This window comes from Nocardioides sp. NPDC054178 (assembly GCF_055585005.1).
The window spans coordinates 186,348-241,921 of sequence record NZ_JBVJKY010000007.1 but is presented as its reverse complement, the minus strand read 5'-3'; the positions used below and the strand labels follow the sequence as shown (position 1 = coordinate 241,921).

56 protein-coding genes and 1 tRNA gene (1 of these 57 only partly in view) are annotated in these 55,574 nt (G+C 69.0%); 28 read left to right on the top strand and 29 right to left on the bottom strand.

Annotation, left to right across the window (positions count from 1 at the left end; translation table 11 throughout):
* Together ACZ6WN_RS23665 and ACZ6WN_RS23660 are read right to left on the bottom strand one after the other, a co-directional pair.
* Nucleotides 1–365 carry the start of an ABC transporter permease gene (locus tag ACZ6WN_RS23665; protein WP_465868118.1) on the bottom strand. 1,411 nt of this gene lie to the left of the window's left edge, so the window shows 365 of its 1,776 coding nt (coding positions 1–365); its start codon is at nt 363–365; its stop codon lies off the left edge, out of view.
* Nucleotides 362–1,351: an ABC transporter substrate-binding protein gene (locus ACZ6WN_RS23660; RefSeq protein ID WP_465868116.1), complete on the bottom strand. Its 990-nt coding sequence runs from the start codon at nt 1,349–1,351 to the stop codon at nt 362–364. Before ACZ6WN_RS23660 ends, ACZ6WN_RS23665 begins: the two co-directional genes overlap by 4 nt.
* A 397-nt stretch (nt 1,352–1,748) precedes the next feature.
* On the opposite strand from ACZ6WN_RS23660, the gene ACZ6WN_RS23655 reads away from it, so the two are divergent.
* Nucleotides 1,749–2,489: a FadR/GntR family transcriptional regulator gene (locus tag ACZ6WN_RS23655; protein ID WP_465868114.1), complete on the top strand. Its 741-nt coding sequence runs from the start codon at nt 1,749–1,751 to the stop codon at nt 2,487–2,489.
* Here the strand turns inward: ACZ6WN_RS23655 and ACZ6WN_RS23650 are convergent.
* From ACZ6WN_RS23650 to ACZ6WN_RS23640, 3 genes are read right to left on the bottom strand one after another with little or no spacing between them, the layout of a single operon-like run.
* Nucleotides 2,480–3,745, bottom strand: a complete 1,266-nt coding sequence (locus ACZ6WN_RS23650; protein WP_465868112.1) for an MFS transporter — start codon at nt 3,743–3,745, stop codon at nt 2,480–2,482. The genes ACZ6WN_RS23655 and ACZ6WN_RS23650 overlap by 10 nt on opposite strands.
* A complete protein-coding gene (locus ACZ6WN_RS23645; protein WP_465868111.1) occupies nt 3,738–4,925 on the bottom strand; it encodes an MFS transporter in 1,188 nt (395 codons plus the stop codon). The genes ACZ6WN_RS23650 and ACZ6WN_RS23645 overlap by 8 nt, the downstream gene beginning before the upstream one ends.
* A 9-nt stretch (nt 4,926–4,934) precedes the next feature.
* Nucleotides 4,935–5,960 (bottom strand): cupin domain-containing protein, encoded by a 1,026-nt coding sequence (locus ACZ6WN_RS23640; RefSeq protein ID WP_465868109.1) that lies wholly within the window; start codon nt 5,958–5,960, stop codon nt 4,935–4,937.
* A gap of 142 nt (nt 5,961–6,102) precedes the next feature.
* Here ACZ6WN_RS23640 and ACZ6WN_RS23635 point away from each other — a divergent pair, with 142 nt between their 5' ends.
* The 6 genes from ACZ6WN_RS23635 (at nt 6,103) to ACZ6WN_RS23610 (ending at nt 12,243) form a co-directional block, all read left to right on the top strand.
* Nucleotides 6,103–6,972, top strand: a complete 870-nt coding sequence (locus tag ACZ6WN_RS23635) for an AAA family ATPase (protein WP_465868107.1) — start codon at nt 6,103–6,105, stop codon at nt 6,970–6,972.
* On the top strand, nt 6,969–8,369 hold the full coding sequence (locus ACZ6WN_RS23630; protein WP_465868105.1) for a vWA domain-containing protein: 1,401 nt from the start codon (nt 6,969–6,971) through the stop codon (nt 8,367–8,369). The genes ACZ6WN_RS23635 and ACZ6WN_RS23630 overlap by 4 nt, the downstream gene beginning before the upstream one ends.
* 80 nt (nt 8,370–8,449) lie before the next feature.
* Nucleotides 8,450–9,685, top strand: a complete 1,236-nt coding sequence (locus tag ACZ6WN_RS23625) for an NAD(P)/FAD-dependent oxidoreductase (protein WP_465868103.1) — start codon at nt 8,450–8,452, stop codon at nt 9,683–9,685.
* Nucleotides 9,686–9,778: 93 nt separating this feature from the next.
* Entirely contained in the window at nt 9,779–10,399 is a 621-nt protein-coding gene (locus ACZ6WN_RS23620; RefSeq protein WP_465868101.1) for an isochorismatase family protein, read from the top strand.
* 47 nt (nt 10,400–10,446) lie between these two features.
* A complete protein-coding gene (locus ACZ6WN_RS23615; RefSeq protein WP_465868099.1) occupies nt 10,447–11,094 on the top strand; it encodes an isochorismatase family protein in 648 nt (215 codons plus the stop codon).
* Between the two features lie 54 nt (nt 11,095–11,148).
* A complete protein-coding gene (locus ACZ6WN_RS23610) occupies nt 11,149–12,243 on the top strand; it encodes an ABC transporter substrate-binding protein (RefSeq protein WP_465868097.1) in 1,095 nt (364 codons plus the stop codon).
* 75 nt (nt 12,244–12,318) lie between these two features.
* On the opposite strand, the gene ACZ6WN_RS23605 is transcribed toward ACZ6WN_RS23610, so the two are convergent.
* From ACZ6WN_RS23605 to ACZ6WN_RS23560, 10 genes are all read right to left on the bottom strand, one after another.
* The gene (locus tag ACZ6WN_RS23605; RefSeq protein ID WP_465868095.1) at nt 12,319–13,425 is read right to left on the bottom strand and encodes an ABC transporter substrate-binding protein; all 1,107 of its coding nucleotides are present in this window, start codon (nt 13,423–13,425) and stop codon (nt 12,319–12,321) included.
* On the bottom strand, nt 13,422–14,264 hold the full coding sequence (locus ACZ6WN_RS23600; RefSeq protein WP_465868094.1) for an NAD(P)-dependent oxidoreductase: 843 nt from the start codon (nt 14,262–14,264) through the stop codon (nt 13,422–13,424). The genes ACZ6WN_RS23605 and ACZ6WN_RS23600 overlap by 4 nt, the downstream gene beginning before the upstream one ends.
* A 38-nt stretch (nt 14,265–14,302) precedes the next feature.
* Entirely contained in the window at nt 14,303–15,052 is a 750-nt protein-coding gene (locus ACZ6WN_RS23595) for an SDR family NAD(P)-dependent oxidoreductase (protein ID WP_465868092.1), read from the bottom strand.
* A 37-nt stretch (nt 15,053–15,089) separates the two neighbouring features.
* A complete protein-coding gene (locus ACZ6WN_RS23590; RefSeq protein WP_465868090.1) occupies nt 15,090–16,838 on the bottom strand; it encodes a hydantoinase B/oxoprolinase family protein in 1,749 nt (582 codons plus the stop codon).
* Nucleotides 16,838–18,907 carry a hydantoinase/oxoprolinase family protein gene (locus ACZ6WN_RS23585; RefSeq protein ID WP_465868088.1) on the bottom strand — a complete coding sequence of 690 codons (2,070 nt, stop codon included), beginning with the start codon at nt 18,905–18,907 and terminating at the stop codon, nt 16,838–16,840. Before ACZ6WN_RS23585 ends, ACZ6WN_RS23590 begins: the two co-directional genes overlap by 1 nt.
* Before the next feature lie 126 nt (nt 18,908–19,033).
* The gene (locus ACZ6WN_RS23580; RefSeq protein WP_465868086.1) at nt 19,034–19,915 is read right to left on the bottom strand and encodes a LysR substrate-binding domain-containing protein; all 882 of its coding nucleotides are present in this window, start codon (nt 19,913–19,915) and stop codon (nt 19,034–19,036) included.
* 39 nt (nt 19,916–19,954) lie between these two features.
* Nucleotides 19,955–20,941, bottom strand: coding sequence for a substrate-binding domain-containing protein (locus ACZ6WN_RS23575; protein WP_465868084.1), 987 nt, complete (start codon nt 20,939–20,941; stop codon nt 19,955–19,957).
* Nucleotides 20,941–21,957 (bottom strand): amidohydrolase family protein, encoded by a 1,017-nt coding sequence (locus tag ACZ6WN_RS23570; RefSeq protein ID WP_465868082.1) that lies wholly within the window; start codon nt 21,955–21,957, stop codon nt 20,941–20,943. Before ACZ6WN_RS23570 ends, ACZ6WN_RS23575 begins: the two co-directional genes overlap by 1 nt.
* Nucleotides 21,954–22,658: a 4-carboxy-4-hydroxy-2-oxoadipate aldolase/oxaloacetate decarboxylase gene (locus ACZ6WN_RS23565; RefSeq protein ID WP_465868080.1), complete on the bottom strand. Its 705-nt coding sequence runs from the start codon at nt 22,656–22,658 to the stop codon at nt 21,954–21,956. The genes ACZ6WN_RS23570 and ACZ6WN_RS23565 overlap by 4 nt, the downstream gene beginning before the upstream one ends.
* The gene (locus ACZ6WN_RS23560) at nt 22,658–23,830 is read right to left on the bottom strand and encodes a zinc-dependent alcohol dehydrogenase (RefSeq protein ID WP_465868078.1); all 1,173 of its coding nucleotides are present in this window, start codon (nt 23,828–23,830) and stop codon (nt 22,658–22,660) included. The genes ACZ6WN_RS23565 and ACZ6WN_RS23560 overlap by 1 nt, the downstream gene beginning before the upstream one ends.
* 87 nt (nt 23,831–23,917) lie before the next feature.
* Between ACZ6WN_RS23560 and ACZ6WN_RS23555 the strand changes: the two genes are divergently transcribed.
* Both ACZ6WN_RS23555 and ACZ6WN_RS23550 read left to right on the top strand, forming a co-directional pair.
* Nucleotides 23,918–24,847, top strand: coding sequence for an ABC transporter substrate-binding protein (locus ACZ6WN_RS23555; RefSeq protein WP_465868076.1), 930 nt, complete (start codon nt 23,918–23,920; stop codon nt 24,845–24,847).
* Entirely contained in the window at nt 24,844–25,299 is a 456-nt protein-coding gene (locus ACZ6WN_RS23550; protein ID WP_465868074.1) for an RpiB/LacA/LacB family sugar-phosphate isomerase, read from the top strand. Before ACZ6WN_RS23555 ends, ACZ6WN_RS23550 begins: the two co-directional genes overlap by 4 nt.
* Here ACZ6WN_RS23550 and ACZ6WN_RS23545 read toward each other — a convergent pair.
* The 6 genes from ACZ6WN_RS23545 to ACZ6WN_RS23520 form a co-directional block, all read right to left on the bottom strand.
* Nucleotides 25,269–25,880 (bottom strand): 2,3-bisphosphoglycerate-dependent phosphoglycerate mutase, encoded by a 612-nt coding sequence (locus tag ACZ6WN_RS23545; RefSeq protein WP_465868073.1) that lies wholly within the window; start codon nt 25,878–25,880, stop codon nt 25,269–25,271. The genes ACZ6WN_RS23550 and ACZ6WN_RS23545 overlap by 31 nt on opposite strands.
* The gene (locus ACZ6WN_RS23540; protein ID WP_465868072.1) at nt 25,877–26,755 is read right to left on the bottom strand and encodes an alpha/beta fold hydrolase; all 879 of its coding nucleotides are present in this window, start codon (nt 26,753–26,755) and stop codon (nt 25,877–25,879) included. Before ACZ6WN_RS23540 ends, ACZ6WN_RS23545 begins: the two co-directional genes overlap by 4 nt.
* Before the next feature lie 16 nt (nt 26,756–26,771).
* Complete coding sequence (locus ACZ6WN_RS23535; protein WP_465868071.1) at nt 26,772–27,608, bottom strand: 3-methyl-2-oxobutanoate hydroxymethyltransferase; 837 nt, start codon at nt 27,606–27,608, stop codon at nt 26,772–26,774.
* Nucleotides 27,605–28,084, bottom strand: a complete 480-nt coding sequence (locus ACZ6WN_RS23530) for a hypothetical protein (protein WP_465868070.1) — start codon at nt 28,082–28,084, stop codon at nt 27,605–27,607. The genes ACZ6WN_RS23535 and ACZ6WN_RS23530 overlap by 4 nt, the downstream gene beginning before the upstream one ends.
* A gap of 10 nt (nt 28,085–28,094) precedes the next feature.
* Complete coding sequence (locus ACZ6WN_RS23525; protein ID WP_465868068.1) at nt 28,095–29,375, bottom strand: Rieske 2Fe-2S domain-containing protein; 1,281 nt, start codon at nt 29,373–29,375, stop codon at nt 28,095–28,097.
* 74 nt (nt 29,376–29,449) lie between these two features.
* Entirely contained in the window at nt 29,450–29,773 is a 324-nt protein-coding gene (locus ACZ6WN_RS23520; protein ID WP_465868067.1) for a 2Fe-2S iron-sulfur cluster-binding protein, read from the bottom strand.
* Nucleotides 29,774–30,143: 370 nt separating this feature from the next.
* Here ACZ6WN_RS23520 and ACZ6WN_RS23515 point away from each other — a divergent pair, with 370 nt between their 5' ends.
* Nucleotides 30,144–31,655: a tripartite tricarboxylate transporter permease gene (locus ACZ6WN_RS23515; RefSeq protein ID WP_465868066.1), complete on the top strand. Its 1,512-nt coding sequence runs from the start codon at nt 30,144–30,146 to the stop codon at nt 31,653–31,655.
* A complete protein-coding gene (locus ACZ6WN_RS23510) occupies nt 31,655–33,142 on the top strand; it encodes a Bug family tripartite tricarboxylate transporter substrate binding protein (protein ID WP_465868064.1) in 1,488 nt (495 codons plus the stop codon). Before ACZ6WN_RS23515 ends, ACZ6WN_RS23510 begins: the two co-directional genes overlap by 1 nt.
* Nucleotides 33,143–33,236: 94 nt before the next feature.
* Here ACZ6WN_RS23510 and ACZ6WN_RS23505 read toward each other — a convergent pair whose 3' ends face one another.
* The 5 genes from ACZ6WN_RS23505 to ACZ6WN_RS23485 all read right to left on the bottom strand — a co-directional run bounded on the left by ACZ6WN_RS23505 (nt 33,237) and on the right by ACZ6WN_RS23485 (nt 37,668).
* Entirely contained in the window at nt 33,237–34,031 is a 795-nt protein-coding gene (locus ACZ6WN_RS23505) for an IclR family transcriptional regulator (RefSeq protein ID WP_465868062.1), read from the bottom strand.
* A 110-nt stretch (nt 34,032–34,141) separates the two neighbouring features.
* A complete protein-coding gene (locus ACZ6WN_RS23500; RefSeq protein WP_465868060.1) occupies nt 34,142–34,726 on the bottom strand; it encodes a 3-phenylpropionate/cinnamic acid dioxygenase subunit beta in 585 nt (194 codons plus the stop codon).
* Nucleotides 34,723–36,174, bottom strand: coding sequence for an aromatic ring-hydroxylating oxygenase subunit alpha (locus ACZ6WN_RS23495; protein WP_465868058.1), 1,452 nt, complete (start codon nt 36,172–36,174; stop codon nt 34,723–34,725). Before ACZ6WN_RS23495 ends, ACZ6WN_RS23500 begins: the two co-directional genes overlap by 4 nt.
* Before the next feature lie 31 nt (nt 36,175–36,205).
* Nucleotides 36,206–37,459, bottom strand: coding sequence for an NAD(P)/FAD-dependent oxidoreductase (locus ACZ6WN_RS23490; protein ID WP_465868056.1), 1,254 nt, complete (start codon nt 37,457–37,459; stop codon nt 36,206–36,208).
* Nucleotides 37,456–37,668 carry a ferredoxin gene (locus tag ACZ6WN_RS23485; protein ID WP_465868055.1) on the bottom strand — a complete coding sequence of 71 codons (213 nt, stop codon included), beginning with the start codon at nt 37,666–37,668 and terminating at the stop codon, nt 37,456–37,458. The genes ACZ6WN_RS23490 and ACZ6WN_RS23485 overlap by 4 nt, the downstream gene beginning before the upstream one ends.
* 38 nt (nt 37,669–37,706) lie before the next feature.
* Here ACZ6WN_RS23485 and ACZ6WN_RS23480 point away from each other — a divergent pair, with 38 nt between their 5' ends.
* From ACZ6WN_RS23480 to ACZ6WN_RS23405, 16 genes are all read left to right on the top strand, one after another.
* Complete coding sequence (locus ACZ6WN_RS23480; protein WP_465868054.1) at nt 37,707–38,879, top strand: MFS transporter; 1,173 nt, start codon at nt 37,707–37,709, stop codon at nt 38,877–38,879.
* A 9-nt stretch (nt 38,880–38,888) separates the two neighbouring features.
* On the top strand, nt 38,889–39,614 hold the full coding sequence (locus ACZ6WN_RS23475) for a FadR/GntR family transcriptional regulator (RefSeq protein ID WP_465868052.1): 726 nt from the start codon (nt 38,889–38,891) through the stop codon (nt 39,612–39,614).
* Nucleotides 39,615–39,800: 186 nt separating this feature from the next.
* Nucleotides 39,801–40,670 carry an NAD(P)-dependent oxidoreductase gene (locus tag ACZ6WN_RS23470; protein ID WP_465868051.1) on the top strand — a complete coding sequence of 290 codons (870 nt, stop codon included), beginning with the start codon at nt 39,801–39,803 and terminating at the stop codon, nt 40,668–40,670.
* Nucleotides 40,667–41,407: a 3,4-dihydroxyphthalate decarboxylase gene (gene phtC, locus ACZ6WN_RS23465; RefSeq protein ID WP_465868050.1), complete on the top strand. Its 741-nt coding sequence runs from the start codon at nt 40,667–40,669 to the stop codon at nt 41,405–41,407. The genes ACZ6WN_RS23470 and phtC overlap by 4 nt, the downstream gene beginning before the upstream one ends.
* Nucleotides 41,408–41,599: 192 nt before the next feature.
* Nucleotides 41,600–43,018, top strand: coding sequence for a Rieske 2Fe-2S domain-containing protein (locus ACZ6WN_RS23460; protein WP_465868049.1), 1,419 nt, complete (start codon nt 41,600–41,602; stop codon nt 43,016–43,018).
* Entirely contained in the window at nt 43,015–43,602 is a 588-nt protein-coding gene (locus tag ACZ6WN_RS23455; RefSeq protein ID WP_465868047.1) for a 3-phenylpropionate/cinnamic acid dioxygenase subunit beta, read from the top strand. The genes ACZ6WN_RS23460 and ACZ6WN_RS23455 overlap by 4 nt, the downstream gene beginning before the upstream one ends.
* 7 nt (nt 43,603–43,609) lie before the next feature.
* Nucleotides 43,610–43,954, top strand: coding sequence for a hypothetical protein (locus ACZ6WN_RS23450; protein ID WP_465868046.1), 345 nt, complete (start codon nt 43,610–43,612; stop codon nt 43,952–43,954).
* Nucleotides 43,951–44,754 carry a 3-(cis-5,6-dihydroxycyclohexa-1,3-dien-1-yl)propanoate dehydrogenase gene (hcaB, locus tag ACZ6WN_RS23445; RefSeq protein ID WP_465868044.1) on the top strand — a complete coding sequence of 268 codons (804 nt, stop codon included), beginning with the start codon at nt 43,951–43,953 and terminating at the stop codon, nt 44,752–44,754. The genes ACZ6WN_RS23450 and hcaB overlap by 4 nt, the downstream gene beginning before the upstream one ends.
* Before the next feature lie 39 nt (nt 44,755–44,793).
* Nucleotides 44,794–44,991, top strand: coding sequence for a ferredoxin (locus ACZ6WN_RS23440; protein WP_357335710.1), 198 nt, complete (start codon nt 44,794–44,796; stop codon nt 44,989–44,991).
* The gene (locus ACZ6WN_RS23435) at nt 44,988–46,268 is read left to right on the top strand and encodes an NAD(P)/FAD-dependent oxidoreductase (RefSeq protein ID WP_465868042.1); all 1,281 of its coding nucleotides are present in this window, start codon (nt 44,988–44,990) and stop codon (nt 46,266–46,268) included. Before ACZ6WN_RS23440 ends, ACZ6WN_RS23435 begins: the two co-directional genes overlap by 4 nt.
* Nucleotides 46,269–46,285: 17 nt before the next feature.
* The gene (locus ACZ6WN_RS23430; RefSeq protein WP_465868041.1) at nt 46,286–47,080 is read left to right on the top strand and encodes an IclR family transcriptional regulator; all 795 of its coding nucleotides are present in this window, start codon (nt 46,286–46,288) and stop codon (nt 47,078–47,080) included.
* Between the two features lie 276 nt (nt 47,081–47,356).
* Nucleotides 47,357–48,424, top strand: coding sequence for an ABC transporter substrate-binding protein (locus ACZ6WN_RS23425; RefSeq protein WP_465868040.1), 1,068 nt, complete (start codon nt 47,357–47,359; stop codon nt 48,422–48,424).
* Entirely contained in the window at nt 48,421–49,299 is an 879-nt protein-coding gene (locus ACZ6WN_RS23420) for a branched-chain amino acid ABC transporter permease (protein WP_465868039.1), read from the top strand. The genes ACZ6WN_RS23425 and ACZ6WN_RS23420 overlap by 4 nt, the downstream gene beginning before the upstream one ends.
* Nucleotides 49,296–50,303: a branched-chain amino acid ABC transporter permease gene (locus ACZ6WN_RS23415; RefSeq protein ID WP_465868038.1), complete on the top strand. Its 1,008-nt coding sequence runs from the start codon at nt 49,296–49,298 to the stop codon at nt 50,301–50,303. Before ACZ6WN_RS23420 ends, ACZ6WN_RS23415 begins: the two co-directional genes overlap by 4 nt.
* Nucleotides 50,300–51,064, top strand: a complete 765-nt coding sequence (locus ACZ6WN_RS23410) for an ABC transporter ATP-binding protein (protein WP_465868037.1) — start codon at nt 50,300–50,302, stop codon at nt 51,062–51,064. Before ACZ6WN_RS23415 ends, ACZ6WN_RS23410 begins: the two co-directional genes overlap by 4 nt.
* Entirely contained in the window at nt 51,061–51,834 is a 774-nt protein-coding gene (locus ACZ6WN_RS23405; RefSeq protein ID WP_465868036.1) for an ABC transporter ATP-binding protein, read from the top strand. Before ACZ6WN_RS23410 ends, ACZ6WN_RS23405 begins: the two co-directional genes overlap by 4 nt.
* Nucleotides 51,835–51,898: 64 nt before the next feature.
* On the opposite strand, the gene ACZ6WN_RS23400 is transcribed toward ACZ6WN_RS23405, so the two are convergent.
* Together ACZ6WN_RS23400 and dnaG are read right to left on the bottom strand one after the other, a co-directional pair.
* Nucleotides 51,899–51,971: transfer RNA gene (locus ACZ6WN_RS23400), tRNA-Asn, on the bottom strand.
* 66 nt (nt 51,972–52,037) lie between these two features.
* Nucleotides 52,038–53,921, bottom strand: coding sequence for a DNA primase (dnaG, locus tag ACZ6WN_RS23395; protein WP_465868035.1), 1,884 nt, complete (start codon nt 53,919–53,921; stop codon nt 52,038–52,040).
* Nucleotides 53,922–53,969: 48 nt separating this feature from the next.
* Here dnaG and ACZ6WN_RS23390 point away from each other — a divergent pair, with 48 nt between their 5' ends.
* Nucleotides 53,970–54,644, top strand: a complete 675-nt coding sequence (locus tag ACZ6WN_RS23390; RefSeq protein ID WP_465868034.1) for a class E sortase — start codon at nt 53,970–53,972, stop codon at nt 54,642–54,644.
* On the opposite strand, the gene ACZ6WN_RS23385 is transcribed toward ACZ6WN_RS23390, so the two are convergent.
* A complete protein-coding gene (locus ACZ6WN_RS23385; RefSeq protein WP_465868033.1) occupies nt 54,641–55,435 on the bottom strand; it encodes a carbon-nitrogen hydrolase family protein in 795 nt (264 codons plus the stop codon). The two genes, ACZ6WN_RS23390 and ACZ6WN_RS23385, sit on opposite strands and share 4 nt — an antisense overlap.
* Nucleotides 55,436–55,574: the final 139 nt, after the last annotated feature.

Here is a 55,574-nt window from a genome sequence, read left to right as displayed (position 1 = left end):
GGCACGTCGGTCCGCACGATCAGGTACGCCAGACCGGTGCCCACGATCAGGGACAGGATCGCCGCGCCGAAGGCGAACCACAGGGACGTTCCGACGAGCGAGAACAGCTTGGAGTCGCCGTAGGCCTCCTGGAACGCGCCGAGGGTGAACTGTCCGGTGTCCGGGTCGAGGAAGGTGACCTGGAGCAGGTACCACAGCGGCACCACACCGAACCAGAAGATCACCGCGGCGACCAGCACCAGGATCAGGGTCTTCGGGGTCAGGATCCGCTTCAGCAGGGAGGGGGTCCCGCTGTCGGCGCCGGGGTCCTCCGGCTTCCGCAGCGGTTTCGGCACCACCTCGTCGGCGGGAGCCGTGGTCGTCATGCGCCAGCACCCCCGGCGCCGCGGAGCAGGTCGTCGTACGCCTTGGTCCACTTCTCGTTCTGGTTGACCATCTCGTCGGTGTCCACGGGGATCACCTCGACTCCTTCCATCGGGTCGTCCGAGCCCTCGGGCACGATCGCGGGCGTGAGGCCGAGGTCGACGAGGATCTTCTGCCCCTCCTCGAGCATCCAGTCGGCGAAGAGCATCGCGGCCGCGGGGTGCGAGGCGTTGCGGACCAGGCCGAAGCCGTTGGGACGTGCGATCGCCGGCTCCGCGATCGGCTCATAGGCCAGCGGAGCACCCGAGTTGATCTTCTGCTGGACGATGTAGGTGTAGTTGGTCGCCGCGACGTCGAACTTCCCCGAGACGTGCAGGTCCGCCATGGTCGTGTGGCCCTTCTGGACCTCGGCACCGTCGACCATGTCGGCGAAGATCTTGTCGATCTCCTCGTCCGACTTGCCGTGCTCCTGCCAGTAGCCGTAGAGGGTCAGGTACCAGTCGTAGTCCGAGAGCTCCATCGCCAGCCGGCCGTCCCACTTCGGGTCGGCCAGGTCCTCCCAGCTCTTGGGAGCCTCCTCGGCGCTGACGGCGGTGGTGTTCCAGCTCGGTGCGAAGATGTTGTAGCGGGTGGCGGTCCAGTTCTCGAACTGGCCCTCCTTGCCCACCATGTCCCGGCGCTCACCCGAATACTCGGCCAGGGCTCCTTCGCCGTTGAGCGCGAACAGCTCCAGCGCGTTGGTCTCGACGATGTCCGCGCCCGCGTAGTTGGAGCTGTACTCCTTGAGCACCTTCGTGAGCACGGTGGTGGACTCGGCACGAGTCAGGTCGATCGCGACGTCGAAGTCGGCTTCGAACTCCTTCTCGAGCAGGACAGCGATGTCATCGGTCATCGAGGTGTAGATGGTGAGCTCGCCCTCCTTCTCGGCGGCCTCGACCAGCTTGTCGCGACGCTCCTGACCGTCGAGGGCGGCCATCTCCTCGAACACGGTTTCCGCTTCGGTGGGTTCACCGGACTTCTGTCCCCCACTGACGGGGGAACCGCAAGCCGTGGCAAACATCAAAGTCGCTGCAGTCACAGCGGCAACACAGGCGAGTCTGGGTCTCAATTGGGGTGCTCCTTGATTCGTCGCCTGACCCTCTTACGGGATGATGGTCAGACCATTAGCACTATATGTAACACACCACAGCGCCGGTGTGAAGCCCGTCACGGACTCTTAACCCAGTCGGCTCGGACCATGGTCGGCGTCTCTGATTGTCCGAGCAACCGATTCTTTTGCTGGACGGAAGCAGCGCCCCAGGTGTCGAGGTGTACTGTGAACCTACAGACCATTGGCCCAATCGCGTCTCGGGAACTCCGCGACGAGCCCACAGGAGGGATCCCCCTTGCCAACCTCGAGTTCAGGCTCAGCCGGCGTCGAGATGTTCGCCCCGGTCAGCGTCGATCGGGTCTCGCAGGTGATCGTCGACCAGATCAAGCTGCTCATCCGCGACGGCCGGCTCACCCCCGGCGACCGCCTGCCCAGCGAGCGCGACCTGTGCCAGCGCTTCGGCGTCAGCCGGGTCACCGTGCGGGAGGCGCTGCGGGTCCTGGAGGCCAGCGGCCTCGTCGAGATCCGCGTCGGCGCCCGAGGGGGCGCATTCGTCACCTCGCCGTCCACCGAGCGCCTCAGCGCCGGTCTCGCAGATCTGCTCTCGCTCGCCCCGCTGACGGGCTCCAACGTCACCGAAGCCCGCAAGGTCGTCGAGATCGGCATCCTGCCGCTGGTCGTGGAGCGGGCCACCGAGGAGGACATCACCGACCTCCTCGCGATCATCGAGGAGGCCGAGGCGGCGCTCGCCGCGGGCGAATACACGATGGGCCTCTCGGCCGCCTTCCACGTCCGGGTCGCCGGCTGCACACACAACCCCGCGATCGAGATGCTGGTGCACAGCTTCCACGGTCCGATGCTGATGTCGCTGCGCCAGGCCCAGATGGCGGCGCCCACGATGGGCCACAAGGGCACCGAGGAGCACCGAGCGCTCGTCGAGGCGATCAAGGCGCACGACGTCGACGCGGCCGTCGCGGTGATGAGCACGCACCTCGAACGCACCGCGGAGCGCACGGCCGAGGACGCTCAGGACTGACCGGTGGCGGCCGGGTCGGGCGACTGCGCCGGCCTGGTACGGAGTCGGCGCAGCGTCGGCGCGACCAGCGTCGCCGCACCGATGGCGGTCACCGACGCGACCGCCATCCCGGCGCGCGCTCCCCACTGGTCGCAGACCCAGCCGATCAACGGCATGCCCAGCGGGGTGGTGCCGAGGAACACGAAGCCGTGCAGGGCCATCACGCGCCCGTGCATGCTCGGCTCCGTCCCCAGCTGGAGCAGGGTCTTGGACAGGGTGTTGAACGCCAGGTTGGCGATCCCCATCACCACAACGGCGCACATCGCGACCCATAGCCAGGGCGAGATCGCCACCAGCGCGTTGGCGACCCCGAACGCAAAGCCTGCGAGCAACAGCCGCCAGCTGCTCACCCGTTCGGCGGCCGCGGTGCCGAGCGCACCGATCACCGCTCCGATGCCGAGGGCCGAGGTCAGCCAGCCGTAGGTCTGCGAGTCGCCGTGGAAGGTCTCCTTGGCGAGCACGGGCAGCACGGCCCGGAAGTTCTGCCCGAACAGTGCGATGGCGGCGACCAGGATCATGCATGCCCGCAGCTCGGCGTGGGAGAAGACGTACGCAAGGCCCTCGCGTACGCGGCCTGGCCGTCGTTCCGCACGCTCGGTGGCCGAGCTGCGGGTGTCGATGAGGAGCAGCCCCCAGATCACCGGGACGAAGGAGGCCGCGTTGATGGCGAACGCCCAGCCGGCCCCGGCGACGGCGATCAGCGTCCCGGCGACAGCGGGACCGACCAGCCGGCCGAGGTTGTGCACCGTCGAGGCGAGCGCCTGAGCGTTGACGTAGTCCTGCGGCCGGGTCACCTCCGCGACGAAGGCGTGCCGGGCCGGGTTGTCGAAGACGGTCACGAAGCCGAGTGCGAGCGAGAGGCCGAAGACCATCCACAGCTCTACGGCACCGGCGAGCACGACCGCGGCCAGTGCGACCGCGAGCACCAGGCTGGCCGCCTGGGTGCAGATGATGACCTTGCGGCGGTCCCAGCGGTCGACGACGGCACCGCCCCAGAGCCCGAAGAGCAGGACCGGCAGGAACTGCATCGCCGCGGCGACCCCGACGTCGACAGCGTCGCCGGTCAGGTCGAGGACCAGCCAGTCCTGCGCCACCCGCTGCATCCAGGTGCCGATCGTGCTGACCGAGTGGCCGGTGATGAAGAGCCGGTAGTTGCGGTGCCCGAGCGAGCGCAGCGCCCACGGCCAGCGCCCGGTCCGCGACTCCGGCTCACTCACCGACCGTCTGCCCCTCGGGGTCGACCGTGGCGAGCGCCCCACGCAACCGGGTGGCGGTCAGGGCCGGCGCGGTCACCAGGAGGCCGGCGACGCCGATCGCGACCGACAGCGGTATCCCCAGGACCAGGCCGGCAACCCCGAACGGTGCCACGAAGAGCGCGGCCGCCCGGAACGTACCGGCCACGGCGATCGCCTCGCCACGCTCCTCGGGATGGACCGAGTCCGACGCGATCGCCGGGCCCAGCGTCTGCAGCGTCCCCGAAGCCAGCCCGGAGATGCCGAGCGCGACCCCGGCCAGCCAGGCGTTGCCGGCGAGGAAGCCCACCACCCCCAGGCTCACCCCCGTGACGACGGTGCAGACGGCGAACGCCCGGGACAGGGCCGCGCGAGACGTCCTCCCGGCGATCGCGGAGCCGCCCACGGAGGTCGCGTTGGCGACCGCGACCAGCGCACCGACCACGGTCGAGGTGTGCCCCGCATGGGTCAGCACGACGGGGACGTAGGAGCCGACCAGGCCGCGCCAGGCACCGGCGGTGACACCCGCCCAGCAGCCCGCGGCCACACCGGGTCGACGCCACAGCTGTCCATCGCCGGGATCCTTGACCCGGCGGAACGGACGCAGCCGGTCCATGAAGACGGTCGGCACCAGGGCGAGCGCCGACATCGCGGCACCCCACCCCAGGGCGTACGCGGGGCTGCGGGCGGCCAGCACGCCGGCCAGCAGCGGGCCCAGGAGCAGCCCCACGTTCGAGACGAAGTTGACCGCCGCCAGCGACTTCACCGAGGAGCCCTCGCGACGGACGGCGTGGGTCTGGCTACCCGTCCAGAAGCAGGCGCGCGCGACGCCCTGCAGCAGCTGGGCCACGACGAACGGCACCACCGCGGCGCTCACCGCGACCAGCGCGTTCGAGGCGGCCAGCACGACGGTCGCGCCGGCGACGACGGTCCAGTCCGGCAGGACGCGCATCACCACGCCCAGGCCGAGACGCGACACCATCTGCGCGATCGCCGAGACGGCGGTAAGGACGCCGATCTGGACCGCGTCGTAGCCGGCCTCGATCGCCAGCAGCGGGAGCGCGACCGAGGCGAGCCCGAGGGCACAGGAGAAGAGGGCGGCGCCCCCCGCTGCGGCGAGTGTGTCGCGCGTCGGGAGGCGCCGGGGGTTCCGGTGGGTCGTCACCGGGGCCGGTCAGGCCTGGCTCTCGGCGAGCTCACGGTCGCCGGAGTACTCGGGGGCATCCTCGAAGTAGTGGATGTTGTCGTACCCGAGCGAGCGGAAGAGCCGGTTCTGCGACTGGAAGAGGCGCACCTCCTCGCCGTCACCGGCGAAGATCTGCACCACGTGGTTCTGCGGCACGTAGATGGTGTCGCCCTCGACGAAGTCGTAGCGCTTGGGCTCGAGCGCGATGCGCGCGTAGTACTTCTCGGCGATCTCGGCCTCGACCTCCCACATCAGGAAGTGGCCGCTGCCCTTGAGCACGTAGAAGACCTCGTCGGCCATCTTCCAGTACTTGCCCGAGCGGCTGCCCGGGGTGATGGCGAGCTCGTAGGAGTCGGTGCTGTGGATGCGGCCGTCGGTCTTCTCCGGCGCGGCGATGATGCGCTGGTTGCCGAGCGGGGTGACCTCCCAGGTGGTGTCCTCGGGGCCGACGACCTTCTTGCGGTCGAGCACACCAGGGGTCCAGACCCGGCTCCACTCCTCGCGCGGGCCGAACTCCTCGGGGCGGTCGATCGGGCCGCTGCGGCCCTGCTGGATCAGACCCATGAACATCCAGGTGCTCTTCGCCTTGACGACGAGGGCCCGGGCCGTCTCGTCGTACGGGTTGTAATGGCGGTGCACCGAGTCGGTGTGGACGTAGACGAGGTCGTCCTTCTTCCAGTCGTAGCGCTGGTCGTCGTGGATCTCGTAGCCCTTGCCCTCGAGGATGTAGAAGGCCGCCTCGTTCTGGTGGCCGTGGCCGTGGTTCGACGAATGCGGCGGCAGCTCGACGAAGTGCACGTGGATGGTCTGGGTGAGGAACTCCTCGTCGCCGGGCCCGATGCGCCACCAGGTCTTGGACTCGGCGCTGTCGCCGGAGTGACCGACCTTCGCGTCGTCGGTGACGTACTCGTCGTTGCGGACGCGGTCATAGGAGAGCTGCTTCTGTCGGAACTCGTTGAGCCCGTAGGTCGCGGAGTCGAGTCCGCGAACGAAAGTACGCAGCTTCTTGGCCATGCATTTCCTCCTGCCGTCAGTGCCATGACAGACGTCAGATCGTCGGTCGACCTGATGCGTACTGCAATGCATAATGGACTGACCATTAATCTATGCGTGATCAGCGCCACTGTCCACCCCGTCGCCAGAAGGATGCGGTTCCATGCCCTGGTTCACCTCCCCCACCCACCTCGCCGAAGAGCTCGGCTCGGCGGGCTACCTCGCCGACGCCGCGACCACGACCACCGCTTACCTCGCCGGCGCTCTCGAGAAGCCGCTGCTGCTGGAGGGTCCGGCCGGCGTGGGCAAGACCGAGCTGGCGAAGGCGGTCGCCCGCGCCGCCGGGGCCGACCTGATCCGGTTGCAGTGCTACGAAGGCGTCGACGAGGCCCGCGCGCTCTACGAGTGGAACTACAAGAAGCAGCTGCTCGCTATCCAGGCCTCCGACCGGACCCAGTCCTGGGAGGAGACCCACGAGGAGATCTTCACCGAGGAGTTCCTTCTCCCCCGGCCGCTGCTGGACGCGATCCGGCGTGAACGGCGCACCGTGCTGCTCATCGACGAGGTCGACAAGACCGACGTCGAGGTCGAGGGCCTGCTGCTGGAGGTGCTGAGCGAGTTCCAGGTCACGATCCCCGAGCTGGGCACCGTCACCGCGACCAGGCGCCCGTACGTCGTGCTCACCTCGAACGCGACCCGAGAGCTGTCCGAGGCGGTCAAGCGGCGGTGCCTCTACCTGTACCTCGACTACCCCGACGCCCGACGCGAGCTCGAGATCGTACGCAGCCACGTGCCCGGCCTCGATGAGCGGATCGCCGCCCGGATCGTGCAGACGGTCGGGCGGCTGCGCGAACTGTCGCTGAAGAAGGCGCCGTCCATCACCGAGACCGTCGACTGGGCACGGACGCTGGTCGCGCTGGAGCTGCGCACGCTCGACGAGGCGGCGATCGTCGCCACGCTGGGCGCGGTGCTCAAGCACCGGTCCGACCAGGAACGAGCCCTCGAGGTGCTCACCGGCGGAGCACCCGGGTGAGCCGGGACGCGGCCGGTTCAGGGGTGCTGGCACGGCACCTCGAGCTCGTCCGCGCGCTCCGCGCAGCCGGGCTGCCGGTCTCGCTCTCCGAGGATCTGGACGCGGTGACCGCACTGGGCCGGGTCGCCTGGGGCGACCGGGCGACGGTGCGTGATGCGTACGCAGCCACGCTGGTCAAGAAGCACTCCCAGCGGCCCACGTTCGACGCTCTCTTCGACGTCTACTTCCCGGCGATGGTCGGCGACGGCACCGGCGCCGCCATCGCTGCCGACCGGCCGCCGGAGAAGCCCGTCGGCGACAACCTCGACGTGCTCGAGACGATGCGTCGCCGGATCCAGCGGGCCCTGCGGGAGTCCGGTCTCGACGACCAACTGCTGCGACAGTTGGCCGCCGAGTCGGTCGGCCGGTTCGGCACCGATCCCGGGCGCGCCGACGGCGCCTCGCCCTGGTCGGCGTACGAGACGCTGCAACGTCTCGACGTTCAGCAGCTCGTCGACCAGCTGGTCGCCGGGCTGGTCAGCGACGGTGTCGCGCAGGAGGAGGCCGACGCCTTCGCCCAGCACCGGCTGACCGAGTTCGTCGCCGCCGTGCACGCCGACATCGAGCGGCGCACCACCGAGCGCGAGGGCCCTGAGCGCCGGGCCGCCGAGCAGGTGCGTCCGGCGATCGAGAAGCTGTCCTTCTCCGAGGCGCGGCACGCCGACGTGGCCGCGATGCGGCGCGAGGTCTACCCGCTGGCACGCCGGCTGGCGACCCGGATGGCCAAGGAGCGGCACAGTCTCGGTGGCGGCCCGGTCGACTTCCGTCGGACGATCCGGGCCTCGATGGCCACCGGCGGGGTGCCCCTGACCACCCACCATCGACCGAAGCGGCCACACCGCACCGACCTCGTCGTGCTGTGCGACGTCAGCGGGTCGGTGGCCCACTTCGCCCGCTTCACGCTGATGTTCGTGTACGCCCTGCGCGAGGCGTTCCAGGGCATGCGCGCGTTCACGTTCGTCGACGACGTCCACGAGGTCACCGAGCTGCTGCGTCCCGAGGCGGACCCGGCGGAGGTGATCGCCGGGCTCGCGGGCAGCACCCGCGAGGCGGTGCTGGCGGGACGTACGCACTACGGGAGGGTCTTCGAGCGCTTCGCCGCCGAGCACGGCCAGGCACTGGGGCCGCGGACGACGCTGCTGATCCTCGGGGACGCGCGCTCGAACTACTCCGCGCTCGGCGACGCGACCCTGCGGGAGCTCGCGGCGAGCGCGAAACGCACGATCTGGCTCAACCCCGAGCCCCGACTGACCTGGGGCCTCGGGGACTCCGCGGCGAGCGTCTATGCGGACATCGTCGAGATGGCCGAGTGTCGCAACCTCGAGCAGCTCGCCGGGTTCGTCCACGACCTGCTCTGAGGATCCGCTGCCGGCCATCCACTACCACTCACCCACCGCACGATGCTATGGTCTAACCAATTGACCATTAGGAGGCGAGAATGAGCGGCACGCTGATCATCGGGGCCAGCCAGGCGGGGCTACAGGTCGCCACCACGCTGCGTGAGCTGGGCGACGACTCGCCCATCACCCTCATCGGCAGCGAGACCCATCTGCCCTATCAGCGCCCGCCGCTCTCCAAGGCGTACCTGGCCGGCAATGTCGGCCCCGAGGGACTGATCTTTCGCGGGGCGGAGTGGTATCGCGAGAACGCGATCGACCTGGTGCTCGGCGAGAAGGTCACCGGGGCCATCCTCCCCGCCGAGGACCGGCCGGGCGTCGCGCTCACCTCCACCGGGCGACAGCTCGAGTTCGATCGGCTGGCCCTGACTGTCGGCGGTCGCGCCCGCCGGATCCGGGTGCCCGGCCACGACCTGGACGGCGTCTGCTACCTGCGCCACCTCGACGACGCCGGCGAGCTGCGCCGCCGGCTGGGCTCCGCCCAGGACGTCGTGGTGATCGGCGGCGGCTTCATCGGCCTCGAGGCAGCAGCCGCCGCCCGCGCGGCGGGCAAACGTGTCACCGTCGTCGACATCGCCGACCGGCTGCTGGCCCGCGCGGTCGCCCCCGTCGTCTCCGACTTCTATCTCGGCGCCCACCGTCGGCGGGGGACGCAGGTGATGCTCGGCGCCGGCGTCGAGGAGATCCTCGGCTCCGGCCGCCGGGTCGCCGGCGTCAGGCTGGCCTCCGGTCAGTACCTGCCCGCCGACCTGGTCCTCGTGGGGGTCGGCCTGCAGCCGCGTACCGAGCTCGCAGAACAGCTGGGCCTGGCCGTCGACGGGGGCATCGTGGTCGGCACCGACGCGCGTACGTCCCATGCCGCCGTGGTCGCCGCCGGCGACTGCACGGTCACCACCCACCCCGCCCACGGCTCGCTGCGGCTCGAGTCGGTGCAGAACGCCGTCGCCCAGGCGAAGGTCGCCGCGGCCACCCTCGTCGGCGTCGCCCCGCCCGACACCGGCATCCCGTGGTTCTGGTCCGACCAGGCAGACCTGAAGCTGCAGGTCGCCGGGTTGAACAGCGGCTACGACCAGGTCGTGGTGCGCGGCGAACCCAGCAGCGAGTCCTTCTCCGCGCTCTACTACCGGGCCGGCCAGCTCATCTCGACCGACTCCGTCAACGCACCTCGGGACTACATGGCCGTCCGCAAGATCCTCGAGCGCGGCGGCAACGTGTCTCCCGCAGTCGCCGCCGACCCGGCGATCGCCCTCAAGGAGCACTTGAAGGCGATCGCCTGAGTGACGAGGGATCCGGTGACCGGCGCCGAGAGGCACTGATCACCGTTCGACGACTTCGCCAACGACCCGGACCACACCGAGAGAGAGGCCTCCGTGGACCGACCGACACAACCGATCACCTCCTACGATCCCGCCCGCACCGCCCTTGTCGTCTTCGACATGCTCGAGGCCTACCGGCCGGCGATCGAAGAAGCCGGATCACACCTGACCACCGCCAAGCTGATCGCGGCCTGTCGCTCGGTCGGGACGCCGATCTTCTACGCCCGCGCCGACCACCGAATCGACGGCGCCGACTTCGCCAGGACGATCGCCGACACCGACTCCGCCCTCGTCCCGTGGGGTCCGGACAACCCGATCAAGCACCACCCGCCCCATGACAGCGGTTCGCCCCAGTATCAGGTCCTCGCCGAGCTCGCGCCGCAGCCCGAGGACTACGACGTGCCCAAGCATCGTTGGTCCGCCTTCCACGGCACCCACCTGGAGGTGTCGCTTCGCAGCCGTGGGATCGATCGGATCCTGCTCGTCGGCGGGTCCGTCCACGTCGGCATCGCCGCCACGGCGTACGACGCGCGCGACATGGACTTCCAGGTCACCGTCGTCGAGGACTGCTGCAACGGCTTCCTCGAGCAGCGCGAGTTCTTCCTGCGCAAGGTCTTCCCGCGCATGGTCAACGTGCGCACGCTCGACCAGGTCATCGACGCGCTCGGTGCCTGATCCCGACAGATCCGACGAGGAAAGGACGAGTACCGGTGAAAGCGTGGATGGAGAGCGCACCCGAGCAGGAGTTGGCCGGGCTTCGAAGCGGACAGCTCGACCTCGGCCAGAAGTCGGCGTTGATCGTCGTCGATGTCACCTACGGCTTCACGGGATCGGAAGGCCTGAGCCTCGATGAGGCCAGGAAGGAGTACTCCACGGCGTCCGGTCCGGTCGCGTGGGAGGCGATGCCACGGATCGCCCGCCTGATCGAGCTCGCTCGCGGCAAGAACGTGCCGGTCGTCTACACGCGCACCAGCATGAAGGACCAACAGTTCGTGGGGCGCGCGACGAAGAAGGTCAGGCGCGACGACCCGGACCAGACCGGATTCGGCGACATCCCGGATGTCATCGCCCCCGAGGACGGTGACTGGATCATCGAGAAGGCCAAGGCGAGCGCGTTCTTCCAGACGCCCCTGTCGGTCTTCCTCACCCGGGAGAAGGTGGACTCCGTCATCGTCTGCGGCGTATCGACATCCGGATGCGTACGGGCCACCACCGTCGACTCCTGCTCCCACGGCTTCAGCACGTTCGTCATCGATGACGCGTGCTTCGACAGGTCTTGGTTCGCACATTGCAACAACCTCTTCGACATGAGCACCAAGTACGCCGACGTGCTCTCCGTCGATGAGCTCGCGAAAAGGTGGCACGCCTGAGCGGCGACACCCCGACCATCGCGCTCGGGCGCGCTTCGATCACGAGGAGGCGACATGAAGAAGCACCTTCAGATGACAGGAATCGGCACCATCGCGACCGCGATGCTCCTGACCGCCTGCGGCGGCAGCCCGATCGCCGACAGCGCACCGGAGGCGAACAAGGATGCCACCGCGGTCTACGACAAGATCAACGCCCTCACCGGCCAGGAGCGCACCGATCAGCTGGTCGAGCTCGCCGAGAAGGAGGGCAAGCTGATCGTCTACACCTCGAACACCGACATGGAGACGATCATCGCGGCCTTCGAGTCGGAGTACGACATCGACGTCGAGCTCACCCGTGGCAACTCCGAGACGGTGCTGCAGAAGCTGCTCACCGAAGGCAGCGCCGGCAAGCTCGAGGTCGACTTCGTCGACAACAACGCCAACGAGCTGAACATCATGGCCGACCAGGGCTTCCTCTACGACTACGAGAGCCCGTACCGCGACGCCGTACGGCCCGACGGCCAGATGGATGGCTGGACCTCCCACTACTTCAACGCGTTCGTCGTCGGCTGGAACACCGACAAGGTCAAGTCCGCAGACCTGCCGAAGGAGATCAAGGACTTCGCCGACCCGAAGTGGAAGGGGCTGATCTCGCTCGAGCTCAGTGACATCGACTGGTACGCCGCCGTCTCCACCTACTACCTCGACCGAGGCATGAGCCAGGCCCAGGTGGACACGATGTGGGAGGGCATCGCGGCCAACGCCTCGGTCGAGAAGGGCCACAGCACCATGGGAGACATGCTCGCGGTCGGCAAGCTGGACATCGCCCTCTCGATCTACCAGCACACGGTCGACGGAGCCGCTGACGACCACGGTGCCCCGGTGGCGTGGAACCCGAGCAACCAGCACGTCGAACCCGTCGTCGTCCGCCCCAACGGCGCCGGCCTCATGACCGCCGCCGAGCACCCCGCAGCCGCCATGCTGTTCATGGACTACGTCCTCAGCGAGGGGCAGCAGACGATCGCCGACGTCCACCGGATCCCGACCGTGGAGGGAGTCCCCTCACCCATCGACCAGGTAGACACGATCGGCGTGCCCGACGAGGAGATGACCGGCGACAGGTACGAGTACTGGGACGACAAGTACCGCGCCCTCGTCGGCGGTTGAGGGCCGATACCTCACGTCCCAGAACTCGACGGCGGGGCGGGTGCCGGTTCCCGCACCCGCCCCGTCACCCTAGTCCTACTTCTGTCCGGTCACCTCCGCGTACATGTCCTGATAGGTGTCGAACTCGTCCTTCAGCTTGTCGACGTCGACGGAGACGATCTCGGTGCCGTCGGCGAGCCCGGCACCGGCGTCCTTCTTCAGCGCGGAGGTCAGGCCCGCCTCCCGGAGGACCTGCTGGCCGTCGGTCAGGATCCACACGTAGAAGAGGTAGGCGGCGGCGGGGTGCGGGGCGCTGTTCATCAGGGCGACGCCGTTGGGGCGCTGCACGATGGGCTGGACCACGGGCTCGTACGACAACGGCGCACCGGTCTTGGCCACGCCGGCGGTCTGGTAGTCGTAGGTCGACATCGCGACGGCGTACTTGCCTGCGGCGAGCTGGCTCATCTGGGCGGCGTGACCGTCGACCATCGCGGAGTTCGCGGCGATGGCCTTGAAGAGGTCGGTGACCTCCTGCTCGCTCATCCCCTTCTCGTCCATGTAGTAGCCACGCAGGGCCATGAACCAGTCGACCTCGTTGATCTCCATGGACAGCTTCCCCCGGTACTTCGGGTCGGCGAAGTCCTCGAGCCGCGTCGGCCAGTCCGCATCGGCCAGCTTCTGCGTGTTGCGGGCGACGACGAACCGGTTGAGCCGGTCGGCCGTCCAGCCGTCCTTCTGTCCCTCCGCGACGATGAGGTCGCGCTCGGGACCGGTGAACTCGCCGAGATGCCCCTCGGCGGCCAGCGCGGTGAGCTCGAACCCGTTGAGCTCGAGCACGTCGGCACCCTTGTCGTTGCCGCCCGCCTGCTCGGTGTCGACCTTGGTGATGACGTCCTCCGACGACATCCGCGGCATGTCGACCTCGATGTCGTACGCAGCCTCGAACGCCTTCTCCACGACCGGGGCGGACTCCGGCGTCAGGGTCGAGTAGACCGAGAGCCTGCCCTCCTTCTCGGCGGCCTCGACCAGCTGCGTCATCCGCTCCTCGCCCTCGAGGTCGTTGAACCTCTCGTAGACGTCGGCGGCCTTCTCGATGTTCTCCTGGTTGCCGACGGCGGCGACGCTACCCGCGCCGCCACCGCAGCCGGTGAGCACGAGCGAGGCGATGGCGGCCGCAGCGACCAGTCCGGTGTAGGTCTTCATGACTGCTCTCTCTCCGCGTCGGGGTCGAGGTCCTGGATCAGCAGGGTGTTGATCCGGTCGGGGGTGATGCCGGCCATCTGCTCGTACGCCTGGTCGGTCATCGGCATCGGATAGCCGATCGGCTCGGCCATCCTGCGGGCGTTGTCGATGTCCTTCCTCCACCAGGTGAAGCGCATCTCCTGGATCTCGTGCAGCGTCGTGCTGTTCGCCGGGCTGTCGTAGAGAGCCTCGCGCAGCCGGGACGGGTCCACCCCGAGTCGGCGACCCAGCAGCATCGCCTCGTGGATGCCGGCGATCTGGATCCAGTGGCACAGGTTGTTGACCGTCTTGCCGACCTGGCCCGACCCGAGCGGGCCGAGGTGGTGGACGGCCTTGGTCCACGGCTCGAGGCAGGGGCGAATGGTGTCGAGCACGGCCTCCTCGCCACCGACGAGCAGGTTGATCTCACCGTTCTCGGCACCGCGTACGCCACCGGTCAGCGCGGCGTCGAGGACGGAGACGCCGTGCGGCGCTCCCGCCTTCGCGATCTCCTCGCACGTCTCGGGGGTGACCGAGGCGCTGATCACGATCACCGAGCCCGGCCTGGGCGCGGACAGCAGCCCGTCCTCACCGAGACAGACGGTGCGTACGTCCGTGTCGGAGGGGACCACGACCAGGATCACGTCGTTGTCCGCGATCTCCGTCAGCGTCTCCGCGGCCTTCGCGCCACGGTCGACGACTGATCGACGAACTTCGGTGTCCACGTCGAGCACCGAGGTCGGCACCCCCGCGTCCACCAGATGCTCGGCCATCGGGCGACCCATCGCGCCCAGGCCGATGACTCCCACACTCTGCGTCATCTCGTTGTGTTCCTTTCCTCGAACCAGTTGGTGATGCGTCAGCGGCTGCCGTGGAAGAAGCCGCCGTCGACCAGCAGGTCGGCGGCGGTCACGAAGCCGGCGTCGTCGGAGGCCATGAACGCCACGGCGGCGGCGATGTCCTCGGGCCGGCCACCGCGGCCGAGCAGGTTCTCCCGCTTGCGGCCCTCGGGCTCGACCTCCTCGCCGACGGGCGAGCCGACCTTGTTGGGGATGACGGTGTTGACCCGGATCCCGTGGCCGCCGAGCTGGTTGGCCATCGAGCGCGACATGTTGAGCACGCCGGACTTGGCGACGCCGTAGACCAGCGCGTTGGGACGGCCGTGGAAACCGGAGGTCGAGCCGATATTGATGATCGCGCCCTGCCGATCGGTCGCGACCATGTGCCGCCCGACGTACTTGCTGCAGAGGAAGACGCTGTCGAGCGTCACCTTCAGGACGCGGTGCCAGACCTCCTCCTCGAGGTCCAGCACGGTGGCGCCGCGGTCGGTGATCGCGACGTTGTTGACCAGCACGTCGATGCCGCCGAGCTGCTCGACGACGCTGACGACCAGCGCCTGCACCTCGGCGCTCTCGGAGACGTCGCACGTGAAGAACCGGGCAGCGCCCGGGTGGGTCTCCTCGATCTCGGCGACGGTGCGCTGACCGCGGTCGGCGTCGAGGTCGACCACGGCGACCGTGGCCCCCTCGTCGGCGAACCGCTTGGCCACCGCCGCGCCGACGTTGCGGCCGGCCCCGGTGACGAGGACGACCTTGTTCTCGAATCTCATCTGTCTCTCCTGGGTTCTCGGCAGGTTCTCGGGGTGGTCACACCGCAGCGCGAAGCCGCGCGGTCTCGTGTTCGTCGACGCGACAGCCCGCGCCGTCGGGGACCAGTGCGACGCCGTAGTCACGGCGGGCGCCGGCGAGGGTCACGTAGCCGTCGAGGACATCGGTGAGGACCTCCTCGACCGGGCGAGTCAGCGGGTCGCCGTAGCCGCCGGCGCCGGTCATCTCGCGGCGCAGGACGTCACCAGCATGCAGTCGATAGGTGCCGTCCGCGGACACGATGACGTGCTCGTGCGGCGTACCCGGGTTGACGACCGTCGCTCCGGGAGACCCCGGCCGGCCGCCCTCGCGCCCGTCCGGCGCCGAGAGCATCTGGCCCACGCGGCTGCTGAACTGGCCGCCGCCGTGCATGCGGTACTCACGGACGTACGCCAGACCGCCGCGGTGGCGTCCCGGCCCGCCGGAGTCGGGGACCAGCTCGAAGCGGACCAGCTCGACGGGGAACTCCGACTCGATGATCTCGATCGGGGTGATGGTCCCGTTGGCGACGTGCGCCTTGGAGGCCGAGACGCCGTCTGCGTCGGCGCGGGCGCCGATCGCACCGGCCGGCAGCTCGTACTGCACCCTCGGGAACCGGCCGCCCTCGTCGAGGTGGGCCAGGGTGCCGCTGATCCCGCGGCTGCTCTCCGCCATCCGAGCCAGCGGCAGGATCTCGGCGAGCGCGTCGAAGACGGCCTCGGCGGCCACGTTGGCGATCGGCATGTAGGTGTTGACCGGTGCCGGGATGTGCGGTTCGAGGCAGGAGCCGGGGCGGGTGCGGCTCTCCACGGCGAGGGTGAGCCCCTCGTTGGAGGGCAGGTCCGGGTCGACGAGGCACTTGAGGGCGTAGCTGCACACCGCCCGGACCAGCGGCGGCCGGATGTTGTACGGCCCGACGACCTGGTCGTCGGAGGCGGTCCAGTCGAAGATCGCCCGGTCCCCCGCGATGGTCACCGAGACCCGTACGACGATGGGCTCGCCACCCTCCAGACCGTCGCTGTGCACCTTGGCGCTGCCGGTGTAGACGCCGTCGGGCCACTCCGCGACCGCGGCGCGGACGCGGTGCTCGGTCAGCAGGTAGAGCCGCTCGCCGGCCGCCGCGACGACGTCGGCACCGTGCTTCGCGCACAGGTCGGCGACCCGCGCGGCGCCCAGCCCGGTCGCACCGACCTGACCGCTGAGATCGCCCAGGACCAGCTCGGGCGTACGGCTGTTGGCGGCCAGGATCGTCTCGACCTCCTGCACCACGGTGCCGGCGGCCATGAACCGCACCGGCGGCAGCATCAGGCCCTCGTGGAAGATCTCCCGGGCCTGGCCCGAGCTGCTGCCCGGGACCATGCCGCCGATGTCGCTCTTGTGCGCGATGGAGGCGCTGAAGCCGAACAGCCTCCCGTCCAGCACGATCGGCGAGATCAGCGCCATGTCGGGCGCGTGCGGGCTGCCGCCGTAGTAGGGGTGGTTGACGACGAAGGCATCGCCGGCCGCCAGGGTCTCGGCGGGATAGCGCTCGAGCAGCGCCTCGACGCAGGCCGGGAAGGCACCCAGGTGCAGGGGCAGCACGGTGAACTGCGACAGCACCCGCCCCGAGGGGTCGAGGATCGCGCAGCTCGCGTCGCGCGACTCGCGGACGATGGTCGAGTAGCCGGTGCAGAACAGGGCGTTCTGCATCTCCTGGACGATGCCGCCCAGGCTCTGGCTGATCACCTCGACGGTGATCGCGTCGACGGTCTTCTCGGAGATGGTGGTCATCAGCTGTTCTCCACGATCAGGTTGCCGAGCGGGTCGACGGTGACGTGCTGCCCGGGACAGACCACGGTCGTCGAGTCGTACTGGTCGATCAGGGCGGGCCCGTCGAAGGTGTGACCGGCACGGAGCTTCTCGCGCTGGTAGACGCTCACCGGGAACGGCGTCGGCGAGACCTCGGAGAAGTACGCCTCGCGCGTCCCGACCACCGCGTCGGTCGCCGGCCCGGTGGCCTCCTCGACGGCGGCCAGCTCGACCGAGGGCACCCGGCCGTACGCCTCGACCCGGTAGTTGACGACCTCGACGGGCTGACCCGGGGCGTTGTGCCCATGGCACTGCTCGTGGATCACGTCGAAGTCGGCGCGGATCGCGGCGACGTCCTGCGGGGTCCGCGGGAGACCGGAGAGCGGGACCGGGTTCTCATAGCCCTGCCCCGCGTAGCGCAGGTCGGCGTAGTAGCGGAACGCCATCTCGTGCTCGGCGAAGCCCTCGGCGCGGAGCTGCTCCTCGCCCTGCCTGCGTAGATCCTCGAAGAGCGCGGTCATCGCGGCCGGGTCGACGGCGGCGATGTCGGAGAGCCGGCTGCGCAGGTAGTCGTGCTTGACGTCGGACATGAGCAGGCCCAGGGCCGAGAAGGCGCCCGGATACAGCGGGATCACGACCTTCGCCAGGCCGAGGTCTCGCGCGATGCGGCAGGCGTGCAGCGGCCCCGCCCCGCCGAAGGGCACCAGCGCGAACTCGCGCAGGTCGAAGCCACGCTCGGTCGAGATCGACTTGACCGCCTCGCCCATCTGGACGTCGATGACCTTCACGTGACCCTCGGCGGCCCTGAGCAGGTCCATGCCGAGCGGGTCGGCGAGACCGGTCCGCACGGCCTCCTCGGCCAGCGACCTGTCGATCGTCATCGCCCCGCCGAGCAGGGCGCCGGAGTCGAGGTAGCCGAGGACCACGTTGCAGTCGGTCGTCGTCGGCTCAGTGCCACCGCGCAGGTAGCAGGCGGGTCCCGGCACCGCACCGGCGGAGGCCGGTCCGACGTGCAGCGCGCCGTACCGGTCGACCCGGGAGATCGTCCCGCCGCCCGCGGCCACCGTGGTGATGTCGAGCATCGGGATCGCGATGTCGCGGCCGTCGATCTTGGACCGGTCGGTGATGACCGGCTCGCCGTCCTGGATCAGGGCGACATCGGTGCTGGTGCCGCCCATGTCGAAGGTGATGATGTTCGGTGCGCCGGTGTCGCGGCTCAGCGCGCTGCCCGCGGTCACTCCCCCGGCCGGTCCGGAGAGGATGGTGCCGACCGCGCGGCCGGCCGTGAAGGCGAACGGGGCCGAGCCGCCGTTGGACTGCATCGTGAAGCGGGCCTCCGGGGCGACCTTGCGCTCGTCGAGCTCGCCCTCGAGCTTTCGCACGTAGCGGCCCAGGATCGGGGAGACGTACGCGTTGATCACGACGGTGCTGAGCCGGAAGTACTCCCGGATCTGCGGAAGCAGCTCCGAGGAGGTCGAGACCCACCACTCCGGGTGCGCCTCGAGCAGCATCTCCTTGACGCGGCGCTCGTGGGTGTCGTTCATGAAGGCGAAGAGCAGGCAGACCGCGACGGCCTCCACGCCCTGCTCCTCGAAGCGGGTGATCAGCCGCTCGACCGAGCCCTCGTCGAGAGCAGCGCGGACCGCGCCGTCGGCGGCGATGCGCTCGGCAGCCTCCCCGGTCCGGCGCCCGGGAGCGAGCAGCGCCGGCTTCTGGTAGCCCAGGTCGAAGACCGCGGGACCGTACGGCCTGCTCTGCTCCATCGTCTCGTAGATGCCGGTGAACCCCTCGGTCACGACCAGGCCGACGTTCGCGCCCTTCTCCTCCAGCAGCGCGTTCGTCGCCACGGTCGTGCCGTGGGAGAAGAAGACGATGTCGCGCGCGGCGATCCCCTCGGACTCGAGGACGTCGAGTCCGTCGAGGACCGCTCGGCCGGGGTCGTCCGGCGTGGACGGGACCTTGAGGATCCGGTGCCGGCCGGTGTCTTCCTCGAGCAGCACGAAGTCGGAGAACGTGCCTCCGGTGTCGACGGTCAGGCGATATCTCGGCACGGGCAACCTCCAGCAATGGACTAATGTTCTTTGGTCAGTCCATATGACGCCCGTCACACCCGTCAATGACCGGTGCCAGGTCCGTGCGCATTTGCTCTCGATCCAGAACGAAACGTTCTGAGTCGCTCAGAGCACCCCGGCAGCGGACAGCAGCGGGACCACTGCCTCGACAAGTGGGTTGGCCGCTCCGGCGCGGTAGCCCAGCACCAGGTCCAGCGTCCCCGCCTCGGGAAGGTCCCGGAAGACGACGCCCTGCAACGGGTGCGAGCGCACCCCCTCGGGCACGATCGCCACCCCGAGCCCGGCAGCGACGAGCGCCAGGAGCACCGATCCCCCGGCCGCCTCGTGCTCACGACGCGGGGCATATCCCGCTCCGGCACACAGTCGGGTGACCCGCTCGTTGAGCGCCGAGTGCGGGCTGCTGTAGCCGACCCAGGACTCCTCACGCAGGTCGGTCAGCGAGACCCGCGCCGCCCGGACCAGCCGGTGCGCCGCCGGGAGCGCCAGCACCAGGGACTCCGAGATGAACGGCGCGGTGCGCAGGTCCCGGCCCAGCACGGGCGGCCGCAGGATGCCGATCTCGAGCGTCCCGTCGCGCAGCCGCTCGCACTGCGCAGGGGTCAGCATGTCGGCGTGGATCCCGAGCGCGACGTTCGGCAGGGCCCGCTTCACGATCCGGGCGATCCGCGGGAGGTGCGAGAAGGCAGTGGTGCCGTTCATCCCGATCCGGAGCAGGCCGGCCTGTCCGGCCGACAACCGGCGTACGCCGGCGATCGTGTCGTCCAGGCGCCCGAAGAGCTGGTCCGTCTCTGCCTTGAGGAACTCCCCCGCGGTCGTCAACGTCACCTGCCGCGTCGTCCGCCTGAAGAGCGTCACCCCGAGCTCCTCCTCGAGCTGACGCACCTTCAGCGAGAGCGCGGGCTGGGCGACCTGGAGCCGCTCCGCCGCACGACCGAAATGGCAGGTCTCCGCGACGGCCGCGAAGTAGCGGAGATGACGCAGATCCATCGACCTCTCCCCTTCCCCGGCCGCCGAGGCGGGCCGGTCTCAGATCACGAACGACTCCGTCGCCTCCGGGGCGAAGAGCTCCTCAGGCGTACGCCGGGCCGAGGAGAGCCCCTGCTCGTGGTGGTAGCGGCAGAAGACGTCGAGGACGTGCCGGTTCGCGTCCAGGCCGTAGGACCAGTAGTCCGGGCCGAGCACGGCGCGCGCCTCCTCGAGGTGGGGCATCAGCCAGGGCTCCATGAACCGCAGTGCGGAGGCGTCGTAGATCCGCTCGTACGCCTGATTCCTGGCGATGGTGAGCGCCTTGGTCAGCGACTGGGCGACCCACGGGTGCCGCTCGTAGACCTCGCGCCGGATCGCGACCACGTGCATGATCGGGAAGATCCCGGTGCTGGCGTAGTAGTCCTTCTCGGCGGCCACCATGTCCGGGAACAGCCGGCGCACGCGGCCGTCGCCGCGCCCGAACGAGCTCGGGATCCGGGGACCGTAGAACGCGTCGATCTCACCGGTGTGGAGCATCTCGTTGAGCGTCCGGCCGGGCGGGATCGGCGTGACCTCGAAGCGGGTGCTGATCGCGCCCTTCTCGATCCGGCCGGGTGCCTCCTGCCCGCCGGTGAGATAGGAGACCGAGTCCGGCGGCACGTCGTGCTCGTCGGCCAGGATGCCGCGGATCCACACGTTCGCGGTCAGCTGGAACTCGGCGTTGCCGACCCTCATGCCGCGCAGGTCCGAGGGCTTCTCGATGCCGGCCTCGGCATTGACGAAGATGCCGCCGTGACGGAACTGCCGCGAGGTGAACACCGGCAGCGCCACGAACGGGGCCGGGTCGCGGTCCAGCGTGGCCAGGTAGGTCGACAGCGACATCTCGGCGACGTCGAACTCCTGGTGGCGCGCCATCCGGAAGAAGGTCTCCTCCACTGGCAGCCGCAGGTACGTCAGGTCGATCCCGTCGGCACGGACCGACCCGTCCTCCAGGGCGCGGGTGCGGTCGTAGTCGCCGCAGGCAAAGGACAGTCGCAGGTTCCCCATCAGCGGCCCATCGCGGTCAGTCTCTGGTCCAGCCGCGGGTAGACGCGGCGTACGTTCGCCTCGTACACCTGGCGGAGCTCGGGGCCCGACAGCCCGGAGGCCTCGACATAGCTGAGCGTGTCGTCCCACTCCAGGCCGGTCTCCGGGTCGGCGCCGCGTACGGCACCGAGCATCTCGGAGGCGAACAGGATGTTCTCCGCTGGGATCACCCGGGTCAGCAGGTCGATGCCGGGCTGGTGGTAGACGGCCGTGTCGAAGAAGACGTTGTCGAGCAGCTTCGCCGGGTCCTGCCAGCCATAGCGCATCGCCAGGCCGCGGAAGCGCCCCCAGTGGTAGGGCACCGCGCCGCCACCGTGCGGGATCACGAACCGGAGCCCCGGGAACCGCTCGAACAGGTCCGAGCCGAGCAGCTGCACGAAGACGCTGGTGTCGGCGTTGAGGTAGTGGGCACCGAGGGTGTGGAAGTTGAGGTTGCAGGCGGTCGAGACGTGGACCATCGCGGGGACCTCGAGCTCCTCGAGCGCCTCGTAGACCGGGAACCAGTACGGGTCGGTCATCGGGACGCCGGACCAGGTGCCGGACGGGTCCGGGTTGAGGTTCACCCCGACGAAGCCGAGCTCAGTGACCACCCGCCGGATCTCCTTGACGACTCGGCCGAGCGAGCCGTCCGGGGTCTGCGGCAGCTGCGCGACCGGGGCGAAGCTGTCCGGGAAGAGCTCCGTGACGCGGTGGACCAGGTCGTTGCAGGTGCGGGCCCAGTGGACCGCGACATCCCGGTCGGGGACGTGGTGCTCCATGCCAGAGGCCTTCGGCGAGAAGAGCATGAAGTCGGCGCCGCGCTCACGCAGGATCTTGAGCTGGTTGTGCTCGATGCTCTCCCGGATCTGGTCGTCGCTGATCGACGCGGGAAAGGGCACCGGCGCCGCCGGGTCGGCGAGCCTGGCGAGCAGGCCGTCGCGGAAGTCCTGGTGCTCTCGCGGAGTGGTCGTGTAGTGACCGTGGACGTCGATGATCATGCCTGCTGCTCCTTGACCCAGTCCTCGTAGTCGACGTAGCGGGTGCCCGCCCTCTCGACCAGGGGACGCATGTTGTTGACGTCGAGCGCGATCTCGCCGGCCTGGTAGCGGGCCCGTGCCTTCGCCTCCTTCTCCTCGCGCGCCTTCGACGCGGCGAGCGCGTCCGCGGCACGCGTCCGCGGCACGACGACGACCCCGTCGTCGTCGGCGATGATCACGTCGCCGGGGCGGACGATGCGGCCGGCGATGCTGATGGGCACGTTGACGTCGCCGAGGTTGCCCTTGGCGGTGCCCTCGGCGGAGATCGCCTTGGCCCAGACGGGGAAGCCCATCTCGTTGAGGTCCGCGACGTCGCGTACGCCCGCCTCGATCACCAGGCCGCGTACGCCGCGGGCCTGGAGCGAGGTGGCGAGCAGGTCCCCGAAGTAGCCCATGTCGCATGGCGCGGTCGGCGCCACCACGAGGACGTCGCCCTCGCCGCACTGCTCGACCGCGACCCCGATCGTGGTGTTGTCGCCGGGGGCGACGGTGACGGTGACGGCGTTCCCGGCGATGCGTACGCCCTGCTGGACCGGGTTGAGGTGGGACCCGAGCAGACCGGTGCGGCCCTGGGCCTCGTGCACCGTCGCGACGCCGTAGGTGGCCAGTGCATCCACGGTCGCACGGTCGGCGCGCGGCGGGTTGGTGACGACGATCGGCATCAGCGCACCGCCCCGCCGGCCTGGCCGATCATGTCGGGCATCATCGAGACGTGGATCGCGTCCTCGGCGGTCTCACCGGCGAGCACCCGGATGGCGTGGTCGACCTGGTCGATGCCGTAGCGGTGGGTGGCCAGCTTCTCCAGCGGGTAGCGGTGCGAGGCGAGCTGGGCGACCGCGAGCTCGCAGGCGTTGAACGAGTGGCCGCGCGCGGACTTGATCGTGATCGACTTCTCGGTCACCTTCTTGACCGGGAAGTCGGGGAAGGCGGCGAGCTCACCCTGGATCAGCATCGTTCCCTCGCGGCGCTTGAGGACGTCGACGCCGAGCAGCACCGGGGCGGTGCCGGCTCGGGAGGTGCAGTCGAGGACGAAGTCGACGCCGCGCCCGCCGGTCAGGTCCATCACCTTCTCGCGCGGGTCCTCGGTGAGGACGTCGATCGTCGCGTCGGCGCCGAGCTCCTCGGCGAGCTCGAAGCGCTTCGCGTCGCGGGTGGTGCCGGAGACGATGACCTGGGCAGCACCGGCGGTCTTGGCGGCGACCAGCTGGGCGAGCCCCTGCTGGCCGGGGCCCTGGATCAGGACGGTGTGGTTGTAGCCGACCCCGGCGGTGAGCAGGGCCCACTCGATGCCGTTGGAGAGCGGCATCACCAGGCCGGCCTCCTCGGCGGTGATGGAGTCGGGGATCTTGTGCATCACCGAGTTCCAGGGCAGATACATGTACTCCGAGAAGCCGCCCCACAGGGTGCCCTCGAAGCCGGCGGAGGTGTAGCCGAAGCGGCGGGCATCGGGGTTGGTGCGCCAGTCGGTCGCCTCGCAGTGGCGGTACTCGCCGATCCGGCACCACTCGCAGCTGAAGCAGGCGACGTAGTGCTCCAGGAAGATGCGGTCGCCGATCTCGACGTCGTGGCGGCGCAGGAAGTTCTCGCCGGCCTCGGCGATGACCCCGACGTTCTCGTGGCCCATGATCACCTCGCCCTTGGTGGCAGGGGTGGTCGGCGGGCTGGAGTAGAGCTTCACGTCGGTGCCGCAGATACCGGCGACCTCGACCCGGAGCAGGGCCGAGTCGGCATCGATCTCGGGCCTGTCGAACTCGCGCATCTCGGTCGTGCCGGGTGCGGTGCGGACTGCCGCGAGCACCTTGTCGGTCATGGACTCTCCCTCGTGAACGGACATTGGCAGAATGGTATGACCAACACTATCATTCAAAAGTGAGAGGGGTCACCCGATGCTCCTCTCCCCCGCCTCACGTCAGGAGAGCCGATGCCGGAGCTGAAGACCCTCACCCGCGCCCAGGGCGCGAACCAGGCGCTGATCTCGCACGAGGTCGAACCGGACGGCTGGACGCTGTCCTTCGCCGACGAGCCCGTCCTGGTCAAGGGCTTCCGCAAGATGGTGCGAGACGAGGAGTACGACGTCGCCGAGCTCGCCGTGACGACCTACCTGACCGCCAAGGAGCACGGGGCGAGGTTCACCGCGCTGCCGATCTTCATCGTCCGCGACTTCCACCACGGCAAGACCCAGGTGCTCGCGGAGGGACCGATCAGGACCGCCGCCGATCTGGCCGGCAAGCGCGTCGGCGTGAACCGCGGCTACACCGTCACCGCGGGCGTGTGGGCCCGGGCGGCCCTCGCCGACGCGGGCCTCGACCTGTCCTCGGTCACCTGGGTCCTCTCCGGTGACGAGCACGTGGCGACGTACGTTCCGCCGGCCAACGTCGAGCCCGCGCCCGAAGGCCGCACCCTGGAGGAGCTGCTGCTCGCCGGCGAGCTCGATGCGGTCGTCAACGCGGGCATCGAGAACGACGCCGTCGTCTCGCTGCTCCCGGAGAGCGCCGCATGGGACTCGCTGAAGGAGACCGGCTTCATCCCCGTGAACCATCTCGTCGTGGTCCGTGACGAGCTGCTCCAGGCGAACCCCGGCCTGGCGACCGCGCTCTTCGAGGCCTTCACCGAGGCGAAGCGCCGCTATCTCGCGCGGCTCCAGGACGGGCGCGCGGAGACGAAGCAGGACCGCAGCTTCGCCAGGTTCACCGAGGTGACCGGCCAGATCGACCCGCTGCCCTACGGGGTCGAGCCCAACCGCGCCGTCCTGGAGAAGCTCATGGAGAACGCGATCGCGCAGGGGATCCTGACCAAGCCGCTCGCTCTCGAGAACGTCTTCCCCGCCGAGACCCTCGGGCTGGAGGGATGACCCCTCGGCGGCTGGCGCTCGCCGCCGACCACAACGGCGTCGCACTCAAGGCCCTCGTCGGCGAGCGCCTCTCGGCGGCCGGGCACCGCCTGACCGACCATGGCACCGACGCGGCGGCCGGCGAGGTGCACTACCCGCCGCTGTGCGCCACCGTGTGCGACGACATCCTCATGGGCCGCGCCGACGGCGGGATCATCATCGGCGGCAGCGGCTCCGGGGAGTCGATCGCCTGCAACCGGCGTCCCGGCATCCGCGCAGGCATCGCCTGGTCCCGCTGGGCCACCGAGATCTCCCGCGGCAACAACGACGCCAACGTCATGATCATCCCGGCCAAGGCGCTCGACGACGCCACCGCACTCGAGCTGGTCGAGATCTGGCTGCGCACACCCTTCAAGGGCGGCGTGCACGCCGCGCGGCTGGCTCAGATCGAGGCGTACGATACCGGGCGCTGAGCGATCACGACGGGCCGCCCGGTGGGCACCTCCAGGGCGCAGGCCTGCTCGTCGGTCAGCCCCTCGACCAGTCGCCGCAGCATCCGGATGGTGTTGCCGTGCGAGACCACGAGCACGGTGCGGCCCGCGGCCACCTGCGGCAGCAGGATGCTGACCACGTACGGCTCCAGCCGGGTGCGTACGTCGGCGAGGCTCTCGCCCCGGCGCTCGGCGTCGCGCGGCGGCCGGGCGTCGATGCCGCGCCGCCAGCGGGCGACCGGCCCGGCGCCGTAACGCGCGACCGCGTCGCTGCGGCGCATCCCCTGCAGCGCCCCGTAGTGCCGCTCGTTGAGCAGCTCGGTCCGCAGGGCGCCGACGTCCCGACCACCACAGCCCTCCAGCACGAGGTCGGCGGTGTCGACCGCGCGAGTCAGCCGGGAGGTGTGCACGACGTCCGGGACCAGGCCGTCAGCGAGCAGCAGCCGGCCGGCCGCGCGCGCCTCGTCGCGCCCGGTCGCGGTGAGCCCGACATCGGACCAGCCGGCGAACCTGTCGGTGGCGTTCCACTCGCTCTCGCCATGGCGCAGCAGAACGAGGGTCAACGCAGGGCCGACCCGTGCTCGTCCAAACCGTGCTTGTCCAAGAAGGCGAGGATCCGTGCCGGCGCGGTCTGCGGGGTCTGCTCGGTGACCGGGACGTCCCAGTACTCGTGCACCGGCAGGCACTCCTCCAGGTAGCGCGCCGCTGACGGCGCGTGCGAGGTGTCCTGCCCGGGCACGATCAGCGCCGGTACGTCGAGGGTCATCAGATCCTCCGCCTCGACCCCGGGCACGGTGTCGCGGTCGAAGAGCCCGCGCACCGCCCCGGTCACGATCAGGTCGTAGCGCGCCGGGTCGATGGCGACGTACGCCTTCGCGAAGGCCTCGTCGGTACGCAGCGGCGCGGCCCAGGGGCCCACGCGCGGGTCCTTGCTGAACCCGGCCGTGGTGGAGCGGGCGAGGTCGACGACGGCCTGCAGGCCGTGCTCGGCGGCGTAGGCGAGATGCTGGACGAACCGGCGATGCTGGGCCTGCCGGTAGCGGGGGCCGCCGGCCGGGGAGAACAGCACCATGCTCCGCACCCGATCGGGTGCCGCGACCGCGAGTGCGGCCGCCGTCGAGCAACCCACGCAGCCGCCCATCGTGTGCGCCCGCCCGATCCCGAGGTGATCGAGGAGGCCGAGCGCCTGGGTCACGTAGTCCGGCCAGTCCAGCCGCTCCACGCGCCCTCCGGACTGCCCCGACTCGCGGCGGTCGAAGACGACGCAGGTGTAGCGGTCCTTGAACGCCTCGACGAACCCGAGGTCGCGGTAGCGCCCGAAGTGGGTCCAGTTGTCGAGGCTCGAGTCGAACCCACCCGGGCTGAACATCAGGATCGGCGGGCCGTCACCGACCGTCTCGTACCTGGTCCTGATGCCGTCGATGTCGACGTACGGCATGCTCTGCTCCTGGTTCTCAGCTGGGCGGCGGCACGGGGACGCCGCCGCGGATCTGGCGGGCAGCACGGACGTCGGCGGCGTACGCGCTCAGCGAGTCGTACGCGGTCCTGGCGACGTTGGCGTAGGTGTCCGGCTCGGAGTCGAGCCACTTGGCGTGGTAGCCGATCGCCGCCGTCGCCATCCTGATCCGGCCGTCCAGCCACGGACCGCCACCGAAGCCGCCGAGCACCGGCACGCCGACGGCCGCGACCACGGCCGGCCCGACCTCGGGCCCGGAGTTGGTGAAGTTCAGCAGGGAGGCACCGGCCCGTTCGAGCCGTTTCGCGTCGACGATCATCTCGGCGCGCATCTCCTCCGAGACCGCGTCCGCGGCCGTCGCCGCCCCGGTGTACGCGACGCCGTACCGCAACGCGGTCTGCGGGGTGATGCCGAACTGGGCGAAGACCGGGATCCCGGCACGTACGACCGCCTCGACGGCCTCGGGATAGTCGGCCGCACCGTCGAGCTTGACCATGTCGACGCCCGTCTCCTTGACCAGCCTGATGGCTGCCCGGACGGCAGCGTCGGTGCCCTCCTGGAGCGGGCCGTAGGGGAAGTCGACGCTCACCAGGGCCCGCGTGACACCGCGACGGACAGCCTTGGCGACGACGATCATCTCCTCCATGGTGACCTCGAGCGGGTTGTCGTGGCCCCAGAGGTTGACTCCGACCGTGTCACCGACGGAGACGATGTCGACGCCGGCACGGTCGGCGATCCGGGCCATCTGGTAGTCCCAGGCGACGACGCAGACGCTCTTCTCGCCGGTCCGCTTCATCTCCCGCAGTCGTTGCAGGGTGATCTTCTCAGTGCTCATGCGCGCGTCGCTCTCAACAGCTCGACCAGGTCGTCCTCGTCGGCGGGTACCAGCAGGATCCGGGCGTACGGCCGCAGCGTGAGGAGGGCCTCGCTGCTCAGCTGCCCAGGGGTGACGACCAGGCCGGCCGTCATGATGCCGCGCACCTTGCAGGCCGCGCCGATGGTCGCGGCCGCCTCCGCGCTCGCGCCCGTGGTCGACACCATCACGACCGTGTTGCTGTGCTCGAGCTCGCCGGCGAGCGGGACGGTCTCACCGTCCATGGTGACCAGGTCGTGTCCCGGGTCATGCGCGACGTAGAACCGGGCCTGACCCCAGTCCTGTGCCGCGGCCGTACGGACGATCGTCTCGGCAGCGGCGTCGAGGGCGATCACCCGGGTGTTGCGGGCCGCCGCGAGCGGGTAGTCGATGCGGAACTGCGCCTCCTCCGTGGTCGTCGCTCGGGCGCAGCTGCTGATCTGGGTGGGTGTTGACACAGGCTCCTCCTCAGACCGTGGTCTGCGGGACACCCGGCCTGGCGACCATCGCCTCGCCGATGCCCTCGACGAAGGGCTGGTCCTTGGGGAGCACGGCGGCGACCGAGCGCACCCTCTGGTCCTGGGCACGGTTGCCGACGGGCTCGACGCCCTCGGCCAGGGCCAACGCGGCCTTGCGGAGCTTCTGGCGGGCCTTGATGATGCCGGCGTCGGTGGCGACGAGGCGCTCCTTGGTGCGGTCGACCACCGGGCCCATCGACTCCTGCAGCGAGGAGTCCTGCAGCGCGATGCCATGGATGCCGGAGTACGTCTCGCCCCGCTTCTGGGCCTCGCGGTCCATCAGGTAGTCGTTGTCCTTGTTGGCCAGCGGACGGTAGGCCTCGTCGTTGGCGCTGTGGACACCCTTGCCGGCCCGCATCGCCTCGACCTCGGTGTCGGTGAGCTCGCGAGTGGGGTGGTAGTCGAAGCTCCAGGCCCAGCAGTTGTCATCGTCGATCGGGACCCAGAAATGGCCGTGCATCGGGTGGTCGGCGCGCGGCGGAACCATGGTGAAGTTGGGCAGCACCCACGGCGTCACGCGCCAGTAGTAATGGCCCTCCTCCGCGTTGCGGCGGGCACCGATGAGCAGGCCGCCCTCGTAGTCGACGACCTCGAAGAACGGCTTGAGGTCACCGGCGTTGTACTCGTTGCCCTTGGAGCCCTTGAACAGCGGGTCCGTGTTGAGGTTGCCCGAGTGCAGGAAGGTGACGTGGCTGGAGTCGATGCCACCCTCGAGCGCCTGCAGCCAGTTGCACTCCTGCAGCCGCTTGGACGTGAAGTTCTGCTTCTCGGGGACGGTGTAGGCCTCCCACTCGGGCAGCGGCGGCTGATGGGCAGGGTCGCCCATGTAGGTCCACAGCACGTCGCCGAGCTTGACCAGCGGGTAGCCCTTCAGCTTGACGTTCTCGCAGAAGTTGCTGGTGGCCGGCTCGCTGGGAACCTCGATCGCCTGGCCGGTGTAGTCGTACTTCCAGCCGTGATAAGGGCAGCGCAGGCCACCCTCCTCGTTGCGGCCGAACCACAGGCTCACCCCGCGGTGGGCACAGAACTCATCCATCAGACCGTAGTTGCCCTCGCTGTCGCGAATCGCGATCAGCCGCTCGGAGAGGATCTTCACCCGGACCGGCGGACAGTCGTTGTCAGGCAGCTCCTCGGCGAGAAGCACCGGCTGCCAGTAACGACGGAACAGCTCGCCCATCTTCGTTCCCGGGCCGGTCTGCGTCAGCAGGTCGTTGATCTCTTTCCTGAGCACTGCATGTCCTTTCGCTTGTGGCCCTTGCCACACACTATGTGATAATTATCAGACCATTAAACCAATAGCAAGGGCTACGACTGCGACGGCGGCACATCGACCACCAATCCGTCCAGCTCGGCAGTCATCACGATCTGGCACCCCAGCCGGCTCTCCGGCCGTCGATCCTCGACACCCAGATCCAAGAGGTCGTCCTCCAGATCGCCGGGGCCACCGACCAGATCGACGAACTCCTCGCGCACCCAGACATGGCAGGTCGCGCACGAGTTGTTGCCTCCGCACTCGCCGACGATCCCGGCAACCCCGTTCCGGACGGCCGACGCCATGACGTTGTCACCGAGCGCTGCATCCACGACACGCTCGACACCGGATGCGTCGACATAGACAACCTTGGGCACTTCGACTCCTCTGCACGAATGACTAATGGCCAGACCAATATACCATCGCGACCGACAGTCGTCACCTGGTCTCGCACGGGAGGCCTTGCACTAGAGGACGACTCCCTCGCAGGCGTGGAGTACGACACGCTCCCCGCCGCCGACTCGAGAGCAGCTCGGCCCGCTCGCATTCGACTGCTTCCCGTCGATCAAGCAGGAGATCGCCCCGCCACAGGTGACCCGAGAGGGGAACCTGTCGGGTTGCGACGGCAAATCAATGGAGTCACCATTGACAAGAATGGAGTGACTGGGATTACATCTAGAAAACATTTCTGTTCTACGAAAAAGTGAAGTTGATATGGGTGAAGCATTACTAAGCGGGTTGGCCCAGGTGCTGACCCTCGAGTCGCTCCTGATGATGGTCATCGGAGTCGCGCTCGGGTTCGTCGTCGGCATCCTGCCGGGCCTGGGCGGCGCAGTGACGCTGGCGTTGCTGCTGCCGTTCACGTTCGGCATGGACCCGGTGCCCGCCTTTGCGTTGCTTCTCGGGATGTATGTGGTTGCTGCTACCGCAGGTGACATCACCTCGGTCCTGTTCGGCGTGCCCGGCGAGGCCTCGTCGGCCGCGGTGGTGCTCGATGGCTACCCGATGACGAGGCGTGGTCAGGCCGGCCGTGCTCTCGGTGCGGTGCTGACCAGCTCGGGGCTCGGCGCGCTGTGCGGCGGGGTGGTGCTGATCGCGCTGATCCCGGTCGTACGTCCGCTGATCCTGCAGCTCGGGCCACCGGAGTTCTTCGCCCTGGCCATGCTCGGCCTGGCCTTCGTCATCACGCTGTCGTCGGGCAACGTGCTCAAGGGCGCGATCATCTGCCTGCTCGGTGTCCTCGTCTCGCTCGTCGGTCTGGATCCGGCCACGGGCGCGCCGCGTTACTCCTTCGGCATGATCGAGCTGTGGGACGGCATCAGCATCGTCCCGGTCGTCATCGGCCTCTTCGGTGGCGCCGAGGTGCTGCAGCTGATGATGGCGAAGGGCAGCGTCGCCTCCGGCGAGGTGCAGGCCACCTCGGTCACCGGCGTCGGTGCCGGTGTTCGTGACGCGTTCAGTCGCTGGTGGCTCGCAATCCGGTCGGGCGCGATCGGCGCCGGCCTCGCCATGGTGCCGGGCATGGGCGGATCGGTTGCCCAGTTCGTCGCGTACGGCCAGGCCAAGGCGACCTCGAAGAAGCCCGAGGAGTTCGGCAAGGGTTCCGTCGAGGGCGTGATCGCGGCCGGCGCGACCGGTGTCGCCAAGGACTGCGGCTCGCTCATCCCGACGGTCGCGTTCGGTATCCCCGGCTCGGCTTCGAGCGCGGTGCTGCTGGGCGCCTTCCTCATCCTGGGCCTCGACCCGGGCAAGGAGATGCTGACCGATGAGCTCGACGTCACCTTCTCGCTGGTGTGGATCTCGTTGCTGGCCACGGTGATCGCGATCGGCGTGGCGCTGGTGCTGGTGCGCCCGCTCGCCAAGCTCACCCGCATCTCGGGACCGGTGCTGATCCCGTTCCTGCTGCTCCTCCTCTCTATCGGCGCTTTCGCCGAGCGGGGCAGCTGGGCCGATGTCGTCCTGATGCTGCTCTTCACCCTGGTCGGGGTGCTCTGCATCCGCTGGGACTGGCCCCGAGTGCCCCTTTTGCTCGGGTTCATCCTCGGGGCGGTGCTGGAGCGCAACATCTTCCTGTCCAACGAGATCTTCGGAACCGGCTGGCTGGCCCGCCCGATCGTGCTGGGCATCGGCGCCGTGATGGCGCTCGTCCTGGCGATGCACTTCATCCGTGAGCGCCGCGCCAACCAGCTCGAGCCGCGCTCGGCCGGGGCCCCGGCCGGGGTCGACGGAGGTTCTGACGAGCAGAAGGTGGATGCGTGATGACTGTGGATTCCAAGACCCCCTCCCCCGAGACCGCCGGGCCCGCTCGGACCGCTGCCCGGCGCAAGGCCGATCGCGCCGGTCTGGTCGGTGGCCTCCTGCTGCTGGGACTCATGGTGGCGGGCTACCTGCTCACCCGCGGCTGGGACCACAGCGCTGCCGTGTTCCCGCGTGGCATCACGCTGGCCGGCGCGGTGCTGTCCGGGCTCCTGGTCGTCCGCTCGGTGATCGCACCGAGACCGAAGAAGGAGACGACCGAGGAGGAGCTGGAGGACGACCTCGACTACGTCTTCCACACCGCCGATCTGCCCACCTGGGTGGTCACGCTCGCCTGGTTCGTGGGCTTCTTCGTCGCTCTGTACGTCATCGGCCTGTTCGCCACGGCGCTGGTCTTCACGGTGCTCTACCTGCGATCGCAGGACAACCGCTCGTGGCTGTTCTCGGGAACGTACGCCGCGGTGCTGACCGGTGTGCTGGTGCTCGTGTTCAACGTGGTCCTGACCCAACCGGTCCCGGCAGGGCTGATCGGCCCCGAACAGCGGCAGTCGGGGAGCTTCGAGGGCGAGACCATCGAGCTGGTCGTGCCGTTCGATCCGGGCGGCGGCTACGACCAGTACGCCCGTCAGCTGGCCCCGGCGCTCGCCGAGGAGCTCGGCGCGAAGACGGTCAAGGTCGTCAACGAGCCCGGCGCCGGCGGACTGGTCGCGCTGAACGGCCTGGTGTCGGCCACCCCGGACGGCACCACCATCCAGCTGCTGAACATGACCGGCACGATCGGCGGTGCGCTCGCAGAGGCGCGCGGAGTCGAGTACGAGCCGGAGAAGTTCAGCTACGTCGGCCAGATCACGACCGAGCCCGACGTCGCAATCACCGCCCAGACCGGGCCGATCGACACGTACGCGGACCTGGTCGCCGCCGCCGAGAAGGGTGGCCTCCGGTCTGCCGCGACAGGGCCGGGCTCGAATGAGTACATCGACCCGCTGGTCCTCGACCAGGTGCTCGGGATCGACAACGAGATCGTGACCGGCTTCGGCGGCTCCGACGAGGCGGCCCTGTCTCTCCTGCAGGGCAATGTCGATGTCTACTCCCGCTCACTGAGCAGCCAGCTCTCGACGCTGGAGAGCGAGGACGGGACACCCGTCCTCGTCCTGGGCAGCGAACGGCTCGAGCAGTACCCGAACGTCCCGACGATCCTTGAGGTCGCTCAGGGCGATGAGGCGAAGAAGCTCGCTCAGCACCACGTGGACATCCTCGAGTCCGGCCGCACCATCGCGGCCCCGCCGGACATGGACCCCGAGCGCCTGGAGATCCTGCGTGAGGCGTTCGCGAAGGTGGCCACCGACCCGGAGTTCCAAAAGGCCGGGGCCGAGGCGGGTCGTCCGATCGTGTTCAAGGACGGTGCCTCCGTCCAGACCGAGGTCGCCGAGCTCATGAACGCTCCGGCGGAGTACGTCGACATCCTGAAGGCCGCGTTCGACGGGGTCTGAGCTGCTCAGCGACAGCTGAGCACAAACACGATGGCGGTTGTCCGGGCTCGGCCCGGACAACCGCCATCGTGATCCACAGCGGGTGGCGCCACCCTCAGGCGTGACCGAGCGCGGCCCCGAGCTCCGCGGCCGCCGTCGACAGGACGCCGACGATCTCGTCCTGTCGGCTGGGGGACATCCGGTTCTGCGGGGCCGAGGCGTTGATCGCGCCGACCGTGAGCCCGCGCGGGTTCGCGACGGCGACGGCCACCGAGACCACCCCGTCGTCGCGGTAGTTGACCGCGTGTCCGGTTGCCCGGACCTCGGCGAGCTGCCCTGCCAGCTCGTCGCGTTCCGCCACGGACAGCTGGCTGTCGCCGGCTACGAGGACCTCCTCGAGCTGGGCCGGCTCGAGGCCGGCCAGGATCGCCTTCCCGGTAGCGGTCTGGTGAGCAGGGAAGAGCTGGCCGGTGCGGTCGGCGACGCGCAGCGGTCGGCTCGACTCGGCGCCGGCGATGTAGCGGATGTGGCCGGCCTCGAGCTGGGCCAGGTGCACGGTCTCGTCGAGGGTGCGGGCCAGCCGGGCGAGGATCGGCTCGGCGACGCTGCGAAGGTCGAGGCTGCGTACGGCGCCGTAGCCGATGTCGAGCAGCGCGGGGCCGGCGCTGTAGACGCCGTGTCCGGTGTCCTGGTGGACGAAGTCGTAATGCACCAGCATCGCCAGCAGCCGGTGTGCCGTCGAGGGGGAAACGCCCAGCGAGGTCGAGACGTCGGAGAGACGCAGCTGCTTCTGATCGCGGAACATCAGGAGCAGGCGGAGCGCGTTGTCGACCGAGGAGATCGCGTAGGCAGGTTTCGTACGTTTCGACTTCGGTGAATCGGGCTGCTCACCTGGCCGCTGTTCAGTCAACGGAAAAGCTTTCTGTCTTGCGGTTTATGTTCATCATAGGCGGCGGCAGGGCCGAAAAGGCCGAACCAGGGCCCGGTACGACGTACCGGGCCCTGGTTCGGAGGGGGATGTCAGAGGAAGATCGAGAGGTTCTTCGCAGTCAGTACCGTCTGGTCGAGCAGCAGCCTGCGACGCACGAGCTTCCAGTCCTCGCCGTCCTGGCGGACGACGTCGTAACGGCGACCGACCAGGATGTCGGTCTCGTCCGAGACCCGGTTGCGGTAGACCAGGAAGCGGCTGGAGAGCTCGACCTCGGGCAGCGAGACCTTCGTCAGGCGCAGGTTGGTGACCAGGTGAGAGACGCGCGAGACGGGCTCCTCGGCCCAGTGCACGCCCGTCATCAGCTGGGTGACGCGCATCTCCTGGGTGGACTTGGGCTCGTCGAACCAGGCCACCTCGCCCCCGGACTCGCCGGTCCTGGTCTGCTCGTTGGCGGCCACGTCGGAGAACGGCACGTTCATCCGCAGCGGAACCGAGTAGCGGTAGTCCTCGGCCATCATCTCGAGCCACTCCGGGTAGCGACGCTCGTCGAGCAGGTCGGCCTCGCGGTAGAAGAAGTCGCTGATGTCCGCGAGCAGGTCCCGGAGCTCTGGCTTGGTGAGGGCGGAGTCGTTGACGAGCTGCGGGGCGCCCTCGTTCTCGGTCAGCGTGCTCACGCGTTCTCCCCCTTGGCTGCAGCTGCGGCGGCTTCGCGCGCCTCGATCTCTGCGATCCGCTCCTCGGTCTTGGCGGCCTCGGCCAGCTCGGCCTGGGAGTGGTTGTCGACGTACTCGGTCCAGCGGCGGTAGAAGCCACGGGCGTTGACCTCGCCGGCGATGGCGTGGTCGGAGTGGACGGCGCGGTCGAGCTCGCTCAGGTTCTCCCGCCCGATGCCCTGCTGGTAGTTGTACGGGTAGCGACGGGCGACCACGCCGAGGCTCGCCTGCGTCGCGTAGTCCCAGTTCTCCATGTCGTCCTGCTCGGTCATGCCCGCGGGGCCGCCGTAGCGCATGTAGTACTGGCGTAGCCACTCGCGTACGAACTCCGGCGCGTCCTTGTCCACCAGGAACCAGCGCCACACCTCGGTCTCGGTGGAGCTGATCGGGTGCGCGACCAGGATCGAGCGCGGGAAGCCGGCAGCCATCGACATGTTCGGGAAGAGCGTGGCCGGGCCGCGACCACCCAGCGGGCGACCCTCCTCCCGAAGCTTCTCGGCACGGGTCTCCCATGCCTTGTCGAAGTACTCGGTCAGCTCGGGCTCGGCGAACTCGGGATAGGGGAGCTCGTACTCGAGGTTGTCCGAGGCGCCGTGGCCGAGGCGGAATGAGGTCTTCATGCGGCCCTTGGAGAAGCCGCCCTGGTTCTGCCGCTCGCCGTGGCGACGCTTGCCCCTGCCGCCCGGGCCGATGCCGACGGCCTCGACCGAGGCGTGCGTGGAGGCGCCGTGGTAGGTGTCGCCGAGGAAGTTCTCCGAGACGAACTTCCAGTTCGACTTGATCCGCCACTTGAGCACGCCATGGAAGACCTCGGTGCCGCCCTCGGTGCCGTCGAAGGCGTCGGCCAGGTTGTCCAGCCACCAGTGGAAGTCACCCACGTAGTCGAGGAAGTCCGGAGCCTCCTTGTCCCAGCAGGCGAAGACGAGACCCTTGTAGTTGTGGATGCGAGGCGTACGCACCAGGCCCCACTTGGCCTTGTCGAGCTGGCCCTGGTAGGCGGTCTTCATGTGCGGAACGCCGTGCAAGTCACCGGGAACGTCGACCAGCGACCCGTCCATGCTGTACGACCAGGCGTGGTAAGGGCAGGTGAACTGCATCGTGTTGCCCTCGTCGTAGCGGCACACCTTCATGCCGCGGTGGCGGCAGGAGTTGAGCAGGACGTGGATCTCACCCTGGGCGTCACGGGTCAGCAGGACGGGGTCGGAGCCCATCCAGGAGCTGAAGTAGTCGCCCGGGTTGGGCACCTGCGAGGCGTGCCCGACGAAGAGCCACGCGCGCGGGAAGAGGTTCTCCATCTCCTGCTTGAAGATCTGCTCGGACACGAAGATCTCGCGGCTGATCTCACCGTTCTCGACGTCGACCAGGTCGGCGACGCGGCGCTGCATGGGCTGCGCATCCTCGATCGTCATAGTTGTTCCCTTTCGTGATGTGTCTGTGGCCTCAGGCGGAGGCGACAGCGTTCTGGTCGGCGAGCGCGGCGAGCTTCTCGATGACCTCGGCCGCGGTGGCGCCGGCCTCCCAGGCCTGGCGGCAGGTGCCGAGGGCGCGCGGCCAGCCGAAGGTGACCGCGGCAACGAAGGCGCCGTCGTTCTCGTAGACGGCGACCGTCTTCTCGCTCCCCCTGACGCTGAGCCGGTGCACCGTCACCGAGGTGGCCTCGGAGGGGCGGCCCACCATCTGGATCTTGAGCCCGAACTGGTCGGACCAGAAGTAGGGCGCCTTGGGCGGCGCAGGCGCCATGGTGGGATCCATGATCTGGCGAGCAGCGACGTACGCCTGCTCGGCGGCATTGGTCCAGTGCTCGACCCGGTAGTCCTTGTTCGTGCGCGGGTCGATCTGGCGAGCCACGTCGCCGACGGCGAAGACGCTCTCGGCATGCGGGCCGAAACCGTCCGGCTGTACTGCGCAACCGGCGTCGGTGAAGACTCCGTCGCCGAGCTTGAGGCCGGAGCCCTCGAGCCATTCGGTGTTGGGGAGCGAGCCGATCCCGACGACCACCGTGGCGGCACTCAGGGTGCGACCGCAGGCCAGGCGGACCAGGGCCTGGTCGCCGTCCTGCTCGATCGTCTCGACGGCTGCCCCGGTGAGGAGCTCGACGCCGTTGTCACGCTGCAGGTCTGCCAGGAGGGCACCGACCTCGTCACCCAGCACACGCCCGAACGGTGCACCGAGCGCCTCGACCAAGGTGACCTCGGCACCCAGGGCGCGGAAGGAGGAGGCCGCCTCGGCACCGATGAACCCGGCGCCGATGATCACGACCGGTCCGCGTTCGGCCCGCTCACGCAAGGCGCGGGCATCGGCGATCTCGCGGACCGTGAAGACGCTGTCGAGCTCGTGGATCTCCGGCGCGAGCGTACGAGGACGTACGCCGGTGGCGATCACCAACGCGTCGTACTGGAGGTCCTCACCGTCGGAGAGGTGGACCTCCATCGAGTCGATGTCGAGACTCTCGGCACGCACACCCAGGCGGGCGGTGGCGCCGAGCGCCTCCCAGCCACCCTCCCCGAGCAGCGAGACGTCGGCCTCGGACTGGGTGCCGAGCAGCAGCTGCTTGGACAGCGGCGGCTTGTCGTACGGTTGCTCGTGCTCGGCCCCGACCACTGTGATGTCACCGTCGAAGCCGAGCTTGCGCAGCTCCTGGGCGGTGCGGATGCCACCGACGGAGGCGCCGATGATGACGACGTGATCGCTCACTGCGCGGCCTCGCTGCCGACGCCCTCGAGCCAGATCGCATCGACCGGGCAGCTGCGGATGGCGGCCTCTACCGAGGTGCGGTCCTCGTCCGCCACGGTCTCTTCGAGAAGTACGACCAGGCCGTCGTCATCGAGGTCGAAGTGCTTCTCATCTGCGGCGATGCAGTTGCCGTAGCCCTGGCACTTGACGACGTCACTCGCGAGTTTCATGTTTCTCCTGTTTGGGTCAATGGAGGTACCATTACCGTATGGCCCCGGAATTGAAGTGTCAACCGTCACCTTTCGAGGGGCTCTACGTGGCCGCCAGCGGCTCGCTGTTCTCTTTCGCGATGGGGCTCTCGGCCGTCGCCGTCCCGCTGTTCGCGCTCGAGTCGGGGTTCAGCGGGGCCGAGGTCGGCGTGCTGGTGGCACTCTCCGCCTGCGCACAGCTCGGCATCCGCACCGTGATGGTCGCGCTGATGCGACGCTTTCCCGACAAGCACTTCGTCAGCGCCGCCGGGCTGCTGATGGCGGCCTCGTGCCTGGTGCTGCTGGCCTCGGCAGGATGGTGGGCCTTCGCGCTCTCACAGCTGGCGCAAGGGGCGGCGCGCGGCTTCGTCTGGACCGCGGCGCAGACGCATGCCGTGCGTACGAGCCCCTCATCGGTCACCGCTCTCGCCCGGGTCAACCTGAGCTCGGGGGTCGGGCAGATCGTGGGCCCGTTCCTCGCCGGGCCGATCATCGAGCACCTCTCGGTCTCCTGGGCCCTGGCGGCGGGGGCACTCCCGGCCGCGCTGGTGGTTGTGCCGGCCTCCCTGCTGATGCGGCTCGAGCCGCTGCGTCCGGACCGGAGCAAGGGCGCGAAGCGTGGGCAGCGGCGCGGCGCGGGCGTCGGGCTGGCGAGCTGGGCGGGCGCCGCCGCCGGCGCCTGGCGCGCGATGATGAACTCGTTCGTGCCGATCGTGCTCGCCGGAGCCGGGCAGAGCGCCTCCGCCATCGGCATGGTTGCGGCGGTGGCCAACACCACCAACATCGCCGGCGGCGCGGCCGCCGGCAGGATTCACGCCAGTCGCCTGACCTCGTTCCTCGTGGCAGGTATCGCGGTCACCGGCATCGGGTTCGCGGGTTTCGCGGCGCTCGCGGGTCATCTCGTGGCCGCCGCGGTCCTGCTCGCGGTGTCGGGCGCAGGCGCCGGGTTGCTGCAGACGGTCGGCCCGGCACTGGCAAGCGAGACGGTCCGGCCCGAGGAGCGGGGCGAAGCCCTGGCCACTGCCGGCACCTACCGAGCAGCAGCGCTGCTGGCCGCACCGTTGGTGGTCTCGGGACTGGTCACGGTCGTGGCGGCGCCGGTCGCACTGCTCGTGCTGGGCGTGGCGATGACCGCCCCGGCGGCGTTGGCCGTCCGGTCTCGGCGCGATCGACTAGGATCGCAGCACGGCTAGAGGAGTGGTGTGAGCGCAGACATGGACGTGCCCGAGGGCAACGGCTCGATCGTGTTCCAACCGGTTGCCAACGTACGCATCTCTGCGACGATCGTGGACCAGATCCGGGCGCGCATCCGCGCGGGCGAGCTTCCCGTCGGATCCAGGCTTCCCTCGGAGCGGGCGCTGTGCGACCAGTTCCAGGTCAGCCGACGTACGGTCCGCGAGGCCTTTCGCATGCTGGAGGCGACCGGGCACATCGTCATCAAGCTCGGCAAGGAGGGCGGCGCCTTCGTCTCCGCCCCGTCGGTCTCTCTGGTGGGTGAGGGACTCACCGACCTGATCTCGACAGCGGCACTCAGCTCCGCCGAGGTGACCGAGGTCCGCACGATCATGGAGCTCGGTTTCCTGCCGCTGATCGTCGATCGCGCGACCGAGGACGACATCGCACGGCTGCGAGCGATGTGCGACGAGCACGAGGCGGCGCGGGAGGACGGCACCTACACCGTGGCGATGTCGCTGGAGTTCCACCGGGCGCTGGCTTCGTGTGCCCACAACTCGGCGACGACGCTGCTGCTCGATGCGATGCGCGACTCGATCTTGAAGTCGCTGGTCGAGGCGCACCACCGGGGCACCTCCGGGGTCGCCGAGCACCGTCGGGTCGTCGATGCCGTCGCCGCTCGCGATCTCGACACCGCCGTCGCGGAGCTGAGCAGGCACCTCGACCGCACCGTTCAGGCCACGACCGACAACTGACCGCTGTCGCCTCGGCCACGCCGAGCTGACCACATCGCGCCTGCGCCGATGCGCAGGCGCCGTTTTGCGCGCCCGCGATCAGGCACGCACGCCTGGCAAGACTGTCAGACCAACGAGTTGCCGCATTGCTGCACCGCTGTGTAGATTGCCATTTCAGAAAAGATTTCTGTATAGCGGGATGGTGTTGTGCACATTACTTTTGTAGGACTCGGCCGAATGGGCGCCGCGCTGGCATCCGCGCTGGTGGACGCCGACATCCAGGTCGCCGGGTTCGATATCTCGCCGGAAGCGCAGGAGAGGGCCGAGCAGCAGGGCATCCGAGTGCTGGAGGAGTTCGCAGACGTCGCACACAACAGCGACGTGGTGCTCACGTCTCTGCCGACGGTGAGCGCGGCGCGCAAGGTCGTCTTCGACCTCGGTGCACAGCTGCCCGACGGAGCCCTCGTCATCGAGACTTCGACCTGCTCCCCCGCCTTCGCCCGGGACGCTGCTGCGCGGCTCGCCGAGCGAGGCGTACGGTTCGTCGACTGCCCGGTCAGCGGCAAGCCACCCCACACTTCCATGCTCGTCGGCGGCGACAAGGGCGTCTTCGGCGACGCCGCGCCCCTGGTGGGGCAGCTCGCCGCCAACATCAGCTATCTCGGCACCGTCGGCGCCGGGTACGGCGTCAAGCTCCTGCAGCAGTACGTGAAGTACGCGCGGTTCCTGGTCGCCGCCGAGGCGCTGAGCTTCGCTGAGCACGAGGGCCTCGACATTCCTGAGACGGTCCGCGCTCTCTCCTCCAGCACCGGAGCACGACCGGGCCTGGCGACCGCCGAGGAGTACTTCCTCCGCGACCTCGACGCGATCGCTTCGCATGCTCCGGTGGCCACCATCGCCAAGGACATCGAGCTGACGCGCACCATGTTCCTCGACGCCGGCTTCGAGAGTCCCTCCTTCAGCGCTCTCGCCGAGTTCTTCCTGACCGTCGACGCCGGCGATCACACCGGCCGCCCCTATCCCGAGGCGATCGACCTCCTCGCCGACTTCCGATTCACGACAGAGAGCCATCGATGACCAGCACCGATCTGAGCCACGACCTTCGACACCAGATCGCCACCGGCTGCCGCATAGCGGGATTCCGCGGACTGTGCGAGGACATCCTCGGCCACATCAGCAGCCGACACGAGGACGGCCTGCTCATCCGTTGCCGCGGCCCCCAGGAGAGCGGCCTTCTCTTCACCGGGCTCGACGACATCCGCGCCACGGACTATGCCGGCAACCTGCTGGACCCGGACGATGCGTACGCGGTCCCCAACGAGATTCACATCCACACCGAGGTCCTCAAGGTCAGGGGCGACGTGGACGTCGTGCTGCACGCGCACCCGCCCGCCGTGGTCGCACTCGACCTCGCCGGCCTGGAGCTTGCGCCAGTCGTCGGGGCCTACAACATCCCCGCCGCGCGGATGGCACGCGATGGCATCCCGGTCTACCCCCGCAGCGTCCTCGTCAACACTCCCGACCTCGGGCGGGAGCTCGCAGACGCGCTGGGCGACAAGAGCAGCTGCGTGCTGCGCGGTCACGGCATCGTGACCACCGGCAAGAGCGTCCAGGAGGCCCTGAGCCGCGCCCTGAGCATCGACACGCTGGCTCGGATGATCCTCCGCGCAGCCAACGCCGGCAGCACCCCTCGACCGATGCCGGACGAGGATGTCGCACAGCTTCCGGACCTCGGTTCGGGGTTCAACGACCAGCTGATCTGGCGGTTCCACTCCACCAGTCTCGCCGCGGCGGGCTTCGCTCTCCCAGCGTGACCCCCGCCGCACGATCTCGTCGAGCGCATACGGCGCGGCACTGAAACCTCGGTGACCTCGGAGGCGCGGACCCGCATCGTCGCGCAGCACGTGCAGCTCTCTGGAGAGAAGAAGTCGCACTCACCACTTGCCCTTGTTCTTTCTTTCTAGCAGAATCACATTCTGACAGACAGAGGCCGTGGAGGAGTGCAGATGACAGATCAGACGGCGGTAATCGAGGCCGTGCGAGAGGGCATGATTCCCGCGCACGTGTACAACGACCGCGAGATCTTCGAGCTGGAGAGGGACCGAGTGTTCAACCGGTCCTGGATGTTCGTCGCCCATGAGTCCGAGATCCCCAACGTCGGCGACTACGTCGTGCGTCACGTCCTGGACGACTCGTTCATCGTCGCCCGTGACAACTCCGGCCAGGTGCGGGTCATGTTCAACATGTGCCTGCACCGTGGCATGCAGGTATGTCGCGCGGAGATGGGCAACGCGTCCAACTTCCGCTGCCCCTACCACGGTTGGAGCTACCGCAACGACGGTCGCGTCCTGGGCCTGCCCTTCCACCAGGAGGCGTACGGCGGCGAGGAAGGCTTCAAGAAGAACGGGCAGACCCTGCTCCCGGCGCCGTCGATGGACACGTACAACGGCCTGATCTTCATCAGTCTCGACCCGGACGCCGAACCGCTCGAGGACTTCCTGGGCGACTTCAGGTTCTACCTGGACTACTACACGAGGCAGAGCGGCGACGGCGTCGAGGTGCGCGGTCCTCAGCGGTGGCGGGTGAAGGCGAACTGGAAGATCGGCGCCGAGAACTTCGTCGGCGACATGTACCACACCCCGCAGACGCACACGTCCGTCGTCGAGATCGGTCTCTTCCGCGAGCCGAAGGCAGAGAAGCGCAAGGACGGCAACACCTACTGGGCCACGTCAGGCGGCGGCACCACCTACAAGCTTCCGCCGGGCACCCTCGAGGAGCGGCTGGCATACGTGGGCTACCCCGAGGAGATGATCGAGAGGATGAAGGAGGTCTGGTCGCCCGATCAGCTCGACGTCATCGGCCGCGACGGCTTCATGATCTCCGCGGCCTCGATCTTCCCCAACCTCTCTCTTGTCCACAACTGGCCCAAGGTCGAGGACAGTGACTCCGACGAGGTGCTCCCCTTCATCTCGCTTCGCCAGTGGCAGCCGATCTCGGAGAACGAGACCGAGGTGCTGTCCTGGTTCCTCGTCGACAAGAACGCCCCCGAGGACTTCAAGGCCCTCTCCTACAAGGCCTACCTGATGTGCTTCGGGTCCAGCGGGATGTTCGAGCAGGACGACGTGGAGAACTGGGTCTCGCTGACCAACACCGCGGGCGGCTCGATGGCCCGCCGCCTCCACCTCAACTCCCGGATGGGCATCAAGATGGACGGCTCGAACGTCGTCCCGGCGCTCACCAAGGAGGAGTTCGCCGGCCCGGGCACGGCGTATCTCGGCTATGGCGAATATGGACAGCGCAACCTGCTCAACAAGTGGGCCGACTACCTCGAGCGCGAGCCGGAGAAGGTCGGCGGCATCAGCCTGGGCGGCGTCATCCGCGGCGAGCAGGGCCACCACAGGAGCAGCGAGGAGCAGACGCGATGACGACCCACTACCCCATCGACGCGAGCCGTTCACAGCTCGGCGGGCACGCCTCGAAGACCACGAAGGTCGGCGGCTCGCTGCCCTTCGACGACCCACGCCACCTCTCGGCCCACCGCTGGATCGTGGACGAGACCTACGTCCTCGACGAGCAGCGTTATCAGGACTGGCTGGCCCTCCTCGCCGACGACATCCACTACTACATGCCGGTCAAGGTGACCACCGCCCTCGGTGCGGGCTACGACACCGCGCCCGGGATGGCGCACTTCGACGAGAACAAGTACTCCCTCTCCCGTCGCGTCGCTCGTTTCGAGACCGAGCACGCCTGGACCGAGGACCCGCCCTCGCGCTTGCGCCATTTCGTGACCAACGTACGAACGTTCGCGACGGACCAGGCCGACGAGATCGTCGTCGAGTCGGCGACCCTGCTCTTCCGCAGCCGCGGCGACGTCAACGAGCCGGCGATCGTCTCGGCCGGGCGCCGCGACCTGCTCCGGGCGAACGGCGACAGCTGGCTGCTCGCCCGCCGCCACCTGGCCGTCGACGAGTCGGTGCTGCGTACGCAGAACCTGGCCATCTTCCTGTGAGGCCGTGATGACACCCAAGCGACCCCACCTGGAGTGGGAGGGCGAGTCCGCGGACCGGGCCGCTGCGATCTCCGCTGCCGAGCGGCGTGCGGAGTTCCTCGACCTGGCCGTCGGCGAGCCCATCGTGATCGCCAACGAGTTCTCCGAGATCCGGGTTCTGCGCGTCAACACTCGCAACGGCGTCCGGCTCTTCATCGACTCCCCGAAGTCGGGCCAGTGGATCACTCTCGACCCGCTCGAGCTGGAGGCTCTGACCTGGCAGAACGACGCCACCTTGGCGGCCATGGTCGGCAATGTCGCGGCGCCGTTGATTCCGGACGACCCCGACGGCCTCGAGGAGGAGGGCGAATGAGCCAGTGGCTGGAGGGCCGCCGTGCCCTGATCGTCGGCGCCGGTTCCGGCATCGGCCGTGCCGTGGTCGACGCCTTCATCGGCGAGGGCGCCCGGGTTGCGGTGCTCGAGCTGTCCCAGGAGAAGTGTGACGCGATCACCGAGGCCCACCCGGACATGCCGGTCATCGCCGGCGACGCCACCACGTACGCCTCGAACCAGGAGGCCGTGGCTGCCACGGTGGACGCCTTCGGCGGCCTCGACATCCTGGTCAACTGTGTCGGGATCTTCGACTTCTACCAGGGGATCGACCAGATCGACGCGGACGTGCTGGACTCCGCCTTCGACGAGATGTTCAGCATCAACGTGAAGTCGCATCTGATGTCGGTCAAGGCGGCGCTGCCCGCGCTGGAAACGGCCGGCCGCGATCACGGAGAGGCCTCGGTCGTCCTGACCGAGTCGACCTCGGCCTACTATCCAGGTCGCGGCGGGATCCTCTACGTCCCCTCGAAGTTCGCGGTCAGAGGTGCCGTCACCTCGCTGGCCCACGAGCTGGCAGGCAGGAAGATCCGCGTCAACGGCGTCGCCCCCGGCGGAACCCTCAACACCGACCTGCGCGGTCTGAACAGCCTCGGGCTCAACGACAAACGCCTGGACGACACCCCGGGCCGGGAGAAGGAGCTCGCCGGCAGGGTTCCGCTGGGCGTCGCGCTCAGCGGGGAGGACCACGCCTGGAGCTACGTCTTCCTCGCATCCGGGCGTGCCCGCGGCATCACCGGGGACGTGGTCCACCCCGACGGCGGCATCGCCGTGAAGCGGTGACCGAACACAGCTCAGCACGAGATTCGAAGGAGCAAACCGATGGCCAGGCTCACTGCCGACTTCGCCGCCTGCCAGGGCTACGCCAACTGCGTCGTGGCCGCCGACGACGTCTACGACATCGACGATGACGGGATCGTGGTCCTCCTGACGGAGACGATCGACGAGTCCGACCGTCCCCGGGTGGAGGAAGCCGCCCGCAGCTGCCCGGTCAACGCACTCCAGGTCGCCGACGAATGAACGTCCCCAGGACCCTGATCGTGGGAGCCTCGGTCGGTGGCGTACGCGTCGCGCAGGCGCTCCGATCGGAGGGCTACGACGGTCAGATCGTGCTCATCGACGCCGAGAGCGAGCTCCCCTACGACAAGCCGCCGCTCTCCAAGGGACTGCTGCTGGGCACCACCGACTGGGAGAAGATCCGCCTGCTCACCGAGGAGAAGGCCGCAGAGCTCGTTGTCGACCTGCGGCTCGGGGTCGCAGCCAGCGGGCTGGACGCCGTGGCGAGGCAGGTCACTCTCGCCGACGGATCCACCGAGGCGTACGACACGCTCGTCGTCGCCACCGGCGTGGCTGCCAACCGGGGGCCTTGGGGCGGCCTGCACGGGAATGGCGTGCACGTGGTGCGCACCCTTGCCGACGCATCGGGCCTGCGGAAGGAGCTGATCGCAGGCGGTCCGGTCGTGGTGATCGGCAGCGGTTTCATCGGAGCCGAAGTGGCCGCGAGCGCACGGTCCCTCGGCCTGGAGACCCACCTGATCGACCCCGTACCGACGCCCATGAGCCGTTCCTTCGAGCCGGACGTCGGCGCGATCTTCGCCGAGCTGCACCAGGACCGTGGCGTCATCACCCACTTCGGCGTCGGTGTCGAGGACGTCTCGCGCGCTCGCGGCGGCCTCGACGTACGTCTCAGCGACGGCTCCGTCCTGGCTGCCGCCGTGGTGGTCGTCGGGATCGGGGCGCACCCCGTCACCGACTGGCTACGGGGCTCCGGCGTCACGCTCGACAACGGCATCGTCTGCGACGAGCATCTGCGCGCCCAGAGCCCCGGTGAGCCGGGCAGCATCTACGTCGTGGGCGACGTGTGCCGCTGGAGAGATGCAGAGACCGGCGGCCTCGTCCGCGCCGAGCACTGGACCAATGCCGTCGACCAGGCGTCCTGCGCGGCGCACAACATCGTGCACCCCGACGAGCTGCACGCCTATCGGGCGATCGAGTACGTCTGGACCGATCAGTACGACTGGAAGATCCAGGTCGTCGGCGCTCACCATGGCGCTGCCTTCAGCAGGACCATCGGGAATCCCGAGGGCGGCCGCTTCGTGGTTCTCTACGCGACCGAGGATGGCGCACTGAAGGGAGCCGCCGTGGCCAACTGGCCCAAGGCCCTGGTCACAGCTCGCAAGGCGATGGCTGCCGGCCACTCACTGGTCGAGGTCGCCGACAAGCTGGCTGTGGGCCCGTCGCCGGTTCGTACAGACGGCGAATCCGCACTCGGATCAGGCGACGGGTCGAGGAGGTGACGGCATAGGGTGCTCTAGTGACCGCGACCTCTGAGGGTTTCCCGCTCGCACCCGAGCACACCGCCTCGCCGCAGTATCCGATCGAGTCGGTCGACAACGCGCTGCGCCTGCTCTGGCTGCTCAGCGAGCGCCGTTCGCTGCGCCTCACCGAGGCGAGCCAGTATCTCGGCGTGGCGTCCTCGACCGCGCACCGGCTGTTGGCGATGCTGCAGTACCGCGGCTTCGTCCGGCAGAACCCGAGCAGCAAGGCGTACGAGTCCGGCCCCTCGCTGGACCGGATCGCGTTCGCGCTGCTCCGGCGCCTCGACATCCGCGATCTCGCTCGGCCGGTGCTGGAGAAGCTCAACGAGACGACCGGAGAGACCGTGCACCTCGGCACCCTCGAGGGATCGACCGTGCGGTACCTCGACTCGCTGGAGAGCCCGCGGGCCGTGCGGGTCGCCTCCCGTTCGGGCGGGGCGATGCCGGCGCACTGCACGTCGACCGGCAAGGCGATGATCGCCACCCTCGACGAGGCTCACGTGAGCAGCCTCTACCCCGACGAGGCGCTGCCGCAACAGACACCGAATTCGGTCGCAACCCGCACCGCCCTGCTGAGCGAGCTTGCCGACGTGCGCGCCCGCGGTTACGCGATCGGTGACGAGGAGAGCGAGGAGGGCGTCTGGTCGGTCGCGGTCGCGGTCGCCGGCGCTCCGATGCCGACCGCCATCAACATCTCGGTGCCGATCAGCCGAATGAATGCCAAGCGCCGCAAGGAGCTGGCCGCACTCGCCAAGAGCGCCGCCGCTGACCTGGAGGCCGAGCTCAGCTGACCGCCGACGCCGACGCCGAGGACCCTGCCCACGCCCGTGGGCAGGGTCTTTTCACGTAGCAGGCAGGCGCTACCCGAACCGGCAAAGTCTCGACAGGAACTCTTGACCTGTGATCGTGCTCACTGTAGAACAGAATTGAATTCTTCAGAGAGGAAATCTTTTATGGGTTCGATGACCGCGGCGCGGCCCCCACGAGCACACCGCCTGACGCCATGGGTAGTGGCCGCCGCGCTGGCACTCTCCGGGTGCTCCGCGACGGCAGCCGTAGATGACGGCGTGTACCGGATCGGCCTCATCACCAGCCAGACCGGACCCGGCAGTCAGCTGGGCGTGGGCGAGCTGCGCGGTGCCGAGCTGGCCGTCGAGCAGATCAACGCCGACGGCGGCGTCAATGGTGCGACGCTGGAACTGATCACGGCCGACGACCAGAGCAACCCGTCACAGGCCGTACTCCAGGCTCGCAAGATGCTGGGCCGCGTCGACGCCTTCGTGGGCCCTTCGACATCGGGTCCGTGCAAGGCGATCGCTCCGCTGGCCGAGAGCGCCAAGGTGATCGACTACTGCCTGTCCCCCGGCCTCAAGCCCGAGCCCGGCGGGTGGCAGTGGTCGGCCAGCGTCGCGACCCACGACCTGACGAACCGGCTGGTCGACTACTGGAAGAGCGAAGGCATCACCCGGGTCGGCCTGCTGACGCAGACCGACTCCTCCGGCGCCGAGGGCGCGGAGTCCACCAAGGCCGCGATCGACGAGATCGACGGCATGGCGCTCGCCGGGGAGGCGACCTTCAGCCCCGACGCCGTGTCGGTGACCGCGCAGCTGCAACAGATCGCCAAGCACAAGCCGCAAGCACTGGTCGTCTGGGCCACCGGCGCCGGCGCGGGCGTCGCGTTCAAGGGAATGGGCCAGGTCGGCCTGGACATCCCCGTCGCCACCACGGACGGCAACCTCACCTACGCCTTCGTCGACCGGGTCAAGCACTTCCTCCCCGACCCCCTCCTGATCCCCGCGACCCGCGACTTCTGGGACCCCGCGGAGTACCCGAACGACGAGGTGCGAGAGCTCGAGGCGAACTACCACGACGCCTACGTCTCCACGCACGGCGAGCAGCCCGACTTCGGTCCGGGCGTCGCCTACGACGGCGTCTACCTCGTCGCGGAGGCGCTCGAGCGCGCCGGAGGCGACTCCGCCGAGGCACGGACCGAGCTGGAGAGGATCAAAGACTTCGACGGTGTCGTGGGGACGTACAACTTCTCCGTCGACGATCACCGCGGCCTGACCGAGAAGGACGTCGCCATCGTGCAGGCGACCGAGGACGGGTTCGAGTTCATCGGAGGAGTCGAATGAGCGACTATCTGCAATCGGTCCTCGGAGGCCTCGCCGACGGATGCGTGTACGCACTGATCGCGCTCGGCATGTCCGTGATCTACTCCATCAGCCGCATCATCAGCCTGGCGCAGGGCGGCTTCGTCGTTCTGGCCGCGCTCACCGCGGTCTCGCTGCAGAGCGCGTTCGGGATCAGCCCGTTGGCCACGCTGCCGATCGTGATCGTCATCTTCTCGGTCGGCATGGTCGGCCTCGCCCGGATCGTCATCCAGCCCGCCGCCAAGCGGGCCACACCTGAGCGACTCCTGCTCGTGACCGTCGGCGTGCTCCAGGCGGTGGGCGGTCTGCTGCTCATCGGTTGGGGCAACTTGCCCTACACGATGCCTGCCTTCACAGGTGACACCCCGCTCGAGGTGGCCGGGCTGAGCCTGCCGACGCAGTACTTCTGGCTCTTCGGTGGACTGATCGTCTCGATCCTCGGGCTCTGGCTGTTGTTCACCAAGACCGAGATCGGCCTGGCGATGCGTGCGACCGCCTCCAACCCAGGCGCGGCCGCGCTGCAGGGCATCCGAGTCGAGCGAATGCGCCTGATCGCGTTCGGCCTCGCGGGTGCTATGGCCGCCGTGGCCGGCACCACCATCGTCCCGATCACCTTCCTGCAGTTCACCACCGTCACCCCGTACGCCGTTGCCGGCTTCATCGCCGCCGTCGTCGGTGGCCTGGGGAGCAACCTGGGCGCGGTGACCGGCGGCCTGCTGCTCGGCCTGCTCCAAGGAGTCTTCGGGCGCTACTGGAACGCCGACCTGGCTCAGCTGACCGCGATCGCCCTGCTCGTCGCCCTGCTCGTGGTTCGCCCACAGGGAATCTTCGGAACTCCAGAAAGGGTGCGTCGATGAGTGCCACGCAGATTGCTCCTGCGCGCGACAGCGCGCTGTCCGGACGTACGGGCCAGATCGCTCTGGCGGTCGTCGGCATCGCGGTGGCGCTCGCGCTCCCGTATCTGGTCCCGACCCAGATGAGCCTGCTCGTCACCGTCGGCATCTTCTACCTGGCCTGCATCGGTCTCACCCCGCTGATCGGACAGGCCGGCCAGGTCTCGCTCGGCCAGACCATGTTCATGGCGATCGGCGCCTACGGCGCTGGGCTGCTCACCCTGAAGTGGCAGTGGCCGACCGCGGTCGCCGCGATCGTTCTCGCGCTCTTGTGCGGCGGCATGGCGCTGCTCTTCGGCGCCGCCTTCCTCCGGCTGCGCGGCTACTACTTCGCGCTGGCCACGCTCGGTCTGGCGGTTGCCATCGCCTCGCTGAGCACGGCCTGGATCGCGGTCACCGGTGGCCCGTCCGGCATGGTCGACATCCCGAGCCTCAACCTGTTCGGCTATGAGGTGTTCTCCGATCAGGCGAACTTCTACCTGCTGGTCGTGCTCGGCGGGCTGGCGGCCTGGATCACCACCAACCTGCGAAAGTCGCAGACGGGCCGGGCCCTTGCCGCGGTGGGCCACGACTCAATCGCCGCCGGGATGCTCGGTATCAACGGCTCCCGCTACAAGGCGACCGCCTTCGCGATCTCGGCCGTCACCGCCTCGTTGGCCGGCAGCCTGTATGCGTTCTACCTGCGGTTCTTCTCCCCCGAGATCATCACCGTCACGGTCGCCTTCAGCATCGTGATCATGGTGGCGATCGGCGGCTCGCGCAGCGCGTTCGGGCCGCTGATCGGCGCGCTGGTGATCCAGGGCGTGCCACAGATGGGCCAGACCTTCGCCGTCTGGGTGCCGTTGTTCGCCGGAGTCGTCCTGATCGTGGTGATGACCTACTTCCCGGCCGGTCTGTGGGGCGCGATCAGTGATGTCGCCGGCGCGCTCCGGAGCACTGCCCCGTCCCCTTCGAAGGAGCAGAGATGAGCGCACTGTTGACCGTACGCGGACTGAGCCGCAGCTTCGGCGGGCTCGCCGCCGTGCAGAACGTCGACCTGGAGGTGAAGGAGGGGACGATCCGTGCGGTGATCGGGCCGAACGGTGCCGGCAAGACGACCCTGCTCGACCTGGTCACCGGATTCACCAAGCCGGACGAGGGCAGCGTCGACTTCGACGACCACCAGCTGGTCGGCCGCTCACCCCGGGATCTACCGGCGCTGGGCCTGATGCGCACCTTCCAGTCGGCCCGGTTGGTGCCGACACTGACCGTCCGCCAGAACATCATGCTCGGGGCGTACCGCTTCACCAGGGCACGCTTCCTCTCGGACGCCCTGCGCCTGCCGCGAACCCGTAGGGAGGAGCGTGAGCTGCAAGCCCGTGCCGACGAGCTGATCGCCTTCCTGGACCTCACCCGCTTCTCGGGAAGCCTGGCGACCGACCTTCCGGCCGGTGCGCAGCGGCTGGTCGAGGTGGCCCGTGGTCTGGCCGCCGCACCGAAGCTGCTGCTTCTCGACGAACCCGCCGCGGGCCTCGACGACAGCGAGACCCGAGAGCTGGCTGACGTGCTGCACGCGGTCCGGGAGGGCGGGGTCTCCATGGTGCTGATCGAGCACAACATGTCTCTCGTCCTGGCGATCAGCGATCAGGTGACCGTGATGGACGCCGGAAAGGTGATCGCGGACGACGTCCCGAGGGTCGTCCGCGAGGACGACGTCGTCCGCAAGGCCTACCTAGGAGTCGCCTCATGATCGAGCTGAAGAACCTCTCCGCCCGCTACGGCCGGGTCGGCGTCCTGCGGGAGGTGAATCTGCAGGTCGAGCCCGGCGAGGTCGTCGCCCTGCTGGGCGCCAACGGTGCGGGCAAGTCCACCTTGCTGCACAGCATCGTCGGCGTGCACCGGGGTGTCACCGGACAGGTGACTCTGGACGGAGATGACGTCACCGGCCTCGACGCCTCCGAACGTACGCGGCGCGGGATCTCGCTGGTGCCTGCCGGGCGTCAGATCTTCGCGGAACTGACCGTGGAGCAGAACCTGCAGGTCGGCTTGCACGGGACCCGCCTCGATGCCGGTGAGCAGGCGAAGCGCTTCGATCAGGTGCTCGCGCTCTTCCCGATCCTGCGTGACTTCGCCTCCCGGCCGGCCGGGCTGCTCTCGGGTGGTCAGCAGCAGATGCTGGCGATCGCGCGAGCACTGGTCCGGCAGCCGGCCTACCTCCTCCTCGACGAGCCGTCGATGGGGCTGGCCCCGCAGATCGTCGAACAGATCCTCGGTGTGCTCTCGACATTGACCGAAACCGGCGTGGGCGTGCTGCTCGCCGAGCAGAACGCCGGAGCGGCCCTGGGCGTCTCACAGCGCGGGGTCATCGTCGAGAACGGCATCGTGGTCCGGAGCGACACCGCAGCGGTGCTGCTCAACGATCCTGAGGTCAGCAACCACTATCTCGGCGTCGAGCAGGAGGCCGTCGAGGTCGCCGACCGCGCGGTGCTCCCGACAAGGATCTTCGACCCGATCAGCTGATCGCACCTGGAGATGATGAGAGCCGCTGACCCTGGCATCGTGCCTGGTCAGCGGCTCTTTCTTGCTCCCCCGGTTGGACTCGAACCAACAACCCTCCGGTTAACAGCCGAATGCTCTGCCAATTGAGCTACAGGGGAATTGCACCTTGCGGCGCGGGTGAAACCTTAGCAACCCGGAAGCGGCGATCGGAAATCGGCAGGCCGTCACTCGGCGACCAGGTTGCGCAGGCCGCGGCGGTGCTGTTCGAGGGCGGCTAGCTGGGCGAAAAGACGGTGGTAGCCCTCGGGGTCGGCGGTCGCGTCGGAGCGCTGCAGACGGCTCTTCACCTCGGCGATGCGGCGCTGGTCGAGGAGCTCGAGGAGGCGTACGACATATTGCAGGACGTACGCCGTGTCCGGCTCCTTCGCGGAGGGAATCGGCTCCACGGCGAGCTCGGCGAGGATGCGGCTGACGAGCGGGTCGGAGGCGGCGGCGCCGAGCTTCTGGGCCCAGTGGGCGTCGCCGGTGCCGGCGCCGGGGCCACCGAGGCCGGCGATGATCTCCCACAGCGCCCGGTAGAGCGGATGGGTGAAGGCCTCGGGGGTGATCTCGCCGGTGGTGCGGCCCAGGGCGACGGGGTGCTGCACGAAGAGCTTCAGGGTCTCGCGCTCGACCGTGAAGCGCGGCTCGCGCGGGTGCGGCATGGGTGGCCGCTGCGGAGCGGCGGGGGCCTCGGGAGAGGCGACGGCCTCGCGCCGGGACGGGGCGGCCGACGGCGCCGGACGACCGGCGGCGCGGCGTACCTCTCGGGCGGCCTCGTCGGGATCGACACCGAGGAACCGCGCCAGGTCGCGGGTGAAGCCCATCTTCTTGGACTCGTCGCGCACGGAGGCGACCAGCGGGGCCGCCTCCCGGAGGGCGTCGATCCGCCCGTCGGCACGGTCCAGGTCGTATTTCGAGGCGACGTTGCGCAGCACGAACTCGTAGAGCGGGACGCGGTTCGCGAGCAGCTCGCGGACCGCCTCGTCGCCCTTCTTGATCCGCAGGTCGTTGGGGTCGAGACCGTCGGGCTCGACGGCGACGTAGGTCTGGGAGGTGAAGTTGCCGTCGCCCTTGAACGCCTTCAGCGCGGCGGCCTGACCGGCGGCGTCGCCGTCGAAGGTGAACACGACCGCGCCGCGCAGCTGCTGGTCGTCGGAGATGAACCGGCGCAGCACCTTGGCGTGGTCGTCACCGAACGCGGTTCCGCAGGTCGCCACCGCGGTGGTGATCCCGGCGAGGTGGCAGGCCATCACGTCGGTGTAGCCCTCCACGATCACCGCCTCGCGGGTGCGGGCCATCTCCTTGCGGGCCAGGTCGATGCCGTAGAGGACGTGCGACTTCTTGTAGATCGGCGTCTCGGAGGTGTTGAGGTATTTCGCCTCGATGCGGTCGTCGTCGAAGAGCCGGCGTGCACCGAACCCGATGACGTCGCCCCCCGACTCCCGGATCGGCCACATCAGCCGCCCGCGGAACCGGTCGTAGTGGGACCGGCCGTGCGCCACCAGCCCGGCGGTGACGACCTCCTCGTCCGAGAACCCGCGCGCACGCAGGTGGCGGTAGAGGTCCTCTCCCCCGCGCGGTGAGAACCCGACCCCGAAGTGCAGCGCCGCGTCACGGTCGAAGCCCTTCTCGGCCAAGAACTGGCGCGCGACCACGGCGTCGGGGGTCAACAGCTGCTCGGCGTAGAACTCGGCGGCGACCTTGTGGGCCTCGACCAGCTTGCCGCGACCGGGACCGCGCCGGACCGGCGCCTCGTCGCCCTCCTCGCGCTGGACCTGCACGCCGACCTTGTCGCCGAGCCGCTCGACCGCCTCGAAGAAGCTCAGTCCCTCGAGCTTCATCACGAAGTCGATGACGTCGCCGCCCTCTTGGCAGCCGAAGCACTTGAAGAAGCCCCGCGACGGGTTCACGTTGAAGGAGGGCGACTTCTCGTCATGGAAGGGGCACAGGCCCTTGTAGGTCCCTGGACCCGCGCGGCGCAGCGTGACGTACTGGGAGACGATGTCGTCCAGACGCGCCTTCTCGCGCACCTCTTGGATGCTCGTCTCCTTGATGCGGCCCGCCACAACGCCTGATCCTACGTGGCGGCGGATCGGGCTGAGATGCTTGACCTGATGTCCACCACCACAACGACCCGACCGCGAGCCCGCCGGGCCACCTTCTGGCTCGGCCTCGCGATGGTCGCGGTCGGTGTGGGGCTCCTCGGTTACGCCGCCTGGGAGCTCTACGGCACCACGATCCTCAGCAAGCAACGACAGCAGGAAGCGACCTCGACGATCGAGAAGGCGTGGGACTCGGGCCGCACCGAGGCGACGACCGAGTTCGGCTCGGCCGAGGCCGTGATCGAGATCCCCCGCTTCGGCAAGGACTACCGGATCCCGGTCCTCGAGGGCACCTCGGACCGGGCGCTGGGGGCCGGTTTCGGCCACTTCTCCGGCACCGCCGGCCCCGGCGAGGTCGGCAACTTCGCGCTCGCCGGCCACCGGATCACCCATGGCGAGCCGCTGCGCGATCTCCCCGAGCTCCGCGAGGGCGACAAGATCCGCGTCCTGACCAGGGAGAAGACGTACGTCTACGCCCTCACCAGCGACGGCGACGACCTGGTCGTGCCGTTCACGTCCGTCTGGGTCACCGACCCGCTTCCCGACAACCCCGACCGCGGTGGCGTGGAGCCCGAGCAGGTCGAGGGCCAGGCGCTGATCACCCTCACCACCTGCTCGGAGCTCTTCCACACCGACAACAGGATGATCGCCTTCGGAAAGCTGGTCTCCGAAGAGCCAACCTCTTAGAGCAGGAGCGTACGCCGAGGCCCGAGGTCCGCGCGGCGGTCGGCCCACATCCGCTGGTCGTCGCGGACCCGCGCGACCTCGGCCGGGTCGATGGTGGCGACGACCATGCCCGGGGTGGCGTCGTCGAGTCGTTCGACCGGACGGCCGAGCGGGTCGTAGACCGCCGAGCCGCCGATGAAGCCCAGCGGGCCGCCGACGAGACCGGCGAAGGCGACGTACATCGAGTTGTCCAACGCCCGGGCGGCATAGTGCAGGTCGCGCCGGTGGCCACCGCCCGGGAAGTAGGCACCGGTGTTGAGGTAGAGGATCGCGCCGTCGGCGGCGGCCGCCGCGGCGTGCTCGGGGAAGTTGGCGTCGTAGCAGACCGACAGCGCCACCCGGACGCCGTCGATCTCGATCGTCGTGCCGTGCTCACCCGGCTCGAAACGCTCGACCTCCGGCGGGAACAGGTGCTGCTTGGCGTACGCCGCGACCGGCTCCTCCCCCGGCGCGATGACCAGGCTGGTGATCCCCCGGCGTCCGGCGTGGGCGAGGGGCGAGTTCAGCACGAGGACCGCGCCGGTCTCGTCCACCGCGGCCCGCACCGGGGCGAGCCAGGCGGTGTCGTCGAGCGAGGGCAGCGGACCGCCGTCGAAGGTGTCGAGGTCCCACGAGGTCGTGAACGTCTCCGGCAGCGCGACCAGGCGCGCGCCCTTCGCCGCCGCCTCATGGACCCGAGCCGCGGCGGTCGCGACGTTGGCGGTCACGTCGCCGGGCACCGCCTTCTCCTGGACTACTGCTATCTGAAGCACACCTGTGGCCCCTCCGTTGTCGGGGGTGTGGGGGGGGGGGGGGGGGGCCGGGGGGGGGGGGGGTGGGGGGGGGGGGGGGGGGGGCGACCCCAGAGAGCCCACCCAGAGTGTGAGAGCGAAAACAGGTGGACGCGGGCGC

Excerpts from the sequence above, each read along its gene's own strand:
- ACZ6WN_RS23640 (WP_465868109.1), bottom strand. The coding sequence starts at position 5,960 with ATGGCCAAGAAGCTGCGTACTTTCGTTCGCGGACTCGACTCCGCGACC.
- ACZ6WN_RS23635 (WP_465868107.1), top strand. The coding sequence starts at position 6,103 with ATGCCCTGGTTCACCTCCCCCACCCACCTCGCCGAAGAGCTCGGCTCG.
- ACZ6WN_RS23625 (WP_465868103.1), top strand. The coding sequence starts at position 8,450 with ATGAGCGGCACGCTGATCATCGGGGCCAGCCAGGCGGGGCTACAGGTC.
- ACZ6WN_RS23615 (WP_465868099.1), top strand. The coding sequence starts at position 10,447 with ATGGAGAGCGCACCCGAGCAGGAGTTGGCCGGGCTTCGAAGCGGACAG.
- ACZ6WN_RS23610 (WP_465868097.1), top strand. The coding sequence starts at position 11,149 with ATGAAGAAGCACCTTCAGATGACAGGAATCGGCACCATCGCGACCGCG.
- ACZ6WN_RS23605 (WP_465868095.1), bottom strand. The coding sequence starts at position 13,425 with ATGAAGACCTACACCGGACTGGTCGCTGCGGCCGCCATCGCCTCGCTC.
- ACZ6WN_RS23600 (WP_465868094.1), bottom strand. The coding sequence starts at position 14,264 with ATGACGCAGAGTGTGGGAGTCATCGGCCTGGGCGCGATGGGTCGCCCG.
- ACZ6WN_RS23595 (WP_465868092.1), bottom strand. The coding sequence starts at position 15,052 with ATGAGATTCGAGAACAAGGTCGTCCTCGTCACCGGGGCCGGCCGCAAC.
- ACZ6WN_RS23590 (WP_465868090.1), bottom strand. The coding sequence starts at position 16,838 with ATGACCACCATCTCCGAGAAGACCGTCGACGCGATCACCGTCGAGGTG.
- ACZ6WN_RS23580 (WP_465868086.1), bottom strand. The coding sequence starts at position 19,915 with ATGGATCTGCGTCATCTCCGCTACTTCGCGGCCGTCGCGGAGACCTGC.
- ACZ6WN_RS23575 (WP_465868084.1), bottom strand. The coding sequence starts at position 20,941 with ATGGGGAACCTGCGACTGTCCTTTGCCTGCGGCGACTACGACCGCACC.
- ACZ6WN_RS23570 (WP_465868082.1), bottom strand. The coding sequence starts at position 21,957 with ATGATCATCGACGTCCACGGTCACTACACGACCACTCCGCGAGAGCAC.
- ACZ6WN_RS23565 (WP_465868080.1), bottom strand. The coding sequence starts at position 22,658 with ATGCCGATCGTCGTCACCAACCCGCCGCGCGCCGACCGTGCGACCGTG.
- ACZ6WN_RS23560 (WP_465868078.1), bottom strand. The coding sequence starts at position 23,830 with ATGTCCGTTCACGAGGGAGAGTCCATGACCGACAAGGTGCTCGCGGCA.
- ACZ6WN_RS23555 (WP_465868076.1), top strand. The coding sequence starts at position 23,918 with ATGCCGGAGCTGAAGACCCTCACCCGCGCCCAGGGCGCGAACCAGGCG.
- ACZ6WN_RS23550 (WP_465868074.1), top strand. The coding sequence starts at position 24,844 with ATGACCCCTCGGCGGCTGGCGCTCGCCGCCGACCACAACGGCGTCGCA.
- ACZ6WN_RS23540 (WP_465868072.1), bottom strand. The coding sequence starts at position 26,755 with ATGCCGTACGTCGACATCGACGGCATCAGGACCAGGTACGAGACGGTC.
- ACZ6WN_RS23535 (WP_465868071.1), bottom strand. The coding sequence starts at position 27,608 with ATGAGCACTGAGAAGATCACCCTGCAACGACTGCGGGAGATGAAGCGG.
- ACZ6WN_RS23510 (WP_465868064.1), top strand. The coding sequence starts at position 31,655 with ATGACTGTGGATTCCAAGACCCCCTCCCCCGAGACCGCCGGGCCCGCT.
- ACZ6WN_RS23495 (WP_465868058.1), bottom strand. The coding sequence starts at position 36,174 with ATGACGATCGAGGATGCGCAGCCCATGCAGCGCCGCGTCGCCGACCTG.
- ACZ6WN_RS23485 (WP_465868055.1), bottom strand. The coding sequence starts at position 37,668 with ATGAAACTCGCGAGTGACGTCGTCAAGTGCCAGGGCTACGGCAACTGC.
- ACZ6WN_RS23480 (WP_465868054.1), top strand. The coding sequence starts at position 37,707 with ATGGCCCCGGAATTGAAGTGTCAACCGTCACCTTTCGAGGGGCTCTAC.
- phtC (WP_465868050.1), top strand. The coding sequence starts at position 40,667 with ATGACCAGCACCGATCTGAGCCACGACCTTCGACACCAGATCGCCACC.
- ACZ6WN_RS23460 (WP_465868049.1), top strand. The coding sequence starts at position 41,600 with ATGACAGATCAGACGGCGGTAATCGAGGCCGTGCGAGAGGGCATGATT.
- ACZ6WN_RS23455 (WP_465868047.1), top strand. The coding sequence starts at position 43,015 with ATGACGACCCACTACCCCATCGACGCGAGCCGTTCACAGCTCGGCGGG.
- ACZ6WN_RS23450 (WP_465868046.1), top strand. The coding sequence starts at position 43,610 with ATGACACCCAAGCGACCCCACCTGGAGTGGGAGGGCGAGTCCGCGGAC.
- hcaB (WP_465868044.1), top strand. The coding sequence starts at position 43,951 with ATGAGCCAGTGGCTGGAGGGCCGCCGTGCCCTGATCGTCGGCGCCGGT.
- ACZ6WN_RS23440 (WP_357335710.1), top strand. The coding sequence starts at position 44,794 with ATGGCCAGGCTCACTGCCGACTTCGCCGCCTGCCAGGGCTACGCCAAC.
- ACZ6WN_RS23435 (WP_465868042.1), top strand. The coding sequence starts at position 44,988 with ATGAACGTCCCCAGGACCCTGATCGTGGGAGCCTCGGTCGGTGGCGTA.
- ACZ6WN_RS23420 (WP_465868039.1), top strand. The coding sequence starts at position 48,421 with ATGAGCGACTATCTGCAATCGGTCCTCGGAGGCCTCGCCGACGGATGC.
- ACZ6WN_RS23415 (WP_465868038.1), top strand. The coding sequence starts at position 49,296 with ATGAGTGCCACGCAGATTGCTCCTGCGCGCGACAGCGCGCTGTCCGGA.
- ACZ6WN_RS23410 (WP_465868037.1), top strand. The coding sequence starts at position 50,300 with ATGAGCGCACTGTTGACCGTACGCGGACTGAGCCGCAGCTTCGGCGGG.
- ACZ6WN_RS23405 (WP_465868036.1), top strand. The coding sequence starts at position 51,061 with ATGATCGAGCTGAAGAACCTCTCCGCCCGCTACGGCCGGGTCGGCGTC.
- ACZ6WN_RS23390 (WP_465868034.1), top strand. The coding sequence starts at position 53,970 with ATGTCCACCACCACAACGACCCGACCGCGAGCCCGCCGGGCCACCTTC.